The following is a 57,671-nucleotide window of genomic DNA, read 5'->3' on the forward strand; positions in this document are numbered from 1 at the left end:
CCACTAGTATGCTAAATTTAGCGGGCAAAGCACGACAAATTTTGTATTTAATATACCAGCCTGTGGATAAGAGCATTGTCAGTTAGCATAGATCTTAACCACGTATAATACTGATCTACTTTTTTAACATTTATTTATATTTATCATGTATTTACACGCTTATTTTCCGTCCTTAGCCTTTACTACCTTATATATTTAACCACCTTTATACTTCTTTATTTATACTAAGCAATATTAAAGGTGTAAAATTATTATATGATGTCTTCTTTTTAAAACACATGTCGCCATAAATAGTTGTTTACAGGTATTTGAATGGACATTATACTAATTGCCTAACTTTGAGGAAGGAAAGTATGTCAATTAATAATAATGCGCTAGATACCTATCGACTTTTGAAAGCAACAGCTGAAGTTGCTGAAAAGTCACTAGAAGGACGTATTCAACATTATCGCGCTCATCTTAAATCAGAAGAAAAAGAATTAAGAACATACACCCAAAAAGCAGCCGCTGATTTATTAGGATGTAACAATCGTACATTAAAACGTCGTCATGACAATGGTGACTTTGACGATTTGAACATCAAACGTGGTGCTAACGGCCATTATGCTTACACCTTGGTTAATATATTTGCAATGGCAGATATAATGGATATAAAGCCTGATCACCGAGCTAATAGCGATAAACTACAGGTTATTGTTATTAATTCGCTTAAAGGAGGATGCGGAAAAACAACAAGTATGGTTAATATTGCAGCGGCATTAGCCACTACAAATATTAAGCGTTACCGCATTGGTATTATAGATCTCGATCCTCAGGGCTCTTCGTCTAGCTTTTTCCCATCGAGTGAGCATGATCCCATTACTGTCGGCGACTTAATGCGCGATTGTATTGATTTAGATGATGGTGAAACGTGGCCTGAATTCGTTTCAAGTTCATTTTTACCAACGCATATACCAAACATTCGCGTTCTACCTTCTGGTATGGATGATTTTTACTTTGAACACGAAACTGCAACTTTACTCAAAGACACCTCAAATTATGAAGAGACTCGTCATTATCATAAATTACTCGAAAAGGTCATTGAGCCTGTAAAAGACGAATTCGATATATTACTAATAGACACAGCACCTACTCTTAACTTTATGTTTTACAATGCATTAATGGCATCAACAGCAATGTTAATTCCTGTTCACCCAGAAGCTGTCGATTTTGATGCTAATAACAAATATTTAAAACGTTTAGGTGAGATTTATCATACTGTTGCTGCTCTTGGCCATGAAGGTTGGGATTTTATGCAGTTTCTAGTAACTAACTACGTTAAAGGTAACCACTCACAGCGTGACATTGTTAAAGATGTACGAAGCGCTTTTGGTCGTCAAGTCATGAGTTATCCAATTAACCATAGCTCTGCAATTACGGCTAGTTCTTCTTCTTTCAACACCATATTTGATCAAAAGGCGTCAGACAGTTTAGCAAGCCGCGAATCACTTATGCGTGCTCAAGAAAATATTAAAGATGTTGTTGATGAACTTGAAATGCTNGATCTAACTGGCAATCTACCCAATCAAAACTAAATACCCCTAAGTAAGGATGTTAAATAACAATGGCTAAAAAACGTAAAAACGACACCCGCTTAGACCCGTTTGCAACGGCTGTAGGGAATAGCAGCCTTGATGCGCTTTTAGAGCAAGCGAATGCTGGCGATGTTATTAAAATGCCTGCACCGAGTGACTCTTCGCGTCAAATTACCCTTGTTTGTAAAGTAATTTCGCATGCTGATATTCAAAAAACGACTAATGTTTATGGTAAAAACCGTCGTGTCCAGTCGTTATTAAATGAAAAATCGGTCTCGGATATCCTTCCTGCTATTCGTGAGGATGGACGAAACCAGCATCCTGCTCTGCTTTGGGAGCAAGATGATTCAAGTTTGGTACTTGCTGGTTCGCGCCGTCGAATGGCGTGTATTTTAGGTAATGCAGATTATCTTGTTTTAAGTTCAAGCGATTTCACAGAGCAAGACGCTAAAATTTTAGCTGTATCGTCTGATCAATACATAGCACCAAGCCTGTGGGAATTAGGCCAAGCTTACCAACAAACTAAAAACGAGCTGCTCGAACAAGGTAAAAAAGGATCGTACCGCGAAATTGCTGCGATTGAAGGTGTATCTCACACCGCAATTGCAGACGCAATAAAAGCGTATGAGCAAATACCGTCTTCTGTCATTGCTTTGTACCCAACTGCTAATTACGTTGGTCGAGAAGTCGCTAAAAAGCTTATTACTGCCAAGGAGCGTAACGCAGAGAGCTTTAACCGACTAATAGCTGACGTAGCTAGCAATACTGAAGTAAACGCCATTACAAGTGACGACAAGCGTGCTATGGCTATCACTAAGTTATTGACTACAGAACCTCAAGCGGCTTCAAAAAAAGAAGCTGTACTCGAAAACGAGTATGTAATGTTGCAGCGAAACTTAAAAAGTGGCGATGTATCGATTAAAATTAACAATAAAGTTATGACAGACAAGCGTTTAGAGCAGTTAACTAAGTTACTTAGTGCATTTAATTAGTTAGTAAAAAAATGATCTGCTAGGTCCTATAAGTTAGTAAAATCATGATCTATCAGCCTGCTCAGTTAGTAAAAATTTGATCTAAAATAACGTTTATTTAGCTACTTTACCTAAATAGCGTCACTGAGATCATTTTTTTACTAACTATTTGCTACTTCAGCACCATTCTGTGAGTTATCCGTTTATCCCTTAGTAAAATTATGATCTGTAAAGCCCCCATGCTGTGTAAAAGGTGTTTATATTTTGTACGTTATTTGTGGGTTGTTGTTTATTTTTTTATTATTGGGCTATTAAGTACCACAAACCGAATTTTTACCAAGCTATCAGCTCCAACCAGTTTACATTACTGTGAATAGTGCTTTAGCTCAGCGCTTATAAGGCATATACTGGGAAAATTATTTTTAAAAATTAATCCTTTGAGTGACATGTCTGCTAACCTATCAAAAAATGATTTACTCGCTATTTTTGAAGAAATTAAAAATGAGCAGGCTACCCAGTTTCCTCTTTCCGAACGCTTTATAAATAAACTGTTTAAGCCAAACGTGTTGGCAAAAGGAAAAGAATATTATAAAAATGGTAAAATTACTTGGTTAGAACATAACAGTGATTTTTCGGTGGTAGACTCAACTGTTCAAAGTGATACCGGTGCTTCGTATAACCAGCGAGTTGAGATCAGTAAATTACCAACGGGTTATTCTGTTGATACCCATTGCACCTGTAATATCAAAACAAAGTGCCTACACCTCGCAGCCATTTTACTAAAGCTCAAAATAGAGCACTCTGGTGAGTATGGCGAAGACTACTTTATAAATGATTGGTTCAGTGAATTAAGTACACTTAAAAGTACCGAATTAACAACACCATCCCAAGTGTTACTTTTTATATTAAGTGTTGAAAATAATAAAGTATTTATATCTCCCAAAATTGCTAATTACGATAAAAACCAAAATTATACGTTAGGGCGAAACCTAACTGACCAGCAATTAAATAGCTTTATAACGCCAAATGATTTACTTGAAAGTGACTTTAGGCTTTACAGCTGGATTCGCTCACAAAATGCAGTCGGTAGCCTCGAGCTAAAAGGTCAATGGGGATTTAGTGCGTTACAGCAGTTAATTGCTACCGAGCGCTTATTTTTACATCGCTCTCGTGTTGCAATTAAACCGCAAAGTGGCCAATCACTTAGTTTTAATTGGCAACAAGAAAAAGAGCTTACAAAATTAGTTGTTAACTTAGAACAAAGTAAAAATTGGGCGGTGCTCAAAACCACACCGCCCACATATCTAGACCTTGACCATCTAAAAGTTGGCCGCATACGTACACCGTTGAGTGGCGATGAAATAGCGCATTTACAAACCATGCCTGCAATACACAGCGCTAATTTTGATCGTATTTATAAGCAGCTTGCCGATAACTTTGGTGCGGGAGTTATCCCCCACCCTACCAATACGCAATCTGTTTTACCGCAAACAGCGAGTAACGCAGTAATTAAAGTATCTATGGGAGATGCTGGTTTAAGGCTGTCTTTATCGTTTAGGTATAAAAATAAAAATTACCCAGCAGGTAAAGCGCCAAATAATTTAATTAACAGCGCGTTTGAAAACACAGTAACCAATGAGCTTGTTAATTTAGGTTTCGAGTTTTGTAAAGGGGGTTTACAAAGTGAGTTTACTTTCAACAAGCAATCGGCTATTCATCTTCATTGGTTAACCTATGAGGTATTTCCGGGCTTTAAAGAGCATGGTTGGAAAGTCACTATTGGTAAGATGGATATCGCCAATCCACAAAGTGAAGTATCACTTATTGCTAATAGAGCTGCAGGGCATCAAATGCACTGTAAAGTGCTCATTAACAATAGTAAGCTTTCGCACCTTTTTAGTGACGAAGATCCACTTTATCAATCGTTAAATCGACAAAGTCAGTTGTTTCATTACTACCCTGTTGGCCGACAGTTTGGTGTTATTAATAAGTCAGCTATAAATTTGCTGACTGATTTTAAGCAACGTTTTGAATTTGTAAAAACGCGTGATGAATTTAATATACCGCTTTCGTACTTGCCAGAACTTGTAAAACATACTGCAATCAACGTTGAGCTTCACGACGATTCACTCGAGCGCTATCTTGAGGAGCTTAACAATACCGGTAAAGCTATGCCGAGTGTACCGCTGCATGGCTTAAATGAGTCGGTTGAACTTAGAGAGTATCAACAGCAAGGTGTTGATTGGCTAAGTTGTTTAAAACGTCATAAACTTGGTGGCATTTTAGCTGACGATATGGGGTTGGGTAAAACACTGCAAGTCATTGCGTTTTTAACAAGTACGTATAATCGTCCACAAGCGGGCCCTACACTCATTGTGTGTCCAACTAGCTTAGTGAGTAACTGGCAAAACGAAATAATAAAATTTACTAAAGGTCTTAAGGTAATAACCATATTTGGCGCTAATCGCAACGAGCCATTAAAGCACCTAGCACAAGCACAATGTATACTTACAACTTACCCTTTATTAAAGCGCGACATAGCTTATTATTCGCCGCTTTATTTTGAAAATATAATTCTTGATGAAGCGCAATATATTAAAAACGATACTGCTCAGGTATCACGATTAGTAAAAAGGCTTAATGCTGATTTTAAATTGTGCTTAAGCGGTACCCCAATTGAAAACAACTTGCTTGAGCTTAAGTCTTTACTCGACTTTGCTATGCCCTCTTTATTAGGCTCTCAGGCTCATTTTAAACAACATTTTCAAACGCCTATTGAACGCGAAGCCGATATGGAACGTGCCGAGCAATTAAAAGCACTCATAATGCCGTTTATTATGCGTCGAACTAAAGCACAAGTTGCGCAAGAACTACCGCAAAAAACAGAAATTACTAAAGAATTTGAGTTTGAGCCTAAACAAAAAGAAATGTATCAAGGAATAACACGTGCACTTGAAGAAAAGCTAATTGATCTATTTGCTGAGCAAGGCGTTCAAAAAAGTAAACTTGCCTTTTTAGAGGCTTTACTAAAGCTTAGGCAAATTTGTTGCCATCCAAAGCTTATTGAGCCCGATACACAAGCAGGCTCTGCAAAATTAGAATGGTTGTCTACTCACCTCCCTTTAATGTTAAGCCTAGGGCGTAAAGTAATTATATTTAGCCAATTTACGTCCGCGTTAGATTTAATTGCTAAACAATTAAATGAGCTAAACATTAACTTTAGTTTATTAACAGGCCAAACTCGCCATCGCGATAAAGTCATTGATGAGTTTACCAGTGGTAAAACGTCTGTATTTTTAATTAGCTTAAAAGCAGGTGGTACTGGGCTTAATTTAACACAAGCAGATACCGTTATTCATTTCGATCCATGGTGGAACCCTGCGGTAGAAAAGCAAGCCACCGATCGAGCCTACCGTATTGGGCAAACAAATCCTGTTTTTGTTTATAAGTTGATCATGAGTCATTCAATTGAACAAAAAGTTTTTAAAATGCAAGAGGACAAACAAGCACTTGTTGATGCCCTATTTACTGATAAATCAATGAGTTTTACACAGTTTGATGAGCAACAAATGTTGTCACTTATAAAAAGTTAATTTATTTTAAAATTAGTGCGATCTTTTTTGAACTTATTCAAATCTAGGGCGTCTACTATTATGCTTGTTGATTAATTGCAGTTAACACAAGTTTTCATGTTGATTCCCTATTTAGTTACTAACTTTTAGTAATGATTAAGCCAGTTCATTTTGAACTGGCTTTTTTTATGCTTCTTTTTAGCTGCCCATAAGCCGAGGCTGAAGTTATACCAATCCGCAATAATGCTTAATCATTTTGTGGGGCCAAAAGTGTCGCTATCTACGTTAAAAAATTATCATTTACGACGGCATGGGTGCAGAAGGTAGAGCAATGCAGGAGTAATTGCCGAGAACAACTAAATAACGAATTTTTTGCCAAGCTATCAACACGTTTACCTATCCTCAAAATAGATCACTTAATTAAACGGATTGGTATTATTTAAATTAATTCGATCTTTTTATGAACTTAATTCAAAACAGAGCGTCTACTATTATGCTTGTTGATTAATTGCAGTTAATACAAGTTTTCATGTTGATTTCCCCCATTTAGTTACTTATTTAGTAATGATTAAGCCAGTTCACTTTGAACTGGCTTTTTTTATAGCTAATTTTTAGCATTTAATGGTTTATGAGCCAAAGATCAGTTTATTTAGAATAATTTGATCTTTTAATGAACTTAATTCAAATAGCGGCGTCTACTATTATGCTTGTTGATTAATTGCAGTTAATACAAGTTTTCATGTTGATTCCCCCTGTTGTGTTACTTATTTAGTAATGGTTGAGCCAGTTCACTTTGAACTGGCTTTTTTTATGGCTGTTATTTACTACCCCCCTACTTCTGTTCAAACTTATTCGTTATGATGGCATGTCCATAAATTTTATAAGTTTATTTTATGATTACTCAAATACTCACCCAAATTGATTGGGTAAGCACTGCAGCAGGGTTTACTGCAGGTATTGTGCTTTATAGTGTTATTGCCGTTTTGCCTCGCAAAAAATTAAAAAAAACAATTAACGAGCAGCAACAGCAACTTTCTTTATTACAAAGTCAGTTCGATAACAAAGCAGAGCAGTTTAGCGCCTTACAAGATGAACACGAGCTGCTTGAACATAGCCATCAAGAACAGCGTGACGAGGCGCAGCATTTTAAAACGCGTTGCAGTGAGCAAGAAAAACAAAGCATGCAATATAATCAGTTTTGGCAAAAAGCCGAAACCGAATTAACTCAGCTACGTGCGCAATATAATAATCGAGACATAGAGCTCAATAATATGCGAACCACGCTAGAGCAAAAGCAGCAAAACTTTACTGAGCAGCTAGCGCAAATAGAGCAAAGTAAAAACGTACTTAAAAAAGAGTTTGAAAACTTAGCCAATAAAATACTCGATGAAAAAACCCAAAGCTTTAAAGTGACCAACCAAGAAAGTATTGAACAACTGTTAAAACCTGTTCAAGGCGAGTTAAAAGGCTTTAGAGATAAAATGGAGTCGATTCATGTTGAAGATTTAAAACAACGAGCTCAGTTAAAAACAGAGCTTTTACACTTACAAGCCAAAAGCCAATCCATCACCGAGCAAGCTGATAAACTAAGCAATGCGCTGCAAGGGCAAAAGAAAACCCAAGGTAACTGGGGAGAGCTAATGCTTGAAAACGTACTCGATAGCGCAGGCCTGCGCGCTGGTACTGATTACAAGCGTGAAGTGTCGTTTAATACCGAAGACGGCCGTTTACGCCCCGATGTTGTTGTGTACTTACCACAAGGTCGTCATTTAGTGATTGACGCAAAAACATCTCTTAATGCCTACACCCGTTATGTAAATGCTGAAAATGAACTGGATGCTAATCAAGCTATTAAAGAGCATGTAAATGCAGTTACAGCCCGTATTAACGAGCTAGCAAGTAAATCATACGACCGTTTGCCAGGGCTCAACTCGCCAGAAGTTGTTATTATGTTTGTACCAATAGAGTCTGCGTTTGTAGAAGCGCTTAAATATCAAAGCGATATTTACCAACAAGCGATAGAAAAAAATATACTGGTTGCCACACCTACAACGCTGTTAACCAGTTTAAATATTGTAAAACAGCTTTGGCGTTTTGAAGAGCAAACCAAATATTCAAAAGAGCTTGCAAACCGTGCCGAACGTTTTTACAACAAATTAAACGGCTTTTTACTGAGTATGGAAGGGGTTGGTAAACAGCTAGACCGAGCAAAAGAAAGCTACGACAAGGCTTTTTCACAGCTTTACCGAGGCAAAGGTAACTTAATTAAACAAGCCGCTGAATTTAAAGAGCTTGGTGTATCTGTTCAAAAAGAGTTGCCTAACGAGAGTGTAGAGCGAGCACAGCTAGAGTTAGACTAGCCCTATTGGTTTGCTTGATGATAGCGTTTATAAACTGTAAGCGCTATTTATCAAACTTTGCTTTAATCGAGCAATACCCTCAATTACTAGGCTTAAACACAAAAGTAAAACGCAATAAAAAGGAATAACGTAAATGAACGCTAAATTTATTATTTTTGCTTTAAGCTTATCAAGCTTTTTTACAAACGCCTCAAATGAAAAAACGTATCAACCAATTCAAGCTGACTATAGTGAAGGTGAAAAGTGGGTATGGAAATATAAAGGGGTAACACCTAGCAATGAAATACGTGCACAGGGCACGGACACTAAGCAAATAGTCAGCAAAAGTGGCACTCTAGGTATGTTAACGGGTAAAGGAATTACCTCTTTAAGGGTATTAACAAAGCCTAATAACAGCACAACGGCGCGTTATTATTGGCCGTTATATGTGGGTAAAACATGGGTGTTTGAAGAGCACTGGGAAAGCGAAGATGGCACTAAGGGCTCAACAATTCAAAACGCTAAAGTTATCTCATATAAAGATGAAACAGTAGAAGCTGGCACATATAAAGCTTATACCATTGAGTACACAGGTAAAATTATTAACTCAAGAGGCTACTCAGCCGACACACAAGATATTCACTTATATGCACCTAAGTTAAAAACATTCATTAAGTTAACTCAACGCCAAAAAGGGTATTTATACGTTGAAGAGCTAATTGAATATACCAATTAATAATTCATTTTTTCAAATAGCTGCAATATCTAAAAACATAAGTGACATTAAAATGGTCTTACAACTAAAAAATGCAGTTCCTTCTGTAGCCGAGAAAATTTATAACGTTTTGCAGAGTGCTTATAAAGTAGAGGCCCTTTTAATAAAGGCTTCACATTTTCCACCTCTTAGCAGAATGCAGCACGATATTGTGCGCAGCAACGCATTATTTTATGGTTTTTTTTGTGAAAGTACCCTAGCTGGAGTTATAGAAATTAAAGTAAAAAATAAGTGCTTAAGTATCGAAAGTTTAACTGTGCATCCAAGCTACTTTAAAAAAGGAATAGCGGGTAAGTTAATTGCTCATGCGCTTAAATCGAATACGTATAACAAAGCGGTAGTAGAAACTGCTGTCGCAAATACGCCAGCAATTAATTTATATAAAAAACATGGCTTTTCTGAATATAAACAATGGTTGCCGGCACATGGTATTTTAAAAACGGCGATGCTACTTGAACTTAACTAACAAAGTACATGATTGAGTTATCTACTTTAATTAACAAACCGGATAGGCAGAAAACATGAAAAAAAATAAGCTAATTAAATTTGGTTTTATTATGGCTGCAGGCATGAATATAGGCGGTGTTTTACTTTTCTCTCGATTTTTTACAAATCCCATAATAAATGAACTAGACCCTGTTGTTATGTCTAACTTTGGCTTGTTAATGATCGTTATATGGGGCTTAGCGTATTTAGCTAGCGCTTTTATTACCTCAAATATAAAGTGGCTTGCCGGCGCGTTTGTTATTGAAAAACTGGTTTATGTTGTGACTTGGTTATTATGGTTAGCAAACAACAACCTAAGTAATGTATATGATAAAGATTTATTCGCAGGTATTTTTTACAGTATTTACGGTATAAACGACTTTGTGTTTATGATGTTTTTTGCTTGGGTATTCCTACCTAATAATAAAAACGGCTAACCGTTAAAACTGGCCCTCATTCAATAAATCACTCATTTGTTTCTGTGTTAAACATTGTCCATTTGACCAGCTTGAATTTAATTGCGTAATTAGGCTACCAATGCGCTGCGATTTTTTTTGCAGCTGAGTTATCAGTGCATTCGCTTCGTTTTGCTTTTGCTGCAAGCGCTCAATAACAACCGTGTGGTCTAGGTTATTTTCTGGTGTTTTTAACGTCGGTATTTCCTCTAACGAAAACCCTAAACTTTGTGCAAACTTAATCATTTTTATTTGCTCAATGCTTGAATGTTCGTATTGCCTGTAGCCATTACTATTGCGGCTGCTTTTCGGTAACAAACCTTTACTTTCGTAATAACGAATTGTACTAGGGGCAACGCCAACGAGTTTTGCAAGTTCACTTATTTTCATCGTGGTCCTATTTAACCTGAACTCTGGATAATAAACCTCTAGCAGCTATTTTCAACGCTAACTGCGTTGAATTTACTTGCAATAGGCCAGCTATTGATGCGTAAATTCGCCTTGTTTTCATTGAAAATCTCTGGCTAGAAAAAATCAATTTTAATATCACCTTTATGCAATATATTAGTAAGTCTCTTAACCATAGTTCAGGTTAATTAATTTATAAATACTGCCTTGACCTTAAAGCTAACTTTAAAGTTATAGTGGCGATAATGTCAATTTAATTGGTTTGTAACATGCCAGAAAATCAACAAGGTGTCGTCTTTTCACCTATTACTTTACCTAGCGGTTTAGTTTTAAAAAATAGGCTAGTAAAAGCGGCCATGGAAGAAAACCTAGCTGAAGCCGATCTTACACCATCGCAAGTACTTAAAAATTGTTACAGCGCATGGGCACAAGGCGGGGTTGGTTTAGTGATCACCGGTAACGTTATGGTTGATCACTTAGCTATGACAGGCCCAGGTGGCCTGGCGCTTGAGCAGCACACTGATATTACATCGTTTGCTGAGCTTGCGCGATTATCAAAGCAAAATGAATGTAAAGTTATTATGCAAATTAACCACCCAGGCCGCCAAGTATTTAAAAAAATGGGTGGGAAAGTGCTGTCAGCCTCTAACGTGCCACTAAACATGGGAAAACACTCTCATCTATTTGGCCAACCAAAAGCAATGACACACAACGAAATTAATGATGTTGTTGAGCGCTTTACAAATACGGCATTGCAAGCACAAAAGGCAGGGTTCGATGGTGTGCAGATACATGCGGCTCATGGGTACTTATTAGCTCAGTTTTTATCGCCTTTAACCAATAAGCGTGATGATAAATACGGCGGCAGTCTTGAAAATCGTGCGCGTTTATTAACCGAAATAACTCAAAAAATTAAGGCTAGTTGCGCAAGTAACTTTTCGGTATCGGTTAAACTAAACTCAGCTGACTTTCAACGCGGTGGGTTTGAACCTAGCGACGCCCAAGCTGTAGTAACCCTGTTAAGTAAATTAAATATAGATTTTGTTGAGCTTTCGGGCGGCAGTTACGAGGCACCAGCTATGCAAGGTAAAACGGCCGATGAACGCACACTCGCTCGTGAAGCGTACTTTTTAGAATTTGCCAAAACAATTAGCGAGCAATCCAGTACTCCTATTATGACTACGGGTGGTATAAGCCGCTTAGGTGTAGCATGTACGGTTGTTAGTTCAGGAGTGGCGCTTGTAGGGATGGCAACTGCATGTGCATATTACCCTTCTCTGGCCAAAATTTGGCAAACAAAGCCAAATTTTATTGCATCACTACCTGTTGTTACTCTAAAAGACAAAACCCTAGCAGGCCTAGCCACTATGGCATTAGTAAAAAGGCAAATTCGCCGCATGGGTCAAGGCAAACCTGCAAAAATAAATGCATCAGCGGTATTTACTTTAATTGGCGACCAAATTAGAGCCATAAAATTAACAAAGCGCTATAAAAAACGTTTTATTGAAAAATAGTCCTCATAACCGCCGTTGTTGTCTCTATTAATTAAGTTTATTAATTGTTAGAAATACGCTAAAGTTTAATTAGCATATTTATATGATAAAAAACAATGAAAGGAAAACAGAATGCGGCTTAAAGGTTATCTAAAAAAGCTTCTATGCTTTTGGGGACTTCATTTATTAATAATTAGCTTGCCAGGCCTTGCAACAGAACAGCAAGCAGCGCAGGCATGGCAAGATCCAAGTATATTTAGAGTCAATAAACTCCCACCCCGCGCGTTCTATTACCCTACAGCAACCGAGCAAAACGCATTTACAATGGAGCCTTGGCAGCTAGATAACTATAAATTACTAAATGGGCAGTGGAAGTTTAACTGGGTTGACTCTCCTAGTAGAAAACCAGATGGATTTGAAAAAGTAACCTACAATGACGCAAGCTGGGATGAAATAGCTGTCCCTGCCAATTGGGAGCTAAATGGTTACGGTTCTCCTTTTTATCACTCTCACTACTGTTTAATACCTAATACTGAGCAAATTGAGCTACCGCGTTACTATAATCCTGTTGGCTCATACCGAAAAATAATTAACATTGACGAAAGCTGGAATAACAAACAAATCCTTATTAATTTTGGGGCGGTAAAGTCGGCGTTTTATATTTATGTAAATGGTCAGCAAGTTGGTTATTCAGAAGACTCTAAAACTGCCGCTGAATTTGATATTACGCCATACGTTTCTAAAGGCGAAAATACCCTAGCACTACAAGTTTACCGTTATTCAACAGGGTCTTACTTTGAATGCCAAGATATGTGGCGTATGAGTGGCATTGAGCGCGATGTATATTTATATGCTGCGCCAAAAGTGCGTATAAGTGATTTTGAAGCCAATACCACTTTGATAGATAATTACACAAACGGCGAGCTAACGCTAACCACAACAGTACAAAACCACACTAAGCAAACCCACGCTAACTTTGACTTGCTCGTTTCACTGCTAGACGCAAACGATAAGATAATGAGTACTAAAACGTTGTCAGTTCCTAAAATAAAAGAGCAACAAAGTACGCAAGTTAAAGCAGTGTTTAAAGTCAATAATGTACTGCCTTGGAGTGCTGAAGTTCCTAATCTTTATAAATTAAAAATAGGCTTACGCAATAGTAATGAACAGGTGGTTGAGTGGATCGGAAAATCAATAGGCTTTAGAAGCAGTGAGCTAAAAAATGGCAATATTTTAGTTAACGGCAAACCGGTTTTATTTAAAGGTGTAAATAGGCACGAGCACGACCCTGTAACAGGGCACGTCGTTTCTAAAGAGTCTATGGAAAAAGACGTAGCATTAATGAAAGCCTTTAACATTAATGCAGTACGTATGGCTCATTACCCGCAAGATCCGTACATTTATCACCTTGCAGACAAATATGGCTTATACGTTATGGATGAAGCTAACATTGAGTCACATGGAATGGGAGCTGCAAACCAAGGTAAGTACGACCCCTCGGCACACTTGGTAAATAAGCTTAGCTGGCAAAATGCATACATAGATCGCATTTCAAACATGTATCACCGTTCTAAAAATAACCCATCGGTTGTTATGCGCTCACTGGGTAATGAATCGGGCGATGGTATTAATTTAGAGGCGTCGTACGACTGGCTAAAGCGTCAAGCCCCAGGATTTCCAGTCGTATCTGAACAAGCACAGTTAAGACGTCACACCGACGTATACGGCCAAATGTATGCGCCAATTCATTCGGCTGTTCGCTATGCGAAAACGAAGCATGACGTATCAAGGCCCATGATCTTAATTGAATACGAACACTCAATGGGTAATTCGCTAGGTAACCTTGAAGAATATTGGCAGGCCTTTGAAAAATACTCACAGTTACAAGGTGGTTTTATTTGGGATTGGGTCGATCAAACATTTGCCATGAAAAACAGTAAAGGTGAGCTTTTTTGGGCATATGGTGGCGACTTAGAGCCACCATTTGCGGTAAGCGCAAAAAGCTTTGCTGCAAATGGGTTAGTTTACGCCGACAGAACGCCTTACCCTTATTTGTGGGAAGTTAAACAGGTACAGCAAAACATCGACTTTGAGTTAACGAGCAAAGCTCCTTACGAAATAAACGTAATTAACAAACAGTTTTTTGCCGACCTGTCTGACTTTACTTTGTCATGGCAGCTAATGGCCAACGGTGTTGAAGTCGAGCAAGGTGCTAACCTCGGTATTAATGCCAAACCACAAACATCTCAGCGTGTTAGTTTGCCAATTAAAACAAAACTAGGAGCAGGCATTGAATATTTTTTAAATGTACAAGCCGTTCTCAAAAACGCTAAAAATACATTGCCAACGGGTCATGTAGTTGCATCAGAACAACTAGCATTAACAGGCTTTGCACTGACTAATAATACAAAATCAGCCTCGTTAAAAGTAAAGGATTCTGAAAATTCTTTAGCTTTTTCTACTAAAAACGCTCAATTTACGTTTAACAAAAAAACAGGCTTATTGAATGAAATTAATGTCTTTAGAAAGCCATTACTAGCCAATAGTGTAGACCAACCTGTGCAGCCTAACTTTTGGCGTGCGCCTACCGATAATGATTTACCACAAAAGGGATATGGTGACTCGTTTGCTGTGTGGCAACACGCGGGATCAAATACAACACTGACTAGTTTTAGTAGTAAAAAAGTATCCTCAACACAATACAAAGTCGAAACAGAGCACACATTAAATAACGTTGAAAGTCGGTACTTCACAACTTACACAATAAATGGCAATGGCGTAGTTGATGTAGATGTTTACTTTTATGCTGCGCCTCATAATTCGTACTCAGCCTTACCCAGATTAGGTATGCAGTTTGTTGTGAACGAGAACTTTAAAAACGTACAGTGGTATGGTCGAGGGCCTCACGAAAACTATGACGATCGTAAGTCATCGGCTTTTGTTGGCTTATATCAGTCTGACGTTGACTCTTTACGTGTACCGTATGTTCGCCCGCAAGAAAACGGTCACAAAACGGATGTACGGTACGTTACGTTTTATAATGATAAAGGCTATGGAGTTAAGTTTTCTGGCGATCCCTTAATTGGCTTTAATGCATCTTTCTTCGATATGCACGACTACGATAAGAGTACTGAACAAGTTAATCGGCGCAATATGCACCCATCAGATTTAACCAAAGCCCCGTACATTTTTGTAAATATAGATTACAAGCAGCGTGGTGTAGGTGGAACGGATTCGTGGGGTAGTAAACCCTTGTACGAATATGAGCTCCCATGGTTAGACTACAAATACAGCTATAAAATTGAAGCTGTTAAGTTAAACGCTAAAAAATAGCTATACATAAAGCTTTAAATGACTACCCTAAGCCCGCTTTTTCCCCTTAAATAGTGGGCTTTTTTTATGTAAAACATGCTAATTTAAACGTTTGAAATAGAAGGAACGCTAAATGAACATAGGTATTTATATATATGATGATGCTGAAGTACTCGACTTTTCAGGCCCATTTGAAGTATTTAGTACTGCTCAACGTTCAGCTAAAAACGAGTGGAATATATTTTTAGTCGCGCAACATAATCAGCCTGTAAATGCGCGAGGTGGTTTTAGTGTAAATCCCCATTACAGTTTTGCTGATCATCCTGCCATTGATTTACTTTTAGTGGTTGGCGGTGTTCACAATAATGAGCTCACTAAAGCCGCTGTTATTGATTGGATAAAGCGCACAGCCCAGTCAGCTCCGGTAGTAGCATCGGTTTGTACAGGCGCATTTTTATTAGCAAAGGCAGAGCTATTAAATGGTAAAAATGTAACAACTCACTGGGAAGACATAAACGAGCTAGCCGCTTTGTTCCCTTTACTCAATGTAATGAGTAATAAGCGCTGGGTAAAGCATGATAAGTTTATAACCTCAGCGGGTATTTCTGCAGGTATCGATATGAGCTTACATTTAGTGGCTGAGCATATAAGCCCTGAACTTGCAGAGCTAACAGCAAAACAAATGCAGTACACCTGGCACAAAAGTATTTAATCACCCTCTAGCGACCTATTGTAAAAAAAGAAGTTTACTGATTAGCAAAAACAATACGGCTTAAATGTACCTATTATGCGATAAGCATACTGATATAAAGCAAAAAAGTTTGCTAAATTAAGGTTGGTTAATACAAGTATGTATTGCTAAATCAACTTATTGCAAAACTCATAAAATAATAGCAGTAAGTAAATATCACTTTAGGGATTCACATGACATTACTTAAAACCTCGGCACTTGCTTTTTCTATATTAGCGGGGCTGTCTTTATCTGGCTGTTCTATGACTCAAAATACTCCATCTACCTTGGCCTCTGCTGAAATAGACACGTCACTTTCACTCGCGCAAATTTATAAAGATAAAGAATTTAAAACCCAGCGTAGCACTTACTTTAAGTGGCTAGATGATGGCACCGGCTACACTGTGCTTGAAGAGCGCGAAAGCGAAAAAGAAGAAGCAGACGACAGCAACGCCGATGATGAAAAAGAGCACGGCGTAAAAGGTAACGACATTGTATTTTACAATGCTGACGGGACAGGCCGTAAAGTACTGGTTGAGTTTGAAAAGCTACTACCAGAGGGCGCAGACGAGCCATTGGCAATCGAAAGCTACCAATGGTCAAAAGACGGTAAATGGCTGATGGTATTTACCAACAGCGAGCAAGTTTGGCGCTCACGCAGCCGCGGGGATTTTTGGTTACTCAACCTTGAGACTAACCAGTTACAGCAATTAGGTGGTAAAGACGTTGAGCCAACTACGTTAATGTTTGCTAAGTTCTCACCAGATAGCTCTAAAGTGGCTTATGTACGCGATAACAATATTTATATGCAAGCAGTTGGTAGTAACGATGTAACCGCGCTTACAACCGATGGCAGCGCCACCCTAGTTAACGGTAATTTTGATTGGGTATACGAAGAAGAATTCACCATTGCCGATGGTTTTCGTTGGAGCCCCGACAACAAATCAATCGCCTATTGGCAGCTTGATACCAGTGACGTTAAATTTTTCACTATGATCAACAACACCGATGAACTGTACCCTACCCTTAAAGAATTCCCGTATCCTAAGGCCGGTGAAACCAACTCTGCCGTGCGTGTTGGTGTGGTAAGCCTTGCTGATAAACAAACCCGTTGGGCTGAGCTTGAAGGCGATAACCGCGACCGTTATATTCCGCGTATTAGCTGGGCGGGCACCGGTAATGAATTAATGATTCAAGATTTAAACCGTCCACAAAGCCATAACAAAGTGTGGTTGTTTGATTGGCAAAAGCAGCAACTGGCCAAAATTTTAGAAGACAAAGACGATGCGTTTATCGAATGGTTTTATAAAGCCAACTGGTCAAAAGACGGTGAGTTTTTTATTTGGCATAGCGAACGCGACGGTTGGCGTCATCTTTATCGTGTATCGCGCGATGGCAAAACTATTATCGACCTAACCCCAGGCGATTACGACATTATTGATATGCTTACCATTAATGAAGATAAAAACGTAATGTATTTTATTGCCTCGCCAAACGATCCTGGTCAGCGTTATTTATACAGCACACCGCTTGATGGCAGCAGCAAACCGGTACGGGTAACACCTGCTGAGTTTGAAGGTTCAAACAGCTACTACATGTCAAAAGATGCCTCGTGGGCTATGCACACTTACTCAAAGTTTGGTATGCCACCGACTAAAGAGATCATTAAAGTGAGCGATCACAGTAATGTAAAAACTTTAGTTGAAAACAACGAGCTTAAACAAAAACTGGCTGAGCAAAGCTTACCAAAGCATGAGTTTTTTAAAGTAAACGCGCAAGATGGCACCGAGCTTGACGGCTACATTATGTTCCCTGAGAACATGGATAAAAGTAAAAAACACCCAATTGTGTTTTACGTATACGGCGAACCATGGGGCTCAACAGTGCAAGACCGCTGGGAAGGTAACAGTTACTTGTATAAATCACTGCTAACGCAAAAAGGCTTTATTGTGGCATCGGTTGATAACCGAGGTACACGTACACCAAAAGGCCGCGATTGGCGCAAATCGATTTATAAAAAAATCGGCTCAATTACCGTACAAGACCAAGTAGACGCCCTAGATGCCATGGCTAAACGCTGGGATGTAATAGACACTGACCGTGTTGGCGTATGGGGGCATTCAGGGGGCGGTAGTTCAACCCTTAACTTATTGTTCCGCCATGGTGATAAATTTAAAGTAGGCATTGCCTCAGCACCGGTGCCAGATATACGTTTATACGACACCATTTACCAAGAGCGTTATGCCGGCAACCCAAACACCGATCCTGAGAGTTACGATAACACTTCGCCGATTACCTTTGCTAAAAACCTAACCGGTAAGCTATTGCTTATTCACGGCACAGGCGATGATAACGTGCATTATCAAGGCTCAGAGCGCTTAATTGACGAGCTTGTAAAGCACAACAAGCAGTTTGAGTTTTTCTCATACCCTAACCGCTCACATAGCTTACGTGAAGGCAAAGGCACCACCTTGCATTACCATACTATGATGGCTGACTTTTTTGAAAAGCACTTACTAAATAAGTAATCGCTTTAAAAAATAAAATACTAAAGCCGCACTCTAATTATTAGAGTGCGGCTTTTTTAATCAAAGTGTAATGGGGGTTTACAAAGGTTTAGCTTTGGTTAAAAGCTGCGAAACCAAAAAATATATGCTAACAAGCTAATTGGTTAATACTACGAATTAGCTGAAAGCTCTCCCCACTTAAAAGAAATACGCCAATAGCCATATATTAAGGTTTAAAGTCGCTTTTCAACCAATTGTTTTAGATGACAAATGTTAACTTTACTGTTACTTTCGAAGTTAATACTACTATCACATCTACGCTTAAAATGGATTAGCACTATGGACAGTATACGAATTCAAGGCTTGAAAAGCTTAAAAGATACAGGGGTTGTAGAACTTAAGCCCCTTACGATACTTCTCGGAGAAAATAGTGCAGGTAAAAGTACTTTTCTTAGGACCTTTCCCTTAATTAAACAAAGCTTAGCGTCAAGTACAAGAGGTTCAATTTTGTGGTTCGGTTCATATGTAGATTTTGGAGACTATGAGCATGCTCTTTCAAAATATTCGACTGATGGAAAAATAAAGTTTGGCTTTGGTTTTGATCTGTCATCATTTAAGAACGCTCACCATAGTATTCTTAGAGATTTTCTTGAAAAATCACTTCTTGGGAAGTATTACTTAAATTTCAACCTTAAAAAAGATAAAAAAGGTAATGAAAAAGTATCTGAGCTAGACTTGGATTATTTTCAAAACCAATGTTCAATTAATTTTGACATCGAAAAAAATAAAATTGAGCATTTTGCTGTTAATGGTCATGATTTCTCAGAGTATTTTCAAGAAACAGAAATGGATGCTTTTAGTGGAAGAGCTAACTTATTGCCTATACTCAGGTTTAAGAAAAATGGGCTTGATTCACGTATTGCTTATAGATTTAGAGCTCCATATGTGTTTATTAATGAAAGTATCTACCAAGAAATATCAAAAAGAATCACCCCATTTACTAGAAAAGGGACGAATATATCTGACATATTACAACAAGTAGTTAGGTGTGATGTTTCTTCTACTGAAAATTTTTACAAGGAATTGATTAACTCTTCAAATGCAGTCACATGGAAAAAGAAAATAGTAAATATAAAAAACGAAGAGAATCAACTTTCGGAATTAATGTCACTAGTAATTGCTATACATATTCCTACTTCACTATTTGTGTTTAATCAGCGTTTCTGCGAGTTGTTTGAGTCAACGAATTATATCGCACCACTGAGGGCCAATGCAGAAAGATATTATAGGACTCAAAATTTAAGCGTAGATCAAGTTGATCATCAAGGAAGTAATTTGCCTATGTTTATAGATAACTTGTCTGAAACCCAAAAAAAGAATTTTCAAGAATGGATGACAAATAATTTCGGCTTTTTCTTAGATGCGCGCTCTTCTACAGGTCACCTAAGTTTATATCTTCATTACAAAGATTCCGATACAGATTATAATGTAACTGACATGGGATTTGGCTTCTCTCAAATCCTACCTATTATTACACAGCTTTGGTTTACCACGTACATAAAATCACACCAAAGAAACAGGTACAGTAATGAAGTTAACTTTAAAATGCTTATTATTGAACAACCTGAACTTCATTTACATCCTAGGATTCAGTCAAAGCTTATAAACGTATTTATTCGAGCTATTGAACTTTGTAAAAAAGATAATATAGACCTAAAAATTATGATTGAAACTCATAGTGAAACTATAGTTAACTGTATAGGAAGAGCAATTTCAAAAAATAAACTTAGCAAAGGGGATACATCAATAATTGTTTTTGATAAGAAAAAACCTGATGAAGAAACAGCTGTTAAGATTTCAACTTATGATGATGATGGATGTCTATTGGATTGGCCTTGGGGCTTTTTTGACACGGAGTAATACCAAGGATGATTTTAGAAATTCACAATTCCATTGAATTAAAGTTGGATAAAAAAGAATTAACAGAAAATGATTTTGATCAATTATCCTCTTTATTTAGGCTTAGAAGAAAAGGAGGTACATTTATACTAGCGAAAGTTTCCTTTTTAGAAAAGTTACTAAAATTTCAGTGGAGTCCGCACGACCTAAGCAATATTAAAATGCTCATAAAAGATCAAACACAATGGAGTAATTGGTTAAAACAATTAGATTTCAGAGTTGTATTGACATCATTAGATACTAAAGAAAATGAGGAGTTAGCATTGAACAGCTTTCCTCATGTATATCTAGGTGATTTCAATGATTGCCTTCCGACGGTTATCGCTGAAAATATCAATGATGTAAAATTTTTTAAATACATGACAGATAGCTACCTTAAAGAGGAATTAAAGATAAGAGGTGTTCAAGTTTCAGCAAATGAAAAACTAGGTGGTGGTTCAACAATTGATCAAGTGATAAAAACACACCAAGAAAATAATGAGGGGTTAGCATTTTGTATCGTTGACTCGGATAAAAAACACCCTGCATGTAACTTTGGCGAAACAGCATTAGCTGTTAAAGCTTTACCATTACATAACTTAACTAAAGCAGTTTTTACAGACTCAAGAGAAATAGAAAACCTAATTCCATTTGATTTAATGCATGAAGTTTTTAGTAGTAAACACCAAAAATTAAAAATAAATTCGTATAACGAGTTCCGTAAAAGTAACATAGCAGGACATAACCCTATAAAGTATATAGATTTTAAAAAAGGATTAAGAAAGTATATTGCATGTAAAGATACCTGCTTATCTACTAAAGCTTTTTGGAATGAAGTACTTATCAGTACAGGTCATGATTGTAATTGCAATTGCTCATCAGCTAAAAAGTGCCAATGTGTAGTTTTAGATGGCTTTGGTTCTGATTTGTTGAAAACAATAGTTGAAAAGTTAAAAACTACCGAATTTAAAATTTCAGCTGTTGAAGAGTACTATAAAGAAGAATTATTTTATTTATGTAATAAAATGGTTCCGTTTGTAATTGCTCCAACTAAGTTAGTCTGCTAATTAAGGTATTGAGTTGTAACTAGACTTGTAATACTAAATAGAAATATTAGTGCAAAGCCCATTTAGACGATGGGCTTATCTATAACCATCCACCATGTTCTGAATTTGCATTAGTAATTTATTTTTAGCCTTTTCATCATGTTGAGGTATCACCACATCTATTTTTACCTCTAAACCTAAAGCTTCCATTAAATCGAACGCGCGGCCAATTGATAACGAGCCTGTGCCATTTTCAAAGTCACTCACCGTATTGATACTAATACCGGAGAAATCCCCCGCAGTTTTTTGGTCAAGCTTTTGGCTTTTCCTCACCATACTTGCCAATTTACCTAATTGTTTTGCTGACTTTATCGTGACTTCCATTACCAATCCAAAATTCACAGTGTTTTGTGAATAATAGTTAAAAAAGTACAAAAAAGCTAATAATTCACAATATTTTGTGAATTATAGCGAAAGTTAACTCAGTAAAGGATAAATCCACAGTATTTTGTGAATTAGTAAATTAATAGGAATGAACCTAATAAATTCACAATAACTATGAATTTAGGTAATTGAAAATTTCATTCTCTTTTTAATCAAAATGGTGCGGAGGTTTACAAAGCGTAGTTTGGGTAGAGTGTAACGAAACTGGACAAGGGAAAGGCGGCTTTGCTCAATAGCAATGCGCTAAAGGCTCAATAGGCAATAATTGAATCGTTTATTACTAAAGATGGCTTGGTATTTAAGAGGCATTAAAAAAGTAGCATCCTTGCTACTACAAGTGCGATATTAACTGCTTGGTTGCGAAGGTTGATACTTATTAACGAGAATGTGTTGTAAATTTTTAAGTGCCCGCTTTATCGCTTGCAGCATACTTCTTCCCTTTGTATTTACATTAATACTGGGTAGCCCAGGTAAAAGAATATTAATTTTGCATTGCTGCAAAGTGCCGTGACGTTCACTCGAAAGATCATTTATTTGAATCTCTACTTTACGAATATTTAAAGTATGTTTTGCCAATTGGCTTTTTATCAACTTCAAAAGCGACATCTTTTCACTTGCGTTAATTATCTTGTTTTTAACTGTAAGTTTTAGCTTCATGCAATGACACCTTTTAATAGTAACTATGTTGCAGGCATGACTGTAATCTACTAACTTAGTGACAAAGGAAAAAGCTGATTATTTCTTATTTTAAAACAGGTATTTTCGAATGATTACCAACATCAACTACAATCACTTATATTATTTTTGGCAGGTTAGTAAGCACGGCAGTATTGCAGCGGCGAGCAAAATACTTAATTTAACGCCGCAAACGGTCAGCTCGCAAATTACTAACTTAGAGCAACGATTAGGAAAACCACTGTTTGTTCGCCAAGGGCGAGGCCTCCAGTTAACGGAGTTTGGCCATGTAACCCAGCAATACACCAATGATATGTTTGCTATTGCTCACGAATGGCTAGAAACCACGCAAGGTGATACCACGCAATACTCACGAACATTAAAAGTGGGTATTTCAGATGTGTTACCCAAATCACTGGTGTCGAAGTGGCTAGCGCCTTTAATAAATAACGAGCGTATAACCAACTTACACTGTATTGATGGCCAACAAGATGAACTGCTGGCACAAATGGCGATTCATAAGCTCGACTTAGTGTTAGCCGATAAACCACTCGATACTACTTTGCCATTTAAGGCGTTTTGCCATGAAATAGGTAAAAGCCAAATCGCTCTTTTTGGTAACGAAACATGGCATTCGCAATTACATAAGCAGTTTCCGCAGTCTTTAAACAACAAGCCTTTAGTGCTCCCCGCAAAAGAAAGCCCCGTCGCACGTGCTATTTATTATTGGCTACAAGAACACCAGATTGAAATGACAATAGCAGGCCATGTTGACGACAGCGCATTAATGAAATCGCTTGGCGAGCAAGGGTTTGGTATATTCCCCGCGCCAATTTTAGTAAGAGCCGAAGTAGAGCGCCATTACGACGTTAATTACATTGGTACAATTAATAATGTTTATCAGCATTATTATGCCTTTACACCCGATAGGCTCATTAAAGACAGTATTTATGATGAATTTATAAAGCACGCTCAAACAACGTAAGCTTATCGCTATTCGTCATGTACATATTAGTTGGCTTAATTAAGAGCTCTATTTTTAAATACAAAATGGTATTTATAACAAAGTAAAAACTTCGTCGTTTAGCTTTATATTAAACTTTCACCGCGGGTCATGTGATGATTAAATTATTGAATTAATTGTTTTTTATTGCATGGCAAGCCTGCCAGCACCAACCATAAGCTCGTTCTAAAAGTATTGAATATTATTCAGGCTTTATATGAATAAACTGCATGGCTTGTTATTTTAAATAGAAATCTAGATGGCTAAAAGGTGTTTTACCTCTTATCACTTATCAATCAGAGCTGTTAATTTAGTTAATTCACTTAAGCGTGAATCTCGCTCATGTTTTACCTGAAATAAACCCGTTTTTCTTCATGCTACATACCGCGTATAAATTTATTAACTCTGCAAAGCAGCACGACTGCTTAACCGTTATATCGGTTTACAGCCAGTTAATAAAAGCAGTAACAACTGAAATTGAAAGGATACGGCTATGAGCACTGAGCTTACATTTACGATTAAAAGCACTAACTTGGATGAAAACTACCATCCATCAAATAACACACGTATTACGACCAACTTCGCTAATTTAGCAAGGGGTGAAAGTCGCCAACAAAACCTGCGTAATACCCTAAAAATGATCAACAACCGCTTTAATGCACTGGCCAGTTGGGATAACCCACAAGGGGATCGTTACGAGGTTGAGCTCAAGATCATTTCGGTTGATTTAGACATTGCATGCAGTGGTCAGGCATTTCCGTCAATTGAGGTATTAAAAACTAATATTATTGACAGCCAAACCAACGAGCGAATTGAAGGCATGGTGGGTAATAACTTTTCATCGTATGTGCGCGACTACGACTTTAGCGTGTTATTGCTTGAGCATAACAAAAGCAAACCGCAATTTAGTATCCCCGATAACTTTGGTGACTTACACGGCAAGTTGTTTAAATGCTTTGTAAACTCAAATACCTATAAACAGCACTTTAAAAAGCCGCCAGTTATTTGTTTAAGCGTGTCTGATAACAAAACCTATCAGCAAACCGAAAACTTACACCCCATTTTAGGCGTAGAGTATCAGCCTAATGAGCCGTCGTTAACTGAGCAATATTTTAAAAAAATGGGCTTACAAGTGCGCTACTTTATGCCACCAAACAGCGTTGCACCGTTAGCGTTTTACTTTTTTGGTGATCTACTTAACGACTACAGCAACCTTGAACTAATTAGCACCATTAGCACCATGGAAACGTTTCAAAAAATTTATCGTCCAGAAATTTATAACGCCAACGCCGCCGCAGGTAGCCGTTATAAACCTAATTTAAAAAATGACGACCATTCATTAACGCAAATTGTGTATGACCGCGCAGAGCGAGGTCAATTAGCGGTTGAGCAAGGTAAATTTACCGAGCAGCACTTTATTAAGCCTTATCAGTCAGTGCTGCAGCAGTTCTCAGCAAGTATCGCTTAATCACACAACAAAATTAAAGGCAGCATTTATTATGAAAAAACTATTACCCACTTCATCAGCAGGCAGCTTGCCAAAACCGTCATGGCTTGCTGAGCCCGAAACCTTATGGTCACCGTGGAAATTACAAGGCAGTGAGCTGGTAGATGGCAAACACGACGCCCTGCGTATTTCCCTGCACGAGCAACAAACCGCAGGCGTAGATATAGTTAGCGATGGCGAACAAACCCGCCAACACTTTGTAACCACCTTTATTGAACATTTAAATGGCGTTGATTTTGAAAACCGTAAAACAGTTAAAATTCGTGACCGTTACGACGCCAGCGTACCCACAGTGGTTGGCCCTGTGTCTCGCACTAAATCGGTATTTGTTGAAGACGCCAAGTTTTTACGTCAGCAAACCAGCCAACCAATTAAATGGGCACTGCCTGGGCCAATGACCATGATCGACACCCTGTATGACGATCACTATAAAAGCCGTCAAAAACTAGCTTGGGAATTTGCTAAAATACTCAACCAAGAAGCCAAAGAGCTAGAAGCCGCTGGGGTTGATATAATTCAATTTGATGAGCCCGCTTTTAACGTGTTTTTTGACGAAGTAAACGACTGGGGGATAGCCTGCCTAGAGCGAGCCATAGAAGGGTTAAAATGCGAAACCGCCGTGCATATTTGTTACGGCTACGGCATTAAAGCCAACACCGATTGGAAGAAAACCCTCGGCACCGAGTGGCGACAATACGAAGAAGTATTCCCTAAGCTGCAAAAATCGAATATTGATATTATTTCGCTCGAATGCCAAAACTCACATGTACCCATTGAGCTACTAGAACTGGTACGCGGTAAAAAAATAATGGTGGGCGCAATTGATGTAGCCACCAATACCATAGAAACTCCCGAAGAGGTGGCAAAAACTTTACGCGAAGCGCTTAAATATGTAGATGCCGACAAACTCTACCCCTGCACCAATTGCGGCATGGCACCCCTACCGCGCGACATCGCAAACGGCAAACTCAACGCTTTAAGCAAAGGCGCAGAGCTAGTACGTAACGAGCTATTAGCAGCAAATGTTGCTTAATTTTTGTTACAGCTGATGCAAAAAGCCACACTTTTACACATGTTGAAGTGTGGCTTTTTTAATCAAAATGGTGAGGGGGGTTACAGTTAAAATGCAAGGTTAAAGGCAAAAGGTGTTAGGTAAAAGGTTTAAGTTCGTTGAGTGTTGGTTGGATTTAGAGCAACAAACCTAGTAAAAATAGTTAAATTTAACCGAGCCGTAAGGTAGTACTGGTTGAGTGGAAAGTGCCTCTTGCAGACTATCAGGATCTATAATGTCTGAAGTCAAGATTTGACCCCCTTTGACTGACCCTCTGACTTCTTGAGGTAATACTGTCATAGAGCGCTTTTTTGGTAATTTAAAGCATGATTGGTTATTCAAAGTACATCAGTCAACGAGAGTGTTTATGAAAAAGGCGTGGCTGCATACATTAAATATAACAACTTAGAGCGCCTGCATTCAGCGAAGAATGATCTATCGCTTTGAAAGTTTAAAATTATCAAGTTAAATTTTCCAGCTTTAGTTGAAAAGAACTGGTTCAAAGTCTAGTGTTTAAGGGATTAAGTAAAGCATGTTTAAGGAAAGTTCATGAATATATTAAAAATAAAAATTATCGTAGCATTTTGCTTTACCTTTTTCTTTATAAACAAAGTATATGCAAGCGGTCTTACCGCGGCATACTCATGTTCAAACTGTGATTATCAGGGGGCAGTAAACCTCGCTCAGAGTTTGTATATTAGTCCGAATTGTAATGAAGAAAATCTACAAGGTGGTCAAATATTTTTAGGAACAACTACTTTTCAGTGTTACAGCAATCCTAGAACGCTCATCATTGCAAATCCAATTACAAGAGACGCATTCAAATTTGTGGTGACTACTGAACAAGTTTCTAGTTTTAGCAATACTTACAACGTTCTTGTTAGTGATCAAGTATTGACCGTGACAGAATCGCAAGCATTAGAGACCTTTTACAATATCGATGCAGACTTTAGAGAGGCCGTAACCTCCTTTGCCGCTACCTCTGTTACGAATTCGCAAGTGCAAAAACAAGAATCCTTTTACAATAAAAATGCATTTGTATTGAACAGCAATGCGTCAACATTGAATAACAATGAAACAAATTGTGATGTACATCCAGCCAATTTTTTGTTTAACCCATCGTTTGGAAGAGATTTATACGAATCACTTACTAATGATATCAGTTCACAAATAGGTTACAGGCAAACGTGGACAGATTTTACGTCTTCTCAATCTATCACCGGTAGCGGATTAACTGTATCTAATAACGGAGTTGGAATACAAGTAAACTTATCGAGAGATATCAATAAAGTTTATGCATCTCAGGTTTACGGAAGCTCCAATAACTTACTAAACTTTGAAGTAACATATCATGGTGATACATTTATAGGTGACCGAAGCTTTCAATATACTCCCCCACTTGATATTGGCTATTTGCCGGACAGAGTGCTCAAACTTAATTTTACATTTTTGCCTGGCTCATCGAGAATTGATGGGTATCCTGTAAGCTTTTTTTCTAGGTCTAATTTAAACTTCCAAAGTGAAGGTATGTCTGAGTGTCTTCAACAAATATTGGAGCAGAATTCAAACTCAACCCGGAGAATACTCGTTAACCCAGACGGGACAGGCACAGTTGTAGGCGCAAGTGGTACAGGAGGGTCTCTTGATTCAGGTGGTACTGCTGTCACAATACCTGGTATCTACCGAAATATGGGTGGTTGTCATATTGTCGAGCTTGTTGTAGTGGTAGAGTACCCGGATGGTACTGTTAGCAGCAGCGTAAGTGCTAGATGGTTAGATTGTTAAAGGTCTTTGCCGAATAACGTCATGATTGTTGAAAAGCATTTGTGCGAAGTTAGTTAGCAATCATAGCGTTTGAATCTTAGGACTGTATCCAAGTGTTCTTATCATTTAAACTCACTTTAAATATGACTACGCACTCAGTAATGACATCGATTGGTGTGAATATGCATCATTCACGCATATGAATTAAGTCAGTTTAATTAAAACCAAAGCGGTCAAAAACTAAAGGGATCAGACCAAAGAGAGACAAAAAAGTTATTTGCCAACCAGTTTTTCTTATTTTAACTTTTAGGTAAAGGCTAATACGCTGGGGGCGACTTTTGTAATTTACTTTTTAAAGTTGCTAGTTAGCTAGCAAGGTGAGCCTTATGAAAATAAGATTGGCTAACCGCTAACCGCTAACTATTAACCTTAACGCCTTCTTTGTATTAATAGCTATCCCAATATGGGGTGTCTCCGAAGTATTTGCTTGAAAAATCAACAAACGCGCGTACTTTACTCGGTAAAAATTGCCTGTTTGCATACACCATGTAAAGCCCCATAGGCTCGGGTTCAAGGTGTTGTAAAATACGTACTACTTTTCCTTGGGCTAATGCCTCTCCTGCAATAAAAGTAGGTTGCATGGCAATGCCGCCGCCTGCTATGGCTGCGTTTAGTAATATATCGCCATTGTTAGCCACTAAATTACTATTAAGTTTAAACTCACCTTTTAGCTGGTCTACACCTGCAAGCATTTTTGTTGGCTCTGCGTTGGCGTAGCGCAAATAGTTATGTTGTTGCAGCTCTTGTAATGTAGTGGGTGTGCCGTGCTGTTTTAAATATGCAGGCGATGCAAATACCGCTAACTGTATAGGCGCTATTTTTTTAGCAATAAGGGATGAGTTTTTTAACACGCCTATACGCAATGCTATATCAATGCCTTGCTCAACTATATCTATAAATTGGTCTGTTAGTTTTAAATCTAACTTTAAATTTGGGTACTGTTTTTGAAACTCAACCAGCAGTGGTGCTAAATGCCTTGTACCAAACGACATAGGCGCGCTAATACTTAATACGCCAGATACACTGGTGCTTAAATTATTAAGAGAGTTTTCCATATCATCAATATCAATAATAACTTGCTGGCAGCGCTTAAAATACTGAACACCCGCTTCGGTAGGGCTTACTTTACGTGTAGTGCGGTGCAGTAAACGAGTATGTAAATTATCTTCTAGGGCTGAAACATATTTACTAACTAACTGAGGAGAAATATCGAGCTTTTTGGCAGCTTTAGAAAACGAACCTTCTTGCACAACGGCTAAAAAGGTTTTCATGGTGGTCAGCTTGTCCATAATTAACAACAATTTGTTTTTAATATATAAATAAATAGCATATTTATCGTCAAAATAAAAACCAATATAGTGTTTAAACTCATTGTTAGTTAAGGTTTTTAGTATGACTCAGCCCGCATTATTTTTATCTCATGGCTCACCAATAATGGCTATAGAGCAATCGGCTACTGCTAATTTTATAGCGTCTTTGGGGCAGTCACTTAATACACCCACTGCTATTGTGGTTTTTTCAGCGCATTTTGATCAAGCAAGCAATATTAAAATTACCGCAGGGGCAGCGCCTAAAACTATTCACGACTTTTATAACTTTCCAGCTCAAATGTACAACATACATTATCGCGCTCCTGGTTCGCCAAAACTTGCCAATACTATTGCTAATTATTTTAATAGCGAAGGGCTGAATGCGGTACTTGATAAAGAGCAAGGGTGGGATCACGGTGTGTGGATCCCATTACGTTTAATGTACCCACACGCTAATATTCCTATTGTGCAGGTGTCTATTAATACCCGCTTAGGCGCAAAAACTATGTATAAATATGGCCAGTTACTTGCTCCGCTTCGTGAGCAAAATATATTAATTATTGGCTCCGGCGGTATTAGCCATAACCTAGCTGAAATATTTAAAACCCCGGCTACCCCAAACCGAGTGCCCATGGTAAAAGCATTCACCCATTGGGTTGAACAAACGCTTTTAGCGCACGATATTCCAAAACTATTAAATTACTTAACCGAGGCGCCATTTGCCTTATTTAACCACCCTACACAAGAGCACTTTTTACCATTATTTGCTGCTATGGGTGCAGGGGGCAGTTACATTGAAAAGATTCATGAGCAAACCGAAATGGATATTTTAGCGCTTGATGCATATAAATTTTATTAATTTGAGCAAGTGTTCAAATTAAGTTAAGCTGGTAGTCACTAATCTACAAGTATCTTAAATTTTTGGGAGTAAACATGGCAACCACACTCGCATTTGACGTATACGGCACGCTTATAAATACCCATGGTGTGCTTACATTACTTAAAGATATGATTGGCGATAACGCACAAAACTTTTCAAATACATGGCGTGAAAAACAGTTGGAATATTCGTTTAGGCGCGCCTTAATGCAAAACTATGTTCCGTTTTCAGTTTGTACTAAACAGGCACTTGATTACGCGTGTTTAGCGCATAAAACACAGCTTGGTGACGATCAAAAACACCAATTGCTTGAGCAATATAAAACGTTACCCGCCTTCGACGATGTTAAAAAAGGGCTTGAGCAACTTAAAGCACAAAATTACCGATTGTTTGCGTTTTCTAATGGCGCGGCCGCTGCGGTAAATACCTTACTCGAAACGGCTGGCATTATTGAGCTTTTTGAAGGTGTTGTAAGCGCCGACGACATTAAAACTTTTAAGCCAAACCCGGGTGTTTACAGCCATTTTTTACGCGAGGCAAATTCAACGTGTGCAAATACGTGGCTTATTTCGAGTAACCCTTTTGATATAACCGGCGCTATTTCGCATGGTATGCGCGGTGCGTGGATAAAACGCTCAGAAGACTCTATTTTTGATCCATGGGAAATTCAACCAATTACCACAGCAACCGATTTAGTTGATTTAAAGACCAAATTGGTGAGCTAATTAACATTGCCTTTAATACACTTATTGGTGCAAAGCCAAGGTTTTATTTGCAGGTTTTAGGGCGTTGCTGTTAACGCCCTTATTTTTATGTATTTTCAAATACCAAACCTGCCTCTTTTTATTCAAATTACACATAAACTCGACTTCCAAACTTTCAATATAAAACGTGTTTACATTATTTCTAATGTAATTCTTTGTAATTAATTATCCATTTCTTAACCCGAAAAAAAACATAGAAGTAATCCATTTTCATTATTGTAAATAAAAATCATTACCATTAAGATCCTTGAACCCAAAATGAGTACCAAGGAGCGAAATATGTCACAATTACAAACTGCACAGCTCAGTCCTATCCAAAACCAAGCTTTATTTGAGCAAAACGGCCTTCCGCCGCAATTTAATCTTGATCAATTTATTAATTATCAAATAGCGTCGTTACAGGGGCTTTCGGCTGTGCAACAAGCTATGGCAAAAGCGCAAAAGCCGTTTTCTGGCGTGTCTGTTAATACACTTGCCGCCACTGTTAATGATGTAGATTTAGCCAAACCTCTCGCTGATTTTCCTGCTGTATTAAACGAGCTTAAAAGCGTGTATTTAGATCATGCTGTGTATTTTCATCACCCACGTTACATGGCGCATTTAAATTGCCCTGTTACGTACCCAGCGGTTGTGGCAGAGCACATAATTGGCGCAATCAATACCTCAGTAGACACCTGGGATCAAAGCGCTGGCGCGACTCTTATTGAACAAAAATTAATTGATTGGAGCTGTGAAAAAGCAAAGCTACCGAGCACTGCCGATGGCGTCTTTACAAGTGGTGGTACGCAATCGAACTTAATGGCGATGCTTGTTGCACGCGAAGTAGCCGTGAGCCGTTATGCCCCTGAGCATCAAGTAAAACTACAAGGTTTGCCAAACGTTGCCTCGCGTTTTCGTATTTATTGCTCCGAGGTTGCACATTTTAGTATTCAAAAGGCTGCGGCGTTATTGGGCTTAGGTTATAACGCGGTAGTCCCTGTGGCTACAAACAGCAAAATGCAAATGGATATGGACGCGCTTAACCATGCAATTGCGGATTCTAAAGCTAAGGGCGATTTACCTATAGCGGTGGTTGTTACCGCTGGTACGACCGATTTTGGCTCAATTGACCCTATTGAAGACATAGCAAAACTTGCTAAAAAAGAGCAGCTTTGGTGCCATGTTGATGGCGCATACGGTGGCGGATTATTGGTGAGTGAGCACCATCGCAGTGCCTTAAACGGTATAGAGCTCGTAGATTCAATTACTATTGATTACCATAAATCGTTTATGCAGCCGGTTAGCTGCAGTGCCTTTTTGTTAAGTGACAAACGCCACTTTAGCCATATTACACTCTACGCCGACTACCTAAACCCATTAGCAGAGGCCGGTAACGGCACACCAAATTTAGTTGATAAAAGCTTACAAACCACACGCCGTTTTGATGCCTTAAAACTTTGGTTAACACTGCGCACTATGGGGGAAGCGCCACTTGGCCGAGCATTTGATAAAGTAATTGGCCTTGCTCGTCAAACCCATATAGTGCTTAACGAGCACCCTGATTTTGACGTTATAAATTACCCAGAGCTTAGCGCGCTGGTATTTCGCTTTGCGCCAGAGGCGCTAAAACATAACCCCGATTTACTCGACACCCTAAACCTACACGTACGCCAAACATTTTTAAAAACCGGTGACGCCATGATTGCACGCACCAAAATTAACGGCCGTCATTATCTTAAATTTACGTTACTTAATGCCCAGTGCCAATTGAGCGATGTGCGCGCAGTGCTTGAGCAAATTAGCACTATTGCGTGGCAAACGTATAAGGAGCAACAATAATGAGCAACCAACCTTATGACTTTATAGCCATTGGCCTTGGCCCGTTTAATTTATCGTTAGCGTGTTTAAGTGAACCACTAGAAGGCGTTAAAAGCTTATTTTTAGAGCAGCGTAGCCAATTTGATTGGCACCCAGGCATGATGCTAGAAGGTGTTACTTTGCAAACGCCATTTATGTCTGACTTGGTGACCCTTGCCGATCCTACTAGCCAGTACAGTTTTTTAAATTATGCCAAGCTTAATAATCGGTTATACCCATTTTATATTCGTGAGAGCTTTTTTTTACTGCGTAAAGAATACAACCTCTATTGCCAATGGGTGTGCTCGCAGTTGAGTAACGTAAGCTTTGAGCAAAGTGTAACTAAGGTTGAATTTTGCCAGCAAACTCAGTGCTATACCGTTACCTGTAATACCCCAGGCAGTGAGCAGCAATATGTTACGCGCCACTTAGTGCTTGGCACCGGCCCTGCCCCATATATTCCTGATTGTGCAGTGCACAGTAATTCTAATAACGTAATGCACAGTAGCGACTTTTGCCACCGCCTTGATGAGCTAAAATCCGCTAAACGCGTAACGGTTGTAGGAGCTGGGCAAAGTGCTGCCGAAATTTATCACACCCTATTACAACAAGCCGTGCCACAAGGTTTGCAACTAGATTGGATAGCTCGCTCGCCGCGTTATTTTCCGCTGGAGTACACCAAACTCACCCTTGAGATGACCTCACCTGAATATGTTGATTACTTTTATAATTTAAAAACTGAGCAACGAGATTGGCTTAACCAAAATCAAAAAAACTTATTTAAAGGCATAAATGGCGATTTAATTAACGACATTTTTGACACCCTTTACGCGCAAAGCTTAGATGGACCCATTTCTACCACATTTAAAACGAACAGCAAACTTACTAATACGCGTAAGAGTGCTGGGCGTTTAGTGACTGAGTTTTACCATCAAGAGCTAAATGAAGCCTTTGAAATAAAAACCGATTACTTAATTTGTGCCACGGGCTTTAAATACAAGCGCCCCGCTTTTTTAAACCCCATTGCACAGCAGCTCCCAGAAGATGACCAAGGCCGTTATATAGTAAGCCGTGAATACGCAATAGATACCGACCAAAAACGTATATTTGTACAAAATGCAGAGCAGCACACCCATGGTTTTGTAACCCCCGATTTAGGCATGGCGTGTTATCGCAACAGTATAATTTTGCGCGAAATACTTGGTTATGCGCCGTATCAGGTTGAGCAAAAAATTGCATTTCAGTGCTTTGATTTAAGCGATGTAGAAACTCATTCACAGCAAAAGAGTAACGCCGCATGAGTTTACGTTTAGCGCTTATTTTACTTACGGTTATTTCGGTGGTGTGCGACACCTTATTACTGCCGTTTTATCCGCAATTTTTTGCCAGTGAATTTTCTGTAAGTAACCCCACGCTTATTGGGGTGTTTGTAGCTAACTGTTGTATTACCGTTATGCTCGCGCTGCCCCTGTGGGCAAAGGTTGCTAAAAAATACCACGAGCTGGCGCTTTGGCTTGTAACGCAAGTGATTGCCGCATGCTTTGGGTTGCTTTGTTATTTTGCAACTAACGTGTGGGAATTTTGGTTTTTTTACCAACTTATGTTGGTACTTAAAGCCAGTTACCTGCTTATTTATCCGTTTGCACTGCGTTTAGAGCAGCAAAGTAAGCACCTTTCTATTATTGGCTTGTTTTCAGTACTTATGCACTTTGGCGCTATTGGTGGCGCGTTAGTGGGCGGGTACTTTTTTAGTTTAAACGAGCCGCGTTATGCACTGTTATTAAGTGCTGCGGGCGATGTAATACAAGTGCTCCTATGTGGCTATTTAATGCTGAGCTTAAAACTAGGTATTTATCAGCACGCTATTGAAAGCGAAAAACCGCGCACTCGTACCCCGTACTTTATTTGGCAATTTTGCTTTATAAGCGTGGTTGTTTACTTTAGCGCCTTTTTAATTAGGCCATTTTTTACAACCCATTGGCAAGGAATGAGCGCGCAAAGTAGTGCGTTTGAAAGTGCGCTTGTGTACGCCATTCCTGCTTTTTCAGCCCTACTAATGCTGTTGTTTAACCACTTTAGGCAGCACTTACCTCTTCCTACGCTTAGCCGCACAAGCACATTATTGTGCGCGCTTATTTTTGGCGCTATTGGGCTTTATTTACAGGCGCAAGAGTCGGTGTGGTTAGTTGTCAGCTCGCGCATTCTATACGGTATAGCGCTGTTTCAAGTAATGGTTTTATTGGAGGTTATGTTATTTGCTAAAAGTGAGCCTGCTCACTACGGCAGTGATTTTGCCAAAGTGCATGTTGCGCAAAATATTGGCGTTATTATAGCGTCGTTATTGGTGGGTATGAGTGTGGAATATTTTAATACAACCGTCCCTTTTTACTTTGCAGCCATTGGCTTTGCAAGCCTTGGCGCTATTTTGCTATGGCGGGTTAAATTTGTTGGCCGCACTGCACACACACCCACTTGATAATTAAACGTTTTAGGAGTTTTTATGTATTTTTCATCTTTTGTAACCACGTTACAACACACAGGTAATGTGACTATGCGGTTACTACAGCAAAGCGACATGCCTATTATTTGCCAGTGGCTTACTCTACCTTATGCGCATTTTTGGGGTATGAGTAAACAAGCCCCCGAGCAAATATGCAGCGCCTACCAAGATATAATAAACAACCCGCATCATCATGCGTATGTTATTGAGCAAAATAATGAGCTACTTGCCCTTGTTGAGCTTTACAGCCCAATGCACGACAAACTACTCGCAGCCGCCTATGAGGTAATGCCAAACGATACGGGCATGCATATTTTACTTGCCCCAAATACACAGCCTAAACGCCATTTTAGTTTTGAAATAATGCAGTGCGTATTGCACAGTATTTTTATCCATAACGATAATGCGCGGGTAGTGGTAGAGCCCGATATTACCAATAGTAAAATTCATACCTTAAATAAGCGTTTAGGCTTCGTGCATACTAAGCAAATAACCCTTGGTGATAAAAACGCATACCTTGGGTTTTGTAATAAAGCCGCGTTTGAAACGCATGTAAATTTACATCACAAAACCCAAGCGCATATAAATTCTGACTATGTAAAGTTTGATCACTGGCAGTGGGCAAACAGGCACTTACAAAGTAAAGCCATTAGCGAACTGGTACACGAGCGCTTATTGGTTGCAGAGCAAACCCCACACGGTTTTAAAGTAAATATTGAAGGGGGTTACTTTATATTTAATGGCCGCGCTATGGCGCTTAACCATATAGATATAGACGAACCAAGTTTATGCTTTTATAACCTTAATAATGAGCAAGTAGAGCTTGATGTACTGCACTTTTTTAGTGTGCAAGGCCCTGCGCTGGGTTTAACTGGCGAGCGTTTAGCCACCTACCTTGAAGAGCTTAATGCCACACTTGCCAGTGCTTGTTATAAACGCGAAAACAACACGCTTAGCGCAGCCGAACTTGCGAAATTAGGGCTGCAACAAATAGAGGCTGCAATGAGCGAAGGCCACCCTGCGTTTGTGGCTAATAATGGTCGAATTGGCTTTAGCAAAGCCGACTTTTTACGCTATGCGCCAGAAGTGGGGAAACCGTTTAAAGTACTGTGGTTAGCGGCGCACAAAACAGTATGTGATTTTGCTTATAGTGAATACTTTAGTGACTACCCAAGCCATATTAGTGGCGAGCTTGATTTAACCACCCGTGATGCGTTTAACAAAGCGCTAAAAGCGCAAAACCTAAACCCTGACGACTACCTATTTATGCCGGCCCATCCGTGGCAATACCAACATAAATTAAGTGTGGTGTTTACCAACGAGTTTGCCAATAACCGTTTAGTGTATTTAGGTGAAGGCGACGATTTATATCAAGCGCAGCAATCTATTCGTACGTTATATAACTGCTCACACCCGCATAAGCCGTATTTAAAAGTGGCGCTGTCTATTTTAAATATGGGCTTTATGCGCGGGCTTTCGCGCGCTTATATGGCGGTTACTCCGGCCATAAATGATTGGGTGTTTAATAAAGTAAACCACGACCCAACACTTAGCGCGTGTAGCTTTACAGCACTTAGAGAGTACGCCACTTTAGGGTATGCGCATCACACCTTTGAGCAAAGTGAACTCGGTGATACGCCGTATCGTAAAATGTTTGCGTGTTTATGGCGCGAAAACCCAAACCATAATTTACAAAATAATGAACAGCTAACCACCATGGCCGCATTGCTGCACCTAGATAACAAGGGTAAAAGTATGGCAGGTGCATTAATAGATCAAAGCGGTTTAAGCACACATGCTTGGCTGCAAAGCTATTTTAGCGCCTACCTTATTCCCTTAGTGCATTGTTTTTATGCCCATAAATTAGTGTTTATGCCCCACGGCGAAAACCTCATTTTAAAGCTTAAAAATTCAGTCCCTGTGGGCGCCTACATGAAAGACATAGGCGAAGAAGTCGCGCTGCTTAATAGCACTGAGTCTTTACCTGAGGAAGTTTCGCGTATTCATATTGCTATGCCAAAAGAGCTTGAGTTACTGAGCATATTTACCGATGTATTTGACTGCTTTTTTAGATACCTAGTGGCTATTTTAGTAAGAGAAGAGCGCATTACCGAGCACGACTTTTGGCACGGCGTTGCGCAAAGTGTAAACGCGTATCAACAAGCCAACCCTGCCTTAAATGCGCGTTTTAAAGAGTATGACTTTTTTAGTGATGAATTTGCACACTCTTGCTTAAACCGCTTACAGCTAGGCAATAATAAGCAAATGGTTGATTTAACCGACCCCGCAGGCAGCTTACAGTTTGCCGGGAATTTAGATAACCCGGTATCGGCAAAGCTGTATGGCTAAGCCTCACACCCTTTCACACTTTCTATTTTGCCCAAATGAGCCGGTTGATGCGGCTCATCCAAGCTTAGATTTAGTGCTCAAATTAGCGGTTCATTGCAAGGCGCATTACCCCCATCCGCCTACGCAATTTATTAGCCGGCATTTATATTTGCAGCTTTGTTGGCAAGCTATTTATGCCTATTGTTATTGGCATACGTGCAAACACAACGCGCATGATCCAATGCAGTTACAGTTAAAAATAAGCGGCGCGTATAGCCGAGGGTTTACCCTTACAGGCGTGCCTTTATTAAGTAAAGCTGAGCAAAATAATGCACTTGTTGAATTTGTAAGCTGTGTAGGAAAGTGGATAAATACCAAGTATGCGCTGGGTACAAAAGAGCAAGGCCGGTTGTTAATCGACACGCTTAACAGCGCATTTGAGCGCGCTCATAGCTTAAATTTAGCAAGTGCTGAGCACATTACACATTGCCATCAACAGCTACACAATTTAATCAGTAATCACTTTAATTTACACACCCCATTTAAATTAACACCTAAGCGCTTAACGTGCTGTCGTTATTATTTAGCAGGTTATAACAAATGCCAAACCTGCCCAAAAAAGGATATTAAAACCAATGAACACACGTCTTAAAACGATTGACCTTGCCCGAGGTGCGAGCGTTTTTATTATGATTTTAGTCCACACTTTATGGATGTACTCGAGCACAACGCTTCAAAGTGAGAGCCTATTTGGCGCTGTTATTCATATACTTGGCAAAGGCACAGCCTCGTTTTTGGTGGCAATGGGGCTATCTATGGCCCTTTCGCGCAGGCAAACACCCCTGCTGTTAATTAAGCGCGGCATACAGCTTTTACTACTTGCTTATTTAATGAATGCAGCAAAGTTTTGGCTACCTATTGAGGTATTTAATACCATGCCCGAGGCGTTTATAAATGCGTATGGCTGGCAAAGCCCATTGAGTGCTGGGCAGTTACAATTTATGGTGCTAACGGGTGATATTTTACAACTTGCTGGGGTTAGCTTATTGCTGTCTGGTGCGCTTAATATTGCCCGCTGGAAAACCGCATGGATTGCTTTTTTAGCCGTTGCTATTGCACTTGTAAGCCAGTTTGTAAGGGGCCAGCAGTTTGCGCTTTCGCCTTATATTAGCGATTTGTTTTTTGCTAATAACTACCAAGTATATTTTCCGGTATTTCCGTGGATAAGCGCTATATTAACCGGCTACGTGCTTGGGCGTTTATACATAAATAGCAAGCATAATGCTGCGTACTTATATAGTGTATGTGCAAAGTTAGGTGCTGCATTATTAATTGTTGGTACAGCGTGGCTTATTGCTGATTTTAAGGGACAGTTTGGCAATTTTTTCCATTTAAATGGCGGCGGTATTATTTATTTAATCGGTTTAAATTTATTTGGTTTAGCTGTAATAGAATATGTATTTGCTAATAAATTCAACGGCCCTATTACACGGGCTCTTTTGTATGCGAGCAAGCATGTAACGGCCCTTTACATTATTCAATGGGTGCTAATTTGCTGGCTTATGGGCGTGTTTGGTTATCACACTCAGTCACTATGGCCAACACTGTGCTTAATGGCCCTTATGGGTTTACTAACCTTTGCAGTGCACAAAGTGTATTTGCAAACTAAGCAAAACATACTCGCAATTAAGCAAAAGCCTAAGCGCACAGCTTAAGTTGTAAAGGGGCTTTACGGGCGCAGTTACACGCGCCCTAGCCTGCCTTTATTGCTTCAATTACTGTATTCATGCGCTTTGCCATTGGCCTATTTCGGTGATGGCACACATAAATATTTTCGCTAATCGGATTAGCTAAGTGGTGCGTTTTAATTAGCGCAGGTTTATTAAATGCGCTAACGGCATGCGCAGGTAAAACCGTAAAACCTAGCCCTAAACTTACCGGCTCCAGTATTAAACTTATCTGGTTAGAAAACCCCGTGCGTTTAATTTGATCAACATGTTCAAACTCACTGTAGTTTTCGCTTAGTAGGAGCTGTGCGTGGTGTTTTGCATCGGGGTGGCCAATAAAGCCAAGCTCACATAAGACCTCCCAAGTTGGGTTTTTAATATGTGCGGGGGTGACAAGTAATAAGGCTTCTTTACCAATTTTGTGGCTGGTAACTTCGCTAAGCGTCGGAGCTTGAGTTAAAAAGCCTATGTCGGCACTGTGGTTTGCCACAGCTTGCTCTACACTTGTATTGGGTGCAAAGCGATAATCAATATTAAGCTCGGTATGCTTTGCCTGCAGCGCTAATAATTGGCTATAAAATTGTAGCCCACAACTACCAGGCGATTGTATTTTTACCAAGCCGCTGTAAGGCGAATCATCTTTTAATTGTTGTTCTAAAAATTGCCATTCCTTTAATAACAAGCTGCCTTGTTGATACAAGTTTTGCCCATGTACGGTAAGGGTAAATTGTTTGCCGTGGCGCTCTAATAGCGCGCAGTTTACTTGCTGCTCTAGCTTTTTAATGTGCTGACTTACGCCCGATTGGGTCATAAAAAGACGCTCGGCGGTTTGGGTAAAATGATTTACCTCAACCAAAGTACAAAACGTGTTTAACCATGTTGGATTTATCATTACAAAACGTACTCAAAATGATGATTAATGATAATTTTACTTAATATTGTTCAATTCGTAAACTAACTCCATCAACTAGTCACAAGATAAGTCACAAGTTAAAGAGGAAGTATTATGAGTCATACATATCCACGTAGTTTTTCGCACATTGGTATTTCGGTTCCCGACGTTGAAAAAGCAGTCGAGTTTTACACTAAGGTTATGGGTTGGTACACAATAATGAAACCGACTTTAATTACCGAAGACAAAAGCCCAATTGGCGAAATGTGTACAGAAGTATTTGGCGAAAAGTGGGAAAAATTCAAAATAGCGCACCTATCTACAGGGGATCGTATTGGTGTCGAAATTTTCGAATTTAAAAACCAAGAAAACCCAAAAGACAATTTTGAATACTGGAAAACAGGCATCTTTCATTTTTGTGTTCAAGACCCTGATGTAGAAGGTTTAGCCGAGCGTATTGTAGAAGCTGGCGGTAAAAAACGTATGCAAGCCCCTCGTTATTACTACCCGGGTGAAAAGCCGTACCGCATGATCTACATGGAAGACCCGTTTGGTAACATCCTTGAGATTTACAGCCACAGCTACGAGCTTATTTACAGCGCAGGCGCTTACTAAACTTAGCTAGTTTAAAAAGTTTAGCTAAAAACAAAGGCCGCAGTATTTATTACTGCGGCCTTTTTGCTTTTAAATGGTATGTAGATTATTAATTAGGCTAATTTATGGGGGAGAAAATCAACCTCTTCATTGGTTGATTATAGGTACGTACACTGATAGCTTACTCATTTCACAAAGTTGTACAAAAGGAAAAACATGAAACTGTCATTGGAAGACATCACCGCTGATAACTACGAAGCCATATGCAATTTAGAGGTTGCTAAAACACAAGAAGAATACGTGGCGTGTAATATGTGGTCGTTGGTTGAAGCGCACTATAATAGCGGGTATACCTGTAAAGCGATTTACTTAAATGGTGTACCAGTAGGCTTTTTTATGTGGGTACAAGAAACCCCTACAAAGGTTTCTATTTGGCGCTTTATGGTTGATCAAACTTTTCAAAATAAAGGCATTGGACGCAAAGCACTGTATATGGCAATTGAAGAGATTAAAACGATTTCTAAGCTTGAACAAATCGAGATTTGTTATAACCCGCAAAACCCAATAGCTAAAGACTTTTATTCAAGCTTTGGATTTGATGAAGTTGGCCTCGATGAGGACGAAGACGATATGTTAGCGATTATTAAGCTATAATTTTAATTATTAAAAAGGGATTTTTATGAAGCATCTTATTACTGGTTTAGTTGTACTTTGCCTTGTTAGCAATACATTGCACACGTTTCATATAGCCATTCTTAGTTAAAACCTGAGAGCCCGATGGGTAACTATTAATAAGAAGAGCGCCACTTTCCAGATGCCATGTTGATACGGGCATACCGACTAAGCTATATAACTTTTCAATTTCAAAATCTGAGTTTATGAAATGAATATCACCATAATTCCACGATAAATGAGCTAAGCCTGATGTGACAACTAAACCGAAAGGCATTTCAAAAATGTCTTCTACATTCATACGTTTGATGAGTGTGATCTTATCGTTTTCATCGATTAAAAGTAACTCACCTCCGAACTCACCATTATTACTACCTGTGATGCTCTTTTTCCCCAAGTGTATAACTACATGTGGTTGTATTATTTGGTGCTCAATAGCTGTTTGTTCATCGGAGTAAGGTGAGCTTCTAGGAAAAGACTTTTTGTACTTACCTGTCGCTCTATCCAAAAGTTCAAGCTTCCATATTCTTGGCTTTGAATCATTTTGTGTAGATTCCAGAAACTCTTTTACGCCAACCTCTGTAACCTCACTTTTAACAGTACCTTTTAATACTGTTTTATTAAGATATTTAGTAGGTTCATAAGAGTCACAATTTATCTTTTCGAATACATTAGCAAATGAATTGAAAGATAATATGAGTGCAATAATGGTAAGGTATTTCAAGAGACATCCTTGTTATTGCTAACAGTTTTATTAGAAGACACTTTCCCTATTTTAGCGCGAAGACATCCTAATGTTGTGAGCTCATATTAATAACAAATACTATAAGTTATTACCATATATATTATGCTCTCAGTAGCTTATATAAACATGTAAAAAAGAGGAAAGTTTCCTCTTATTATTACTAAACAAATAATGACTCAACTGAATAACTGCTTCTCACTCTAGGCGGACGTCACTCTAACTCATTTTTGGAGAAAAACTCGTTAGAGACGAAGGGCAGCTCTGTGCCATAAGCAGACATCGAAGGTTTTTAATGTCTGAAGTCAAGATTTGACCCCATTCACTCATTCTAATGTGTAAATAGCTTTGCCGTTAAATGTAGGGCGGTAAAGTGAATTAATAATTTGGGGGGGTATTAACTTAAGCTGTTAGGTATTTACCAGTGTGGCCTGATAAGCGAAGCGCCATCCGACACAGTAAAATGCCTTGCTAATTATTACAGTATTTTATGTTGTCGAGTGGCTGGAAAGTGCCAATTTCGGACACTTATAACCTTGGTCACTTGATAGCCGAATTTAAAACGGCAATCTTCTTAATGGAACATCCCTATGAACGAAATACCTAAGCTCTTCGGCACTTAACCTATTAATGTACTGGTAATTTGCTTTAGGATCATACTGGTCAATGAGATCTGTTGAGTAAAACTCAACATCATTGTTAGCCAGCGTTGAAAACCCCTCAGCATCAATTAGGTAATTGCTATCATCTACAGAGGGCAGCCAACCCTTTCTTAGGGCTTCATATGCCAAAATCCAATTTTCAGTTTTTAATTCATTTTTATTCATTAAACTTTCCCATAGAGGGAAGTTATAGGTTGCTGAAATTAAGCCTCTACTTCTTGCATCTAAAGTTAACAATGCAATAAATGGATTCTCGACTTTTTTTAGCTCTAACAATGCTTCTTTATCAAAGCTTTGTGACAGTAAAATCATTCCAAATATTGACCAGCACACTTCACTTGTATGTCCCTGCCTACAATTTTCAATAATAATAAATTGTAGGGTTCTCTTAACCTCGGCTAGGTCAACATTTACACCAGCTGATTTATAAAACGCAATAAAATCAATAATGATAGGTAGTGTAGAAGGCTCTGCCGTAGCCCACTGCAATAATATTCGTTGGAATAAAGGGTAATTACTAGCTCTAACAATATGTGATGAAGTACGGATTACAGCATACTTCAAAATTGGTTCACTAGGCTCTTTTTCCAAAAAATTCATAGTTAAATCAAAAAATGATAATAATGACCTTTTTTGAACTGCATCCGTAGACATATTAATTTTATATTTTTGCAGCTCATGAAGCCATTGTGGGTCTATTTCTTCTGGAAGTTTTGTGATTTCGGTTTTAGACGAGTTTAACTCTAGCTCGTATGATGAAAGAACTTCTTGTAGCACAGAAAGAATTTCTTCTGCTTCTTGTAGTGTTTTACATCCAAACTCAAAGTCATCAATATACCTATGGTAATTATTACCAATTTTACTAACTAACTTATCATCAATTTCAGACATTATTAATTCAGCAATGGCGTATGATGTATCACTTCCCCTTAGTCTGCTGATCCTGTCCATTTCGGACAACCAAATCTATTTTATTACCTAAGTTATTTTGAAAATAGCGGTTCTGCTTAGCTACTGCTTTTGAATGGATTGCCCACGGAATACTATGGGTATAAATAGTAGAATAAAAATTTGCTATATCTGCTTTAAGTAAGTATTTGGAAGCTGTTCTAGTTCTGAGCTTTTCATCAGGTAGAGCACTAAATCCTTTATCCCACTTTAAAGCCCTAGAAGAATTATCAACAACTGGTTTGCTTAAAGATTGATTTGAACGAGCATAGACCAATTCGAAATCAGCCCAATTGTTAGCTAATAATTGAGATATATGAAAGTAATTTATTGGGTTTGGAATGGCCAAAGATCGTCTTAACTTACCTCTTCGGGCTAAATTATATTTCGCACAAATACTGATGTAATTAGGTCCTCTATTACCATAAGAAAATGGACGGATATTTTGATTAATCACCTTTAATAAGGCATCACCATAACTTTCGGCTGTAAATGGGACTGGTAATTCAGCTGGGAAATATCCATTTTTTAATAATTTTTCTAGCACATAAACTCCTTGGTGCATCTATTCGGTTAACAGTTTATTGAACACCGTAATGGTGGTTTATCACAAAGGTGTATATTACATACCATGATAATTTCAGCATTAATTACCTTTGTAAACAATTAATTAAAACAGCTAAAAATTAAGCATGTTTTTTGCCCCAAAACGGCCTTTAATAATGCTATTGGACAAAATTAGATTTCTACTTAAAACATAGGAATAAATTTAACTTTTTGCAGTGTCCGGTTATCGCTCATAACTCCTCATCAGCTGCCGTTATGAGCAATTCATTAAAACGCTAAGCTCAAGCCTCAGCCTCTACACATCACGCTTTAACACTTCTTAAATACTGTTCAACGCCTATATTTGCTGCATCAACCGCACCAGCAACGTAGCCCGGAAATTTCACCGACCATTCACTGCCAATCCCTACTAAGCTTTGATGCCACGGGCCATTTTGCGCGGTTATGTTAGGAGCAGGCGCATGCGTATTTGCTGCGTGTGTATCTAAATGTGTTGCAGTGAGAGGGTCTTGTGCCCAATCTTTAATGATGTCGGCTTTTGGTGTGGCGGCTTGTGCGCCAAAAAGCCTAACCAATTGGTTTTGAAATGTTTGATTAAATCTTCATTACTAATGCGTCCTCGATCATCGGCGGGTATGCCAATAAAGAAAAATAATGCAGCTTGGCCTTCTGGGTTTGATGCGTCGTTTATTTCTGCCATTAGCCCAACGCTTCTACGGGCACCGCCCGGTAGCGCTTCAACACGCCCTAAAGGTGTGTTGTTTACGGCAATGTTTAAGGGCGGGTGCCATTATAATTTTTATAAGTAAAGTTGTTATTATTCAATTGAATAGCAATGTAAAAATAAATTGTTAGTAGAATTTTTGTAAGCGATTACTTAACCTGTAACCTCATAAATAGTAGTAATTAGCCATAATTTTAGGAGCCTACGTGTTAGAAGCGTTATTTGTATATGGTACTTTGTGCCCTGGTCACCCAAACGAGCATATTCTTGCCAATATTGGCGGTACTTTTGATGAAGGCAGTGTAGTAGGTAATTTAATTAACGAAGGCTGGGGTGCCAAAATGGGCTTTCCTGCACTGGTATTAGATGACTCAGGCCAAGAGATAAAAGGCTATGTGTTTAGCTCTACTAATTTAAAAAATCATTGGGCAGAGCTCGATGAGTTTGAAGGCGAGGCTTACTCTCGTATATTAACGCAAGTTAAGTTACACAATGGTGAGTATGTTCAGGCAAACTTGTACTCATTAAATGCTAAGCAGCACTTTATAAGCCAGCGCTTTTAAGCTAAAGCGCTGGCTATTTATAAATTAATTAACCGTAAAATCTTTTGTTTCTAAATAGCTTGGCACACTTTTAAAGCATGCCTCTAGCTTGCTTCTGAGAACAGTATCTATTGAAGTATTTAATGCAGCATCACACTTTAATTCCCCGTTATATTCACCTCTACTAAGCGGCACTAAGCTTAGTGAGTCATAGCTTGGTTTACTTTGTATTTTATGAATTACCACGCCTTGCTGCTCTGTTAGCTTTATTAACTCAAACGCATTTTTGTGGGCTTTATTGGTCGTTACTTTTTCGACGTATAGCGGGTTTTTAAAAGTTAGCTTAGTCGTAAAAAGTGCTTTGCCACTGCGTTCAAAATGGCCGTTAAATACAGTTACATTTAAGGTGGGTGTCTGTTTATTTATTAATAAGTTTAGGTCAAATTTGGTTGGTAAAATAGTGATCTGACGTTGCTCGTTTGTCGCTTTTTTTAAAACATGTTTGATTGTATTAAAGTGGGTGTCACTTGTAGTGACTTCGTACACTATTTGGTAGTTGTGTGGAGGGGCGTATAACGGCATGTGGCTAGCCAGTACTTTATCGCCCGCTAATATAAGCGCCATACCATGAAATCCCACGTAGCTGTGGGCTTTATGTGTGTTGTGTGAATTATGTTGAGGTTTGTTTGCAAGCGCTGCGCTCGACAATAAAATAAAAAGTAGCAGTATGTGTTTCATGTTAATGCTCAAAAATAAATATAGCGTTACTATAAGCTGGTTTTTATGTATAAATAATCGATAATAAGTTATTAGTTGTTTCCTTTTAATCAACATGGTTTGGCGCTATGCATTTAGATGACATTGAAAAAGTAATTCATATGGCGAGTTCGCAAAACCTGCATACAACCGCTAAACATTTTAATATTACCCCAGGTGCGCTGTCTAAAACGCTTAAAAAGGTTGAGGCAAACTTAGCCACGGAGCTGTTTAATCGTGTGGGTAAAACCTTAGTACTTAATGATAAAGGTAAAGAGTTTGTTAAGCACAGTAGTGATTTAGTTCATAATTACCAGCAGCTTACTAGCCGTTTTAAAAGTGACAATCATAAATTTAATGCGGTTATTGCAGGCCCTGCCATTTTACTTAAAAGTGGCCTTAAAAAGCTGCTTACACCTCTTAGCAGCCTGCTCTGCTCGGTGCGTATTAATAATGTGTTTGAAGGTGAAGCCATAAGCCAAGTTGCGTCTGGCTCGGCGCATATTGCGCTAGTAACTCGCGAGGCACTAAATAATAGCTCATACGCTAATTTAGTGGCGGTTGATGTATTTAATACTGGGTTTAGTGTGGCAGCGCATGCTTCGCATCAGCTAGTACAACAAGGTGCATTAACGCTTAATAAAAACCAATTACTGCACGCGGCTTTTGCATGCCCTTTGTTTTCGCCGTTATGCGGCTTAGAGCAAGGTATAGGCTCCGACGGCTGGCAAGATCACATAGCCCCGCGCAATATTGTATTTAGATGTAGCGACTACAGTGCATTAATAGAGGTGGTGCAAAGTGGCTTGGCGTTGGCGTATTTACCTAACTTTGTGATTGACGATTTAGGGCTTACAAAATTAACTGTAAAGGGGGTTAACAGTCACTACAGTGAAAGCATTGTAATGATATACAAACCATCAAAGGCCGATGGTTGGCTTAATAAACTTATGCACTCTTTATAAAATGAGGCCTAATAAATAAAGCGCTTTAGCCACTACACTAAAGCGCTTTAGGATGAAAACTACATTACAAAATAAGTAAGGTGGTTAAAAATAGTAATTCGTAATAATACTTAATCACTTTGCGGGCTAAAGGTGGCGCTACTTGCGTTAAAAACTTTCATTTACGACTACATGGATGCAGAAGGTACAACAATGCAGGAGCAATTGCCGAGAACAACTAAATAGTAAATTTTTTTAGTTAGCTATCAACACATTTTTTAGCATCAAAGTAGATCAGGTAATTAAACGAAAATATACAACTACAATTAACCGACAACACAACAAAATAAATTATGTTATATTGTAACAAAAATAATAGCATAACAAATTAATAAGCAATACTCTTTTTTATTCCTGCAAACGGCTAATTATTACACTGGCGACTCTGGTGGCATCACGTTAGTATGGTGACCTACTTATAGTTACATAACGATAAAAACATGACTTTAAAAACAAACGCTTTGATTTACTTTTTAGCCTTTTGCAGTGGCTTTTGCATTATGGGGATTGAGCTTTTAGGAGGGCGTATTTTAGCGCCTTACTTTGGCAGTAGTGTACATATTTGGGGCAGTATTATTACTGTATTTATGCTTAGTTTGTCGTTTGGCTACTTGCTTGGCGGTAAGCTGAGTACAAAAAATGCGTCGCTAACAAAATACGGATTAATATTTTTAGTGGCGAGTATTATGGTTGTGCCTATTACATTGTTTGCTGAGCCTATAATGGAATTTATTTTTACTCATATTGAAGACAGCCGTTATGGCTCGTTACTCGCCTCTACGGCTTTATTTTTTATTCCAACCATTATTTTAGGCATGATTTCGCCTTATTCAGTAAGGTTATTGGTTACCGACAGCGAAAAAAGCGGCCAGGTTGCGGGTATTTTATATTTTGTAAGCACGCTGGGGAGTGCCCTTGGTACTATTATTACTTCGTTTTACTTTGTACTCGCGTTTGATGTTAACACCATTATTAGCGCCTTTGCTTTAACGCTTGGCTCACTTGGCGTACTTGCTATTGGTGTTAATAGCTTTGCTGGTAATAAGGAGTTGGCTCATGCTTAAATATTTATTGTTAGCTGCGAGCGTCTTTTCGGGTGCAGCAATGAGCGAGGTCATTCATGAAGAACGCTCTTTGTATCGAAATATAATTGTTGATGAAACTCGCGACTTACGTTGCCTAAAATTTAACACTAAAAGTAGCCAAACAAGTCAAAGTTGCATGTACAAAAACGACCCCGACAAGCTCGTATTTAACTACACCAAGCTTACTTTTGCGAGCTTGTTAGTAACCGAAAACCCTAAAAACGTGCTGGTTATAGGCTTAGGTGGCGGCACGCTTTCTAATGTTATTCATGAGCTTTACCCTGGCGCTAAAATTCATAATGTTGAAATAGATTCGGCAGTATTAAAAGTAGCCCGCGATTACTTTAATTTTATAGAAACCGATAACGTTACATCAAGCGTGCAAGACGGCCGTATATTTATAAAACGCGCGGCTATTAAAAAGCAAAAATATGATTGGATCATTCTTGATGCATTCAATGGCGATTACATTCCTGAGCATTTGCTTACCAAAGAGTTTTTTGAAGAAGTACAAAGCGTACTGGCTGATGGGGGCGTGATTGCTGCTAATACGTTTTCGAGCAGCAAGTTATACGAGCATGAGTCGGCAACGTACCACAGCGTATTTGGCGATTTTATTAATGTAAGCCGCGCTAATCGAAGCAACCGTATTATTTTAGCGGGCATTAAAACTATGCCAACACAGGCGCAACTTAACGAACGTGCTAAAGCGCTTGAGTCAAAGCTTAAAAAATATGATATAGATATAAACGCCATAAGCAATTACATGCAGTACACAAAAAACAGTCAAGATTGGCCTAAAAATACCAAAATACTGACCGATCAATACTCCCCTGCTAACCTACTTAACTTTTAATATGCAATGTGCCTAACCATTGTGTTGTTAGGCGCAGCCATTTAGGTTTGTTGTTAAAATTTAATATTACCGCGCAGTGCTTTAGTTTGGCCGTGTTTGGTTTTTTTATCCATGCGTTTACGCTGCGAGTTACGGCTTGGCTTGGTTGCGCGGCGGGCTTTGTTAACCTTTGTTGCGCTTAATATGAGATCTTTTAAACGTTTTAACGCGTCTTCGCGGTTGAGCTCTTGAGTACGGTGGCTTTGTGCTTTAATGATGAGAACCCCCTCTTTGGTGATCCTCGAATCGTTTAAAGCAAGTAAACGTTCTTTGTAAAAGTCAGGTAATTTAGAGCGATTAATATCAAAACGTAAATGAATGGCGCTGGCTACTTTGTTAACGTTTTGGCCACCGGCACCCTGAGAACGAATAGCGGTGAGCTCTAATTCCCACTCATCAATAGTGACTGTATTTGAAATTGTTAACATTGCGTTCAGTTTCCGTTGTTAAAAATGCATTGTACCATTTGTACATTGACTTAGGGTGAATAAGACTAATGGGCAGTAATGTTAAGTTGAGTAAACAATGACGCCAATAGACAAGTTTAGATTGGCATATGCAATTATTTAGTTTTTAATTGCGCAGCCCTTATACGGGCCTAATATAATAATCGATTTTCGATAATAGGAAGTACCTGCATGAAAAAATTACTTGTATCACTGAGCTTGTTAGCGATGAGCTTTTCTGGTTTTGCTAAAGATATCACCGAGGGTGACTTACAAAGCTACATGAAAGCTCTACCTGCTGTTACAAGCTGGGCGAGCTCGCAAGATGCGTTAAAAAACGTTGACTTAGGTAGCATGCTAGGCGCAACCGCAGATCAAACTACAGCAGAACAAGGTGCGCTTGCAAATACAGCCCTTAACATGATTAAAGAGCAATCATTGTATAAAAGTTTTGCGAGTGTCACTACTCGCTACGGCTTTACGCCTGAGCAGTTAATTACTGTTGGTTCAGAAGTGTCTATGGCGTACATAGAAAATCTTAAATCGGGTTTGTCTGATGAAAATAAAGCAACAGCAAATTCACTAATGGGTGGCTTTCAAAGCATGAAGAGCGCTAAAGATAAAGGCGCTACATCGTTAATGGGGTCGTTAGGTAATGCGTCAAGCGCTGCTGATACAAACGAACCTCTTGTTAGCGAGAGCAACTTGGCATTAGTAAGTGAATACATGCCACAGCTTAAAAAATTGTTTGCACTTTTATAAGTTAACCAGCGTTCTCGTTAAGTTAATAAACACTTTAAGGTGGCATTTGCCACCTTTTTTAATGCCTAAAATAAGTGCATAAAGCTTATTTAGTTCTACAATTTAGGTATGTTTTATTTGGGTTTGACTTTATGAAAACGTGGTACGTAGTGGTAAGTATATTGTTATTTTGCAGTGCCTACTTTTCGGTGTTTGCGCTTGCTAAATCAAGCAAAACATTTAGCGCAGGCGTTATAGCTCAAGAGCAGCACTTCCCTATAAAAGAATTAAAGCTGGGTAACTATGCGCGTTGCACAGTTATTTCAGCTCAAAAAGAAGATGCTTTTTATTCTGCTTGTTATTTAAAGCGTGAACAAAAATCAAATTGGATTGCAGAGTCAGCGGGCGCGCGCTGTGAAATAAAATGCGAATCTTATGCCGATAGTAATGGAAATATTAGCGAGCATTACTTTACTACCTTAAAGTAACAATACTTTCCCACGATTTTTTTATTGGTGTGGCAAGTTCTTTTATTTGCTTACTGATGTTTGTATCGCATGCATCTTGTTGTTGCGGTTTATGTGGGCCAGAAAGCATTAACAAGTGTTTTTTACCTTTTATATTTTTATCAAGAACAAACAAGGATGGGTTTGCGTTTAGCACATTAGTTTTTAGTGACTTTTTTGAGGTATAAGCTGCATATTGGCAAAAATATAGCGTGGCTTTGTTAGCTTTTTCAGTTTCCCATAAGCCCATTAGCTGCCAATCTAAAGAGGCATAGCGCCTCGCATCAACCATAAAACTTCCATAAAGAGCTGGGGTTGAATAAACCGCATTAATGGTTGTTTGCGCCTTTTTAGCATTTGAATAGGGGCCAGCTACTAAGTAGTAGTTATCTCGATTTTGATGTTTGTATAACCTCAATGGGTATTTATCCCAATCTACTTTATTAGCAACAATAAGGGCTGATTCAAACTGCTTAAACACGCCTAATTGAACAAAATACGCAGTGTTATTTGTGTTTATTACTGGCGCTTTAGGTGTGCTGGCAAGCATCGAAGAGCTTTGAGTGTGCAGTACAATGTCTTGTAATATTATGGTGTCACCGGTTTTAGAGGTAATGATATGCTCTGGTAAGTTTTTAACACTCAGTTGAGGGGTGTCAGTGTTTGTGTTTTGAACTGAAAGAGTGTATTTGCCCTGCGTTATATTGGCAAAATAATAGTAACCATCGTATTCTGTTACTGTGCTGTATGTTTTATCTGAATCTATGTCGTGTAAGCTCACAGTAATACCTGCAGCAGGTTTGCTCATTCCATTAACTGAAATATAAACGGTCCCCTCCACCTCATTAAATATCACCATAGGTATGCTAATTTTAGTTTGCCCTCCTCTGTGGGCGTTTGTTTTAATTTTTCTGCGTGTTGGCTGTAAATATGGATTAGGTAAAGAGCGTAAATCCACATCTAAAATTTGTCCGCCATGGCTACTGGGTAACAAAATTTTTCCATCGCTATTTGTATATTTATCTCGCCATTTGTAGTTACCCGTAAACTTTACATCTTGGAGTGGCTCATCGCCGTCATCAAATAGTTGATTTTCGTTCCAATCAATAAACGAAGAGGCTTCTATTTGCCCTGCACTCAGCGACCTAGGAGTATCAAATACAAAATCTGTTTTTAGGTGATCAAAGCTAAATGTACCATTTAAGCCAAACGATAAAAGCCAATCGCCATGACTGTCATATTGCCCCGAAAGTTGCACGTTAAACGCGTCGTGTCGATAAGTATATTGATGACTCAGTTTGGTACTTGCTGCCAAGCTTGGGTTATATGAAATTTGTGTTTGGTTAAAAGTGTCTTGAGTTTGAGGCCAACGTAAATTACTGCTTAAGCTAACAATATCGTTCCCATTTGAGGGCATCCAGTCTAGTGTGTTTGTTAACTTCCAGGAGTCAATATCGATTGATGCGTAAAGCTGATTGGTTAGTTCGTTATTCTCATCGTTATAAAAAAGTCGGCTTGCCCAAGTGCCGCCTACAAAATTATTATTAATACCAAACGAGTACGTATTTTTAGCAGCACTGTTTTGGCGCTTTTCGTTTTGCCACCTCATAGTCCAATTTAACGAGTCAAACATACTCGTTTTACCATTTAAGCTCAGAAGTAGCTTATTTTTAAGAATAGTACTTTGTGGTAAATATAACGCGCTCGAAAAATTATTTAATAGGCTGTACTCAATATTTACGTTTATGTCGTTGTATAAATCGTTTGAAAGTAGACCCCTAAAGCCTGCAAAAAGAGCATGCCCCGCCTCAAGTTGATTAGTTGCTAATAAGCGATAGCTGCCATGTTCAGACAGTATATTAAGCCCAGAAGAGATATAACCATTGCTATTTTTATCACCATTTAAGTGGGTTAGTTGCGCGTCAAACGTGACGTTATCGTTAACCCCATAGGAAACAATACTTTTAAAGGAGTTGCTAAAGGGGGAGTTGTTAGATGCCGCTTGACCAAATACGCTTTTATCTGAATTTATTAACTCAACCTGATAACTGATTTTTCCTGGCGATAGGGCGTCTAAGCCTATGGTATATTTTTGGGTCCGTGTTATTTGCTCCCCTTGCGGACCGAAAAGTTTAATTTCAAAAATGTTGTTTCCGTAAAACGTTTCAATATCGGTAAAGGTCACCAAGTTATTATCATTTGCTTGTGTGGTTGCTATAAATTGACCGTTTCGGTACAGCTCGGCTTGCCAGCCTGGTAAGGCCGGTTCTTCAATGGTAATAGCTGAAAAGTTTTGTGTAGAGTGTGGATTGGCATTAGAAATATAAAACCCCATACCTTGGCTTGCACCTGCAATAAGTGGATCTGATTGCGATTGAATGTCACCTATTTGATAGTGTATACGCTCAAGAGAGTGATCTTGCGAAGTTAGGTTAAAGTCTTTACTCACTTTAAAAAAGGTATTGGCAGTGTTCTCGCTTTTATTAAATCGGANCTCCGCTTTATGATGAAATAAATCAAAGTAACTATTAAGCCTTATTAAGCCCTTGTAGCGGTTTTGTTTGTTGCGATAGCTAGCAGAAAGCGCGTATTCAGATACAGGGTAAGTGAGTGTTTGATACTCATCGTCAATAACGTGTTCGTACGCGGGTTTTAAAACTTGTTTTTTGCTTGAGTAAGGTGCCGCTTTATTGCTTTGTTCGCTGACTAATGAACTTACAAAAGATACCTGCATGAGTGAGTAATCAAAAACAGCCTCGGTTTTTAAAAGTGTATTAATAACCGACAGCTCAACATAATGATCGTAATCATCACGCGCCCACAATGTATCGTTTAATTGCGAGGTATTTGCTTCGTTAATTGGGATATTTAATGTGTGCTTTGAATCGTCAAGGGTGGCTATTAATTCGCTTTGGGTAATTTTAAAACTAATTCCCATCGTTGATTTTAATGCACTAACAGGCAGCAAAAGTTTATTTGTTTGCGTGTAGTAGGCCTCTAAGTCAGATACAACAGAACGGCCATTAACTCTTACATTGACGATCACAAATGCATCTTCATCAATAGGCCATTGATAAAGAGGCAATAGTTGTGTTGCATGTGTAGTTGTAGGCACTATAAAAAATAAAATAATCAGTAAACTAATTAAAGCGCTACAACAATATGCGCGTGGTTTAAACACGTTTTATTGAATATTTACAGGGATAGCCAACTCAATATTTCCGCCATATAAAGCGTTTTCTTTATATTTTAAAGTGAGCGGCCCTGATATAGGTTCTTGAAGTGTTATATACACTTTACGACGCGACAAAGGGGTATAAACAGCGACATTTGTTAATTCACCAACAGGTAAGTTGTCGCTATTAACGAGTTCAAAATTACCATACACAGAACGATTACCGGTTAATGTTTGCCAAAATGTAAGGGTTGGATGCCCATTTTGAGTTATTAGCTGCGGGTTTATNNNCTTCNAATTGCCCGTGGCGAACAATAACAGGCACGCTGTAAGCAACTTTAGGGCGTATGCTGATACCTGTTGAATTAGGGTTTTGAGATTCAGAAGCGATAATTCTTAAAACAGCTCGGTACTCTCCCGCAGGGAGTTGTGCTTTTTTTCGCACCGTCATTCTTATTGCTTGCATGCCTTTAGGAGCAATTTTTCCGCGTCTGGGCGAGAACCTCAACATGTCTTTAGCTGAGCGACCTTCAACTTGTTTGGGCGAAACATCTATTAACGCGCCTTCTTCAGTCATGTCTTTGTGGGTGATCTCTAGTTTAAAGTCGAGATTTTTGTCAGACGTATTTCTGATCATTAAAGAATTGTTTTTTGTACGTCCATCAAAGTATAAACGGTATTCAGACAAAGCAAGGTTGGCACTACAAATTTGGGGAAGTAGTAATGTTAAGCACAGAGCGGCCCAACAAAAAAATTTAAAAGTCATGGGAGTCAACTAATTCATAAAACATATAACATGTGGGGTAATTCCCCCACATTATGCGTGTAGTTAGTTATTATTTACTAACTACATAGTGCTTATTACTGAAAAGATACATCTACAGTGTAATCTACTGTGTAGCTTGCACCAGCTGTAAGTGCTGTATCTACGTTCATAGCGCCGTATACGTTAATACCAATATCTGTTGCACTGGCATCAGTCGTAAATGCTGATGCTACTCCGTCAGCAGTTGTTACAGTTGTTGTACTATCGGTTGCAGTTGTTACTGGGGCAAATGTTAGATTGCTGCTTGAGCTACCTGAAACAGTAATGTTCATCGCAGAATTTGGCGCTAATCCTGAAACAGTTAATGCACCTAGTTGAATGTTTGCATCTGATGCATCACAGTCACCCGTAATTGCGCCAGCATTATCCATTGTACACGTAGAGCCTGTTGCTAAACGAATTTTACCAAAGTGTAATGCGCTATTTTCTGCAAACGTTGGCTCGCTCCAACCATTTACACTTGCTTGAAATGTTTGGTTAGATGCTAATAAAGAAGTAGATGAAATAGCTAATAAGGCTGAAGCTGCAAGGATTTTTTTATTCATAATTTTACCATTTTAAATGTTTATTATTTTATTTACCTCCGTGTGCGGTCTTATTTATAAGTATCTTATTCCATTGCGGCAATTTAAACATAGTATGTACCTGTTTGAAATAAATAATTAACATATTGTGTTTTTGGAAACAATAAATGATTAAAAAGTATTGCTTTTTGAGGATTTTAATTTCTATTCGATATAAAAATTAAGCAGTTACATGTGGTTTGTTGAGTTTAGGATGAAGAGTGCAAACTATTTTGTTAACTTTTTAATTTAGTAATCGCAATAGTAGAGTGGCCTAAGCATTATTTTTTAGGCCATTAAACTATTACATTATTTTATCAACCAGCGCTATGACATTTTACGAAGTGTACTTAAAGGCACTATGCGTAAAACCCAATGTAAAAAAGCCCATGGCCAGGTTGGCACAAAACTGTTGGCTTTTTCTTTGTTAATGGCTTTTACAAGCGCTTTGCAGCCGGTTTCGGTATCAACAATAAACGGGACGGTTTTTACTTTTTCGTTTATTTCGCTTCTTATAAAACCTGGGTGTACACAGCTTACTTTTATAGGCGTGTGCATTACATCTATGCGTATGCCCTCGCTTAATGAGGTAATGGCCGCTTTTGTAGCAGCGTAAACGGTCATGGCGCGCCTAAAACCACGCACTGCACTAATAGACGAAATAGTCACTAAGTGGCCATGGTTTTGCGCTCTAAAAATTTCCATTGCGGCCTCAGCCTGGGCAAGGGCGGCTACAAAGTTGGTTTGTGCGGTTTGTTTGTTGGCATTAAAATAACCCGTACCAACAGAGGCACCTTTGCCCATACCTGCATTTATGATTACTCTATCAAGGCCGTTAAGCTCTTCTTTAAAGGCGTTAAATACGCTAAACACTTGCTCGTGATCGTTTACATCAAGCACTTTTATGCTAATGGTTATATTAGGGTTTACCTGTTCAAGCTCGCTTTTTAGTTGCTCTAGTAGCTCAAAGCGCCGAGCACATAAAGCAAGGTTACAGCCTTGTTTTGCAAACTCTTTTGCCATGCCTTTGCCTAAGCCTGAACTTGCACCTGTTATGAGTATATTTTTGCGCATAATTAAATCCTTAGGTGTATGTAATTAATTTTTGTTGTGGGTGGCACTCTAAAAAGTGATGCTCGTTTAAACTGCTAATGCCTAATTTACGGTTTGCCCCTTTGCTGCGCGCCACTACTTTGGTTACGCCTGCGTTTACTAGGCTCCAATTTATATCAATAAAGTGCTCGAGTTTTAGCCCCATTAAATGGCTGGTAATAATGCTAATAGGCCCGCCCGAGGTATAAATAAGTACTTTTTTGCCATGGTTTTCATTGGCTATTTGCTCAATGGCACCCAGTACTCGCGCAGTAAATGCATTAAAGCTTTCGTTGTATAGCGTGCTATCGGGGTTGAGTACCCACTGCTCAATAGCGCTAATAAATACCGTTTTAAAATATTCCATTGGGTCGGCTTGTTTGCTAAGTGCAGCACGCACTTGGCTTGCGGTGGCAAGCTCTGGGTTATAAACCGCTAAAATGTGCTCGTGATCGTACTCGTTTAAACGCGCATTGTTTATTACCACTGGCGCATTATTAATACTTGCTAAACTTAGCTTTGCAGTTTGATTATGGCGTAGCATACTCCCTGCAAATACCACATCGGGCGTTAGCTGCTTTTGTGCTAAATACTCACCCAATAATGTGGCTTGCTGCTGCCCTTTTTCTGAGAGCATATCGTAGTTATCAGCCGAAAAACTAGCCTGCCCATGGCGTACTAAATATAAAATACACATTAGGCTTTTCCTTGATTTTTAATGGCTTTATTGCAGCGCCACAAAAGGTAATGTACAAACACCCAAAAGTTTTTAAAGGCGGGGTTT

47 protein-coding genes and 3 pseudogenes (1 of these 50 cut by a window edge) are annotated in these 57,671 nt (G+C 38.8%); 34 read left to right on the plus strand and 16 right to left on the minus strand.

Annotated features, from left to right (window positions below; translation table 11 throughout):
* Positions 1–353: 353 nt before the first annotated feature.
* The 7 genes and pseudogenes from ATS71_RS13835 to ATS71_RS13865 form a co-directional block, all read left to right on the plus strand.
* Positions 354–1,540 (plus strand): annotated as a pseudogene (locus ATS71_RS13835) (AAA family ATPase); the annotation flags it as partial.
* Positions 1,541–1,603: 63 nt separating this feature from the next.
* Positions 1,604–2,566, plus strand: coding sequence for a hypothetical protein (locus ATS71_RS13840; RefSeq protein WP_058405350.1), 963 nt, complete (start codon positions 1,604–1,606; stop codon positions 2,564–2,566).
* A gap of 425 nt (positions 2,567–2,991) precedes the next feature.
* Complete coding sequence (locus tag ATS71_RS13845) at positions 2,992–6,138, plus strand: DEAD/DEAH box helicase (RefSeq protein ID WP_058405351.1); 3,147 nt, start codon at positions 2,992–2,994, stop codon at positions 6,136–6,138.
* An 872-nt stretch (positions 6,139–7,010) separates the two neighbouring features.
* On the plus strand, positions 7,011–8,477 hold the full coding sequence (gene rmuC, locus ATS71_RS13850) for a DNA recombination protein RmuC (protein WP_058405352.1): 1,467 nt from the start codon (positions 7,011–7,013) through the stop codon (positions 8,475–8,477).
* 133 nt (positions 8,478–8,610) lie between these two features.
* A complete protein-coding gene (locus tag ATS71_RS13855; RefSeq protein WP_058405353.1) occupies positions 8,611–9,192 on the plus strand; it encodes a hypothetical protein in 582 nt (193 codons plus the stop codon).
* Between the two features lie 52 nt (positions 9,193–9,244).
* The gene (locus ATS71_RS13860; RefSeq protein WP_058405438.1) at positions 9,245–9,697 is read left to right on the plus strand and encodes a GNAT family N-acetyltransferase; all 453 of its coding nucleotides are present in this window, start codon (positions 9,245–9,247) and stop codon (positions 9,695–9,697) included.
* Between the two features lie 55 nt (positions 9,698–9,752).
* Positions 9,753–10,154: a hypothetical protein gene (locus ATS71_RS13865; protein WP_058405354.1), complete on the plus strand. Its 402-nt coding sequence runs from the start codon at positions 9,753–9,755 to the stop codon at positions 10,152–10,154.
* A gap of 3 nt (positions 10,155–10,157) precedes the next feature.
* Here the strand turns inward: ATS71_RS13865 and ATS71_RS13870 are convergent, their stop codons facing one another.
* Entirely contained in the window at positions 10,158–10,562 is a 405-nt protein-coding gene (locus tag ATS71_RS13870) for a MerR family transcriptional regulator (protein ID WP_058405355.1), read from the minus strand.
* 287 nt (positions 10,563–10,849) lie between these two features.
* Between ATS71_RS13870 and ATS71_RS13875 the strand changes: the two genes are divergently transcribed.
* The 6 genes from ATS71_RS13875 (at position 10,850) to ATS71_RS13900 (ending at position 21,627) form a co-directional block, all read left to right on the plus strand.
* Positions 10,850–12,094 carry an NADH:flavin oxidoreductase/NADH oxidase family protein gene (locus ATS71_RS13875; RefSeq protein WP_058405356.1) on the plus strand — a complete coding sequence of 415 codons (1,245 nt, stop codon included), beginning with the start codon at positions 10,850–10,852 and terminating at the stop codon, positions 12,092–12,094.
* Positions 12,095–12,205: 111 nt separating this feature from the next.
* Entirely contained in the window at positions 12,206–15,406 is a 3,201-nt protein-coding gene (locus tag ATS71_RS13880; RefSeq protein WP_082653631.1) for a glycoside hydrolase family 2 TIM barrel-domain containing protein, read from the plus strand.
* Positions 15,407–15,518: 112 nt separating this feature from the next.
* Positions 15,519–16,097 carry a DJ-1/PfpI family protein gene (locus ATS71_RS13885; RefSeq protein ID WP_058405357.1) on the plus strand — a complete coding sequence of 193 codons (579 nt, stop codon included), beginning with the start codon at positions 15,519–15,521 and terminating at the stop codon, positions 16,095–16,097.
* Between the two features lie 212 nt (positions 16,098–16,309).
* Positions 16,310–18,643 (plus strand): S9 family peptidase, encoded by a 2,334-nt coding sequence (locus ATS71_RS13890; RefSeq protein WP_058405358.1) that lies wholly within the window; start codon positions 16,310–16,312, stop codon positions 18,641–18,643.
* Between the two features lie 318 nt (positions 18,644–18,961).
* Positions 18,962–20,542, plus strand: a complete 1,581-nt coding sequence (locus tag ATS71_RS13895) for an AAA family ATPase (protein WP_058405359.1) — start codon at positions 18,962–18,964, stop codon at positions 20,540–20,542.
* A gap of 8 nt (positions 20,543–20,550) precedes the next feature.
* Entirely contained in the window at positions 20,551–21,627 is a 1,077-nt protein-coding gene (locus tag ATS71_RS13900) for a hypothetical protein (protein WP_058405360.1), read from the plus strand.
* 75 nt (positions 21,628–21,702) lie between these two features.
* On the opposite strand, the gene ATS71_RS13905 is transcribed toward ATS71_RS13900, so the two are convergent.
* Complete coding sequence (locus ATS71_RS13905; RefSeq protein WP_058405361.1) at positions 21,703–21,990, minus strand: helix-turn-helix domain-containing protein; 288 nt, start codon at positions 21,988–21,990, stop codon at positions 21,703–21,705.
* Between the two features lie 405 nt (positions 21,991–22,395).
* Entirely contained in the window at positions 22,396–22,707 is a 312-nt protein-coding gene (locus tag ATS71_RS13910) for a hypothetical protein (RefSeq protein WP_058405362.1), read from the minus strand.
* A gap of 109 nt (positions 22,708–22,816) precedes the next feature.
* Between ATS71_RS13910 and nhaR the strand changes: the two genes are divergently transcribed.
* From nhaR to ATS71_RS13930, 5 genes and pseudogenes are all read left to right on the plus strand, one after another.
* Complete coding sequence (gene nhaR / locus ATS71_RS13915) at positions 22,817–23,710, plus strand: transcriptional activator NhaR (RefSeq protein ID WP_058405363.1); 894 nt, start codon at positions 22,817–22,819, stop codon at positions 23,708–23,710.
* Between the two features lie 511 nt (positions 23,711–24,221).
* Complete coding sequence (locus ATS71_RS13920) at positions 24,222–25,196, plus strand: DUF1852 domain-containing protein (RefSeq protein WP_058405364.1); 975 nt, start codon at positions 24,222–24,224, stop codon at positions 25,194–25,196.
* 31 nt (positions 25,197–25,227) lie between these two features.
* Positions 25,228–26,268: a methionine synthase gene (locus tag ATS71_RS13925; RefSeq protein WP_058405365.1), complete on the plus strand. Its 1,041-nt coding sequence runs from the start codon at positions 25,228–25,230 to the stop codon at positions 26,266–26,268.
* 307 nt (positions 26,269–26,575) lie between these two features.
* Positions 26,576–26,733 (plus strand): annotated as a pseudogene (locus ATS71_RS18600) (integrase core domain-containing protein); the annotation flags it as partial.
* A 102-nt stretch (positions 26,734–26,835) separates the two neighbouring features.
* The gene (locus ATS71_RS13930) at positions 26,836–28,071 is read left to right on the plus strand and encodes a hypothetical protein (protein WP_058405366.1); all 1,236 of its coding nucleotides are present in this window, start codon (positions 26,836–26,838) and stop codon (positions 28,069–28,071) included.
* Between the two features lie 425 nt (positions 28,072–28,496).
* Here the strand turns inward: ATS71_RS13930 and ATS71_RS13935 are convergent, their stop codons facing one another.
* Entirely contained in the window at positions 28,497–29,399 is a 903-nt protein-coding gene (locus ATS71_RS13935; RefSeq protein WP_058405367.1) for a LysR family transcriptional regulator, read from the minus strand.
* Positions 29,400–29,502: 103 nt separating this feature from the next.
* On the opposite strand from ATS71_RS13935, the gene ATS71_RS13940 reads away from it, so the two are divergent.
* From ATS71_RS13940 to ATS71_RS13975, 8 genes are all read left to right on the plus strand, one after another.
* The gene (locus ATS71_RS13940; protein ID WP_058405368.1) at positions 29,503–30,279 is read left to right on the plus strand and encodes a DODA-type extradiol aromatic ring-opening family dioxygenase; all 777 of its coding nucleotides are present in this window, start codon (positions 29,503–29,505) and stop codon (positions 30,277–30,279) included.
* 74 nt (positions 30,280–30,353) lie between these two features.
* Positions 30,354–31,025 (plus strand): haloacid dehalogenase type II, encoded by a 672-nt coding sequence (locus tag ATS71_RS13945; RefSeq protein ID WP_058405369.1) that lies wholly within the window; start codon positions 30,354–30,356, stop codon positions 31,023–31,025.
* 318 nt (positions 31,026–31,343) lie between these two features.
* On the plus strand, positions 31,344–32,882 hold the full coding sequence (locus tag ATS71_RS13950) for a pyridoxal phosphate-dependent decarboxylase family protein (RefSeq protein WP_058405370.1): 1,539 nt from the start codon (positions 31,344–31,346) through the stop codon (positions 32,880–32,882).
* The gene (locus ATS71_RS13955; RefSeq protein ID WP_058405371.1) at positions 32,882–34,201 is read left to right on the plus strand and encodes a lysine N(6)-hydroxylase/L-ornithine N(5)-oxygenase family protein; all 1,320 of its coding nucleotides are present in this window, start codon (positions 32,882–32,884) and stop codon (positions 34,199–34,201) included. Before ATS71_RS13950 ends, ATS71_RS13955 begins: the two co-directional genes overlap by 1 nt.
* A complete protein-coding gene (locus ATS71_RS13960) occupies positions 34,198–35,376 on the plus strand; it encodes an MFS transporter (protein WP_058405372.1) in 1,179 nt (392 codons plus the stop codon). Before ATS71_RS13955 ends, ATS71_RS13960 begins: the two co-directional genes overlap by 4 nt.
* A 24-nt stretch (positions 35,377–35,400) precedes the next feature.
* A complete protein-coding gene (locus ATS71_RS13965; protein WP_058405373.1) occupies positions 35,401–37,749 on the plus strand; it encodes a GNAT family N-acetyltransferase in 2,349 nt (782 codons plus the stop codon).
* Positions 37,742–38,380: a hypothetical protein gene (locus ATS71_RS13970; protein ID WP_058405374.1), complete on the plus strand. Its 639-nt coding sequence runs from the start codon at positions 37,742–37,744 to the stop codon at positions 38,378–38,380. The genes ATS71_RS13965 and ATS71_RS13970 overlap by 8 nt, the downstream gene beginning before the upstream one ends.
* Entirely contained in the window at positions 38,364–39,443 is a 1,080-nt protein-coding gene (locus tag ATS71_RS13975) for a heparan-alpha-glucosaminide N-acetyltransferase domain-containing protein (protein WP_058405375.1), read from the plus strand. The genes ATS71_RS13970 and ATS71_RS13975 overlap by 17 nt, the downstream gene beginning before the upstream one ends.
* Positions 39,444–39,480: 37 nt before the next feature.
* Here ATS71_RS13975 and ATS71_RS13980 read toward each other — a convergent pair whose 3' ends face one another.
* A complete protein-coding gene (locus ATS71_RS13980) occupies positions 39,481–40,347 on the minus strand; it encodes a LysR family transcriptional regulator (RefSeq protein ID WP_058405376.1) in 867 nt (288 codons plus the stop codon).
* A gap of 114 nt (positions 40,348–40,461) precedes the next feature.
* On the opposite strand from ATS71_RS13980, the gene ATS71_RS13985 reads away from it, so the two are divergent.
* Both ATS71_RS13985 and ATS71_RS13990 read left to right on the plus strand, forming a co-directional pair.
* The gene (locus tag ATS71_RS13985; protein WP_058405377.1) at positions 40,462–40,962 is read left to right on the plus strand and encodes a lactoylglutathione lyase family protein; all 501 of its coding nucleotides are present in this window, start codon (positions 40,462–40,464) and stop codon (positions 40,960–40,962) included.
* A gap of 195 nt (positions 40,963–41,157) precedes the next feature.
* The gene (locus ATS71_RS13990) at positions 41,158–41,595 is read left to right on the plus strand and encodes a GNAT family N-acetyltransferase (protein ID WP_058405378.1); all 438 of its coding nucleotides are present in this window, start codon (positions 41,158–41,160) and stop codon (positions 41,593–41,595) included.
* Positions 41,596–41,641: 46 nt separating this feature from the next.
* Here the strand turns inward: ATS71_RS13990 and ATS71_RS13995 are convergent, their stop codons facing one another.
* The 4 genes from ATS71_RS13995 to ATS71_RS14010 all read right to left on the minus strand — a co-directional run bounded on the left by ATS71_RS13995 (position 41,642) and on the right by ATS71_RS14010 (position 45,107).
* The gene (locus ATS71_RS13995; RefSeq protein WP_058405379.1) at positions 41,642–42,337 is read right to left on the minus strand and encodes a hypothetical protein; all 696 of its coding nucleotides are present in this window, start codon (positions 42,335–42,337) and stop codon (positions 41,642–41,644) included.
* A gap of 575 nt (positions 42,338–42,912) precedes the next feature.
* Complete coding sequence (locus ATS71_RS14000; RefSeq protein ID WP_058405380.1) at positions 42,913–43,908, minus strand: RNA-directed DNA polymerase; 996 nt, start codon at positions 43,906–43,908, stop codon at positions 42,913–42,915.
* Positions 43,909–43,936: 28 nt separating this feature from the next.
* On the minus strand, positions 43,937–44,512 hold the full coding sequence (locus tag ATS71_RS14005) for an RNA-directed DNA polymerase (RefSeq protein ID WP_058405381.1): 576 nt from the start codon (positions 44,510–44,512) through the stop codon (positions 43,937–43,939).
* Positions 44,513–44,834: 322 nt separating this feature from the next.
* Positions 44,835–45,107 carry a hypothetical protein gene (locus ATS71_RS14010; protein ID WP_058405382.1) on the minus strand — a complete coding sequence of 91 codons (273 nt, stop codon included), beginning with the start codon at positions 45,105–45,107 and terminating at the stop codon, positions 44,835–44,837.
* A gap of 355 nt (positions 45,108–45,462) precedes the next feature.
* Between ATS71_RS14010 and ATS71_RS14020 the strand changes: the two genes are divergently transcribed.
* Positions 45,463–45,819, plus strand: a complete 357-nt coding sequence (locus ATS71_RS14020) for a gamma-glutamylcyclotransferase family protein (RefSeq protein ID WP_058405384.1) — start codon at positions 45,463–45,465, stop codon at positions 45,817–45,819.
* A gap of 24 nt (positions 45,820–45,843) precedes the next feature.
* Here the strand turns inward: ATS71_RS14020 and ATS71_RS14025 are convergent, their stop codons facing one another.
* Positions 45,844–46,536, minus strand: a complete 693-nt coding sequence (locus ATS71_RS14025) for a hypothetical protein (RefSeq protein ID WP_058405385.1) — start codon at positions 46,534–46,536, stop codon at positions 45,844–45,846.
* Positions 46,537–46,643: 107 nt separating this feature from the next.
* On the opposite strand from ATS71_RS14025, the gene ATS71_RS14030 reads away from it, so the two are divergent.
* From ATS71_RS14030 to ATS71_RS14040, 3 genes are all read left to right on the plus strand, one after another.
* Positions 46,644–47,519, plus strand: a complete 876-nt coding sequence (locus ATS71_RS14030) for a LysR family transcriptional regulator (RefSeq protein ID WP_058405386.1) — start codon at positions 46,644–46,646, stop codon at positions 47,517–47,519.
* A 479-nt stretch (positions 47,520–47,998) separates the two neighbouring features.
* Entirely contained in the window at positions 47,999–48,622 is a 624-nt protein-coding gene (locus ATS71_RS14035; protein ID WP_058405387.1) for a fused MFS/spermidine synthase, read from the plus strand.
* Positions 48,615–49,499 (plus strand): spermidine synthase, encoded by an 885-nt coding sequence (locus ATS71_RS14040; RefSeq protein WP_058405388.1) that lies wholly within the window; start codon positions 48,615–48,617, stop codon positions 49,497–49,499. Before ATS71_RS14035 ends, ATS71_RS14040 begins: the two co-directional genes overlap by 8 nt.
* A 53-nt stretch (positions 49,500–49,552) precedes the next feature.
* On the opposite strand, the gene arfB is transcribed toward ATS71_RS14040, so the two are convergent.
* Entirely contained in the window at positions 49,553–49,966 is a 414-nt protein-coding gene (gene arfB / locus ATS71_RS14045; RefSeq protein ID WP_006793276.1) for an alternative ribosome rescue aminoacyl-tRNA hydrolase ArfB, read from the minus strand.
* Between the two features lie 210 nt (positions 49,967–50,176).
* Here arfB and ATS71_RS14050 point away from each other — a divergent pair, with 210 nt between their 5' ends.
* Positions 50,177–50,746, plus strand: coding sequence for a hypothetical protein (locus tag ATS71_RS14050; RefSeq protein WP_058405389.1), 570 nt, complete (start codon positions 50,177–50,179; stop codon positions 50,744–50,746).
* Between the two features lie 131 nt (positions 50,747–50,877).
* Entirely contained in the window at positions 50,878–51,213 is a 336-nt protein-coding gene (locus ATS71_RS14055) for a hypothetical protein (protein WP_058405440.1), read from the plus strand.
* A gap of 3,202 nt (positions 51,214–54,415) precedes the next feature.
* Here ATS71_RS14055 and ATS71_RS19130 read toward each other — a convergent pair.
* The 5 genes and pseudogenes from ATS71_RS19130 to ATS71_RS14085 form a co-directional block, all read right to left on the minus strand.
* A pseudogene (locus ATS71_RS19130) lies at positions 54,416–54,694 on the minus strand (hypothetical protein); the annotation flags it as partial.
* 573 nt (positions 54,695–55,267) lie between these two features.
* Complete coding sequence (locus tag ATS71_RS14070) at positions 55,268–55,777, minus strand: hypothetical protein (RefSeq protein ID WP_058405391.1); 510 nt, start codon at positions 55,775–55,777, stop codon at positions 55,268–55,270.
* 345 nt (positions 55,778–56,122) lie between these two features.
* A complete protein-coding gene (locus ATS71_RS14075; RefSeq protein ID WP_201020877.1) occupies positions 56,123–56,869 on the minus strand; it encodes an SDR family oxidoreductase in 747 nt (248 codons plus the stop codon).
* Positions 56,870–56,879: 10 nt separating this feature from the next.
* The gene (locus ATS71_RS14080; RefSeq protein ID WP_058405393.1) at positions 56,880–57,584 is read right to left on the minus strand and encodes a histidine phosphatase family protein; all 705 of its coding nucleotides are present in this window, start codon (positions 57,582–57,584) and stop codon (positions 56,880–56,882) included.
* Positions 57,584–57,671: the 3' end of a phosphotransferase family protein gene (locus ATS71_RS14085; RefSeq protein WP_058405394.1), read on the minus strand. It continues 986 nt past the right edge of the window; the window shows 88 of its 1,074 coding nt (coding positions 987–1,074); its start codon lies off the right edge, out of view; the stop codon is at positions 57,584–57,586. The genes ATS71_RS14080 and ATS71_RS14085 overlap by 1 nt, the downstream gene beginning before the upstream one ends.

The organism is Pseudoalteromonas sp. H71, from assembly GCF_001468485.1.
In the GTDB taxonomy this organism is placed as follows: Bacteria; Pseudomonadota; Gammaproteobacteria; order Enterobacterales; family Alteromonadaceae; genus Pseudoalteromonas.

What these genes read in the sequence shown, in the direction of transcription:
- ATS71_RS13840 (WP_058405350.1), top strand. Translation starts at nt 1,604, where the DNA reads ATGGCTAAAAAACGTAAAAACGACACCCGCTTAGACCCGTTTGCAACG.
- ATS71_RS13845 (WP_058405351.1), top strand. Translation starts at nt 2,992, where the DNA reads ATGTCTGCTAACCTATCAAAAAATGATTTACTCGCTATTTTTGAAGAA.
- rmuC (WP_058405352.1), top strand. Translation starts at nt 7,011, where the DNA reads ATGATTACTCAAATACTCACCCAAATTGATTGGGTAAGCACTGCAGCA.
- ATS71_RS13855 (WP_058405353.1), top strand. Translation starts at nt 8,611, where the DNA reads ATGAACGCTAAATTTATTATTTTTGCTTTAAGCTTATCAAGCTTTTTT.
- ATS71_RS13860 (WP_058405438.1), top strand. Translation starts at nt 9,245, where the DNA reads ATGGTCTTACAACTAAAAAATGCAGTTCCTTCTGTAGCCGAGAAAATT.
- ATS71_RS13865 (WP_058405354.1), top strand. Translation starts at nt 9,753, where the DNA reads ATGAAAAAAAATAAGCTAATTAAATTTGGTTTTATTATGGCTGCAGGC.
- ATS71_RS13870 (WP_058405355.1), bottom strand. Translation starts at nt 10,562, where the DNA reads ATGAAAATAAGTGAACTTGCAAAACTCGTTGGCGTTGCCCCTAGTACA.
- ATS71_RS13875 (WP_058405356.1), top strand. Translation starts at nt 10,850, where the DNA reads ATGCCAGAAAATCAACAAGGTGTCGTCTTTTCACCTATTACTTTACCT.
- ATS71_RS13880 (WP_082653631.1), top strand. Translation starts at nt 12,206, where the DNA reads ATGCGGCTTAAAGGTTATCTAAAAAAGCTTCTATGCTTTTGGGGACTT.
- ATS71_RS13885 (WP_058405357.1), top strand. Translation starts at nt 15,519, where the DNA reads ATGAACATAGGTATTTATATATATGATGATGCTGAAGTACTCGACTTT.
- ATS71_RS13890 (WP_058405358.1), top strand. Translation starts at nt 16,310, where the DNA reads ATGACATTACTTAAAACCTCGGCACTTGCTTTTTCTATATTAGCGGGG.
- ATS71_RS13895 (WP_058405359.1), top strand. Translation starts at nt 18,962, where the DNA reads ATGGACAGTATACGAATTCAAGGCTTGAAAAGCTTAAAAGATACAGGG.
- ATS71_RS13900 (WP_058405360.1), top strand. Translation starts at nt 20,551, where the DNA reads ATGATTTTAGAAATTCACAATTCCATTGAATTAAAGTTGGATAAAAAA.
- ATS71_RS13905 (WP_058405361.1), bottom strand. Translation starts at nt 21,990, where the DNA reads ATGGAAGTCACGATAAAGTCAGCAAAACAATTAGGTAAATTGGCAAGT.
- ATS71_RS13910 (WP_058405362.1), bottom strand. Translation starts at nt 22,707, where the DNA reads ATGAAGCTAAAACTTACAGTTAAAAACAAGATAATTAACGCAAGTGAA.
- nhaR (WP_058405363.1), top strand. Translation starts at nt 22,817, where the DNA reads ATGATTACCAACATCAACTACAATCACTTATATTATTTTTGGCAGGTT.
- ATS71_RS13920 (WP_058405364.1), top strand. Translation starts at nt 24,222, where the DNA reads ATGAGCACTGAGCTTACATTTACGATTAAAAGCACTAACTTGGATGAA.
- ATS71_RS13925 (WP_058405365.1), top strand. Translation starts at nt 25,228, where the DNA reads ATGAAAAAACTATTACCCACTTCATCAGCAGGCAGCTTGCCAAAACCG.
- ATS71_RS13930 (WP_058405366.1), top strand. Translation starts at nt 26,836, where the DNA reads ATGAATATATTAAAAATAAAAATTATCGTAGCATTTTGCTTTACCTTT.
- ATS71_RS13935 (WP_058405367.1), bottom strand. Translation starts at nt 29,399, where the DNA reads ATGGACAAGCTGACCACCATGAAAACCTTTTTAGCCGTTGTGCAAGAA.
- ATS71_RS13940 (WP_058405368.1), top strand. Translation starts at nt 29,503, where the DNA reads ATGACTCAGCCCGCATTATTTTTATCTCATGGCTCACCAATAATGGCT.
- ATS71_RS13945 (WP_058405369.1), top strand. Translation starts at nt 30,354, where the DNA reads ATGGCAACCACACTCGCATTTGACGTATACGGCACGCTTATAAATACC.
- ATS71_RS13950 (WP_058405370.1), top strand. Translation starts at nt 31,344, where the DNA reads ATGTCACAATTACAAACTGCACAGCTCAGTCCTATCCAAAACCAAGCT.
- ATS71_RS13955 (WP_058405371.1), top strand. Translation starts at nt 32,882, where the DNA reads ATGAGCAACCAACCTTATGACTTTATAGCCATTGGCCTTGGCCCGTTT.
- ATS71_RS13960 (WP_058405372.1), top strand. Translation starts at nt 34,198, where the DNA reads ATGAGTTTACGTTTAGCGCTTATTTTACTTACGGTTATTTCGGTGGTG.
- ATS71_RS13965 (WP_058405373.1), top strand. Translation starts at nt 35,401, where the DNA reads ATGTATTTTTCATCTTTTGTAACCACGTTACAACACACAGGTAATGTG.
- ATS71_RS13970 (WP_058405374.1), top strand. Translation starts at nt 37,742, where the DNA reads ATGGCTAAGCCTCACACCCTTTCACACTTTCTATTTTGCCCAAATGAG.
- ATS71_RS13975 (WP_058405375.1), top strand. Translation starts at nt 38,364, where the DNA reads ATGAACACACGTCTTAAAACGATTGACCTTGCCCGAGGTGCGAGCGTT.
- ATS71_RS13980 (WP_058405376.1), bottom strand. Translation starts at nt 40,347, where the DNA reads ATGATAAATCCAACATGGTTAAACACGTTTTGTACTTTGGTTGAGGTA.
- ATS71_RS13985 (WP_058405377.1), top strand. Translation starts at nt 40,462, where the DNA reads ATGAGTCATACATATCCACGTAGTTTTTCGCACATTGGTATTTCGGTT.
- ATS71_RS13990 (WP_058405378.1), top strand. Translation starts at nt 41,158, where the DNA reads ATGAAACTGTCATTGGAAGACATCACCGCTGATAACTACGAAGCCATA.
- ATS71_RS14000 (WP_058405380.1), bottom strand. Translation starts at nt 43,908, where the DNA reads ATGTCTGAAATTGATGATAAGTTAGTTAGTAAAATTGGTAATAATTAC.
- ATS71_RS14025 (WP_058405385.1), bottom strand. Translation starts at nt 46,536, where the DNA reads ATGAAACACATACTGCTACTTTTTATTTTATTGTCGAGCGCAGCGCTT.
- ATS71_RS14030 (WP_058405386.1), top strand. Translation starts at nt 46,644, where the DNA reads ATGCATTTAGATGACATTGAAAAAGTAATTCATATGGCGAGTTCGCAA.
- ATS71_RS14035 (WP_058405387.1), top strand. Translation starts at nt 47,999, where the DNA reads ATGACTTTAAAAACAAACGCTTTGATTTACTTTTTAGCCTTTTGCAGT.
- ATS71_RS14040 (WP_058405388.1), top strand. Translation starts at nt 48,615, where the DNA reads ATGCTTAAATATTTATTGTTAGCTGCGAGCGTCTTTTCGGGTGCAGCA.
- arfB (WP_006793276.1), bottom strand. Translation starts at nt 49,966, where the DNA reads ATGTTAACAATTTCAAATACAGTCACTATTGATGAGTGGGAATTAGAG.
- ATS71_RS14050 (WP_058405389.1), top strand. Translation starts at nt 50,177, where the DNA reads ATGAAAAAATTACTTGTATCACTGAGCTTGTTAGCGATGAGCTTTTCT.
- ATS71_RS14055 (WP_058405440.1), top strand. Translation starts at nt 50,878, where the DNA reads ATGAAAACGTGGTACGTAGTGGTAAGTATATTGTTATTTTGCAGTGCC.
- ATS71_RS14070 (WP_058405391.1), bottom strand. Translation starts at nt 55,777, where the DNA reads ATGAATAAAAAAATCCTTGCAGCTTCAGCCTTATTAGCTATTTCATCT.
- ATS71_RS14075 (WP_201020877.1), bottom strand. Translation starts at nt 56,869, where the DNA reads ATGCGCAAAAATATACTCATAACAGGTGCAAGTTCAGGCTTAGGCAAA.
- ATS71_RS14080 (WP_058405393.1), bottom strand. Translation starts at nt 57,584, where the DNA reads ATGTGTATTTTATATTTAGTACGCCATGGGCAGGCTAGTTTTTCGGCT.